General features: G+C 66.2%; 54 protein-coding genes and 1 other RNA gene (2 of these 55 cut by a window edge). 36 read left to right on the plus strand and 19 right to left on the minus strand.

Annotated features, from left to right (window positions below; translation table 11 throughout):
* From A5892_RS08485 to pgm, 4 genes are all read left to right on the plus strand, one after another.
* Window positions 1-751: the 3' portion of an ABC transporter permease gene (locus tag A5892_RS08485; protein ID WP_064122442.1), read on the plus strand. 401 nt of this gene lie to the left of the window's left edge; 751 of the gene's 1152 nt are visible here — the last part of the coding sequence; its start codon lies off the left edge, out of view; the stop codon is at window positions 749-751.
* A 17-nt stretch (window positions 752-768) separates the two neighbouring features.
* Window positions 769-1728, plus strand: a complete 960-nt coding sequence (locus tag A5892_RS08490; RefSeq protein ID WP_064122443.1) for a D-ribose ABC transporter substrate-binding protein — start codon at window positions 769-771, stop codon at window positions 1726-1728.
* A gap of 222 nt (window positions 1729-1950) precedes the next feature.
* Complete coding sequence (locus A5892_RS08495) at window positions 1951-3294, plus strand: dicarboxylate/amino acid:cation symporter (RefSeq protein WP_082890341.1); 1344 nt, start codon at window positions 1951-1953, stop codon at window positions 3292-3294.
* A 420-nt stretch (window positions 3295-3714) separates the two neighbouring features.
* Entirely contained in the window at window positions 3715-5379 is a 1665-nt protein-coding gene (pgm, locus tag A5892_RS08500) for a phosphoglucomutase (alpha-D-glucose-1,6-bisphosphate-dependent) (protein WP_064122444.1), read from the plus strand.
* A gap of 124 nt (window positions 5380-5503) precedes the next feature.
* Here the strand turns inward: pgm and gatB are convergent, their stop codons facing one another.
* The 3 genes from gatB to gatC form a co-directional block, all read right to left on the minus strand.
* The gene (gene gatB / locus A5892_RS08505; RefSeq protein ID WP_064122445.1) at window positions 5504-6958 is read right to left on the minus strand and encodes an Asp-tRNA(Asn)/Glu-tRNA(Gln) amidotransferase subunit GatB; all 1455 of its coding nucleotides are present in this window, start codon (window positions 6956-6958) and stop codon (window positions 5504-5506) included.
* A gap of 26 nt (window positions 6959-6984) precedes the next feature.
* The gene (gene gatA, locus A5892_RS08510) at window positions 6985-8433 is read right to left on the minus strand and encodes an Asp-tRNA(Asn)/Glu-tRNA(Gln) amidotransferase subunit GatA (RefSeq protein ID WP_064122446.1); all 1449 of its coding nucleotides are present in this window, start codon (window positions 8431-8433) and stop codon (window positions 6985-6987) included.
* Window positions 8434-8497: 64 nt separating this feature from the next.
* Complete coding sequence (gene gatC / locus A5892_RS08515) at window positions 8498-8785, minus strand: Asp-tRNA(Asn)/Glu-tRNA(Gln) amidotransferase subunit GatC (RefSeq protein WP_064122447.1); 288 nt, start codon at window positions 8783-8785, stop codon at window positions 8498-8500.
* Between the two features lie 264 nt (window positions 8786-9049).
* Here gatC and A5892_RS08520 point away from each other — a divergent pair, with 264 nt between their 5' ends.
* The 7 genes from A5892_RS08520 (at window position 9050) to tldD (ending at window position 19148) form a co-directional block, all read left to right on the plus strand.
* Window positions 9050-10087, plus strand: a complete 1038-nt coding sequence (locus A5892_RS08520; protein ID WP_064122448.1) for a rod shape-determining protein — start codon at window positions 9050-9052, stop codon at window positions 10085-10087.
* Between the two features lie 78 nt (window positions 10088-10165).
* A complete protein-coding gene (mreC, locus tag A5892_RS08525; RefSeq protein ID WP_317627716.1) occupies window positions 10166-11092 on the plus strand; it encodes a rod shape-determining protein MreC in 927 nt (308 codons plus the stop codon).
* A 1-nt stretch (window position 11093) separates the two neighbouring features.
* Entirely contained in the window at window positions 11094-11585 is a 492-nt protein-coding gene (mreD, locus tag A5892_RS08530) for a rod shape-determining protein MreD (RefSeq protein ID WP_064122450.1), read from the plus strand.
* A 19-nt stretch (window positions 11586-11604) separates the two neighbouring features.
* Entirely contained in the window at window positions 11605-12198 is a 594-nt protein-coding gene (locus A5892_RS08535) for a Maf family protein (RefSeq protein ID WP_064122451.1), read from the plus strand.
* Window positions 12199-12285: 87 nt separating this feature from the next.
* Window positions 12286-13749, plus strand: a complete 1464-nt coding sequence (rng, locus tag A5892_RS08540) for a ribonuclease G (protein ID WP_064122452.1) — start codon at window positions 12286-12288, stop codon at window positions 13747-13749.
* A gap of 3 nt (window positions 13750-13752) precedes the next feature.
* Window positions 13753-17664: a YhdP family phospholipid transporter gene (locus A5892_RS08545; protein ID WP_064122453.1), complete on the plus strand. Its 3912-nt coding sequence runs from the start codon at window positions 13753-13755 to the stop codon at window positions 17662-17664.
* On the plus strand, window positions 17664-19148 hold the full coding sequence (tldD, locus tag A5892_RS08550) for a metalloprotease TldD (RefSeq protein WP_082890342.1): 1485 nt from the start codon (window positions 17664-17666) through the stop codon (window positions 19146-19148). The genes A5892_RS08545 and tldD overlap by 1 nt, the downstream gene beginning before the upstream one ends.
* 39 nt (window positions 19149-19187) lie before the next feature.
* On the opposite strand, the gene yjgA is transcribed toward tldD, so the two are convergent.
* Entirely contained in the window at window positions 19188-19715 is a 528-nt protein-coding gene (gene yjgA, locus A5892_RS08555) for a ribosome biogenesis factor YjgA (protein ID WP_064124389.1), read from the minus strand.
* A 131-nt stretch (window positions 19716-19846) separates the two neighbouring features.
* On the opposite strand from yjgA, the gene pmbA reads away from it, so the two are divergent.
* A complete protein-coding gene (pmbA, locus tag A5892_RS08560) occupies window positions 19847-21184 on the plus strand; it encodes a metalloprotease PmbA (RefSeq protein WP_064122454.1) in 1338 nt (445 codons plus the stop codon).
* Window positions 21185-21297: 113 nt separating this feature from the next.
* On the opposite strand, the gene rapZ is transcribed toward pmbA, so the two are convergent.
* From rapZ to A5892_RS08600, 8 genes are all read right to left on the minus strand, one after another.
* Complete coding sequence (gene rapZ, locus A5892_RS08565) at window positions 21298-22185, minus strand: RNase adapter RapZ (RefSeq protein WP_064124390.1); 888 nt, start codon at window positions 22183-22185, stop codon at window positions 21298-21300.
* Window positions 22186-22330: 145 nt separating this feature from the next.
* Window positions 22331-22645, minus strand: a complete 315-nt coding sequence (gene hpf / locus A5892_RS08570; protein WP_064122455.1) for a ribosome hibernation-promoting factor, HPF/YfiA family — start codon at window positions 22643-22645, stop codon at window positions 22331-22333.
* 88 nt (window positions 22646-22733) lie between these two features.
* On the minus strand, window positions 22734-24170 hold the full coding sequence (locus A5892_RS08575; protein ID WP_223302833.1) for an RNA polymerase factor sigma-54: 1437 nt from the start codon (window positions 24168-24170) through the stop codon (window positions 22734-22736).
* Between the two features lie 160 nt (window positions 24171-24330).
* The gene (gene lptB, locus A5892_RS08580) at window positions 24331-25056 is read right to left on the minus strand and encodes an LPS export ABC transporter ATP-binding protein (protein WP_064122456.1); all 726 of its coding nucleotides are present in this window, start codon (window positions 25054-25056) and stop codon (window positions 24331-24333) included.
* A gap of 52 nt (window positions 25057-25108) precedes the next feature.
* Complete coding sequence (gene lptA / locus A5892_RS08585) at window positions 25109-25654, minus strand: lipopolysaccharide transport periplasmic protein LptA (RefSeq protein ID WP_064122457.1); 546 nt, start codon at window positions 25652-25654, stop codon at window positions 25109-25111.
* Between the two features lie 77 nt (window positions 25655-25731).
* The gene (gene lptC, locus A5892_RS08590; protein WP_064122458.1) at window positions 25732-26304 is read right to left on the minus strand and encodes an LPS export ABC transporter periplasmic protein LptC; all 573 of its coding nucleotides are present in this window, start codon (window positions 26302-26304) and stop codon (window positions 25732-25734) included.
* 121 nt (window positions 26305-26425) lie between these two features.
* Window positions 26426-26980: a KdsC family phosphatase gene (locus tag A5892_RS08595; protein ID WP_064122459.1), complete on the minus strand. Its 555-nt coding sequence runs from the start codon at window positions 26978-26980 to the stop codon at window positions 26426-26428.
* A 51-nt stretch (window positions 26981-27031) separates the two neighbouring features.
* Window positions 27032-28012 (minus strand): KpsF/GutQ family sugar-phosphate isomerase, encoded by a 981-nt coding sequence (locus A5892_RS08600; protein WP_064122460.1) that lies wholly within the window; start codon window positions 28010-28012, stop codon window positions 27032-27034.
* A gap of 252 nt (window positions 28013-28264) precedes the next feature.
* Here A5892_RS08600 and A5892_RS08605 point away from each other — a divergent pair, with 252 nt between their 5' ends.
* The 9 genes from A5892_RS08605 to hisD all read left to right on the plus strand — a co-directional run bounded on the left by A5892_RS08605 (window position 28265) and on the right by hisD (window position 35233).
* Window positions 28265-29077 carry an ATP-binding cassette domain-containing protein gene (locus A5892_RS08605; protein ID WP_064122461.1) on the plus strand — a complete coding sequence of 271 codons (813 nt, stop codon included), beginning with the start codon at window positions 28265-28267 and terminating at the stop codon, window positions 29075-29077.
* Window positions 29074-29853, plus strand: coding sequence for a lipid asymmetry maintenance ABC transporter permease subunit MlaE (gene mlaE / locus A5892_RS08610; protein ID WP_064122462.1), 780 nt, complete (start codon window positions 29074-29076; stop codon window positions 29851-29853). The genes A5892_RS08605 and mlaE overlap by 4 nt, the downstream gene beginning before the upstream one ends.
* Window positions 29853-30326: an outer membrane lipid asymmetry maintenance protein MlaD gene (mlaD, locus tag A5892_RS08615; protein ID WP_043446851.1), complete on the plus strand. Its 474-nt coding sequence runs from the start codon at window positions 29853-29855 to the stop codon at window positions 30324-30326. The genes mlaE and mlaD overlap by 1 nt, the downstream gene beginning before the upstream one ends.
* Window positions 30327-30404: 78 nt before the next feature.
* Window positions 30405-31061, plus strand: a complete 657-nt coding sequence (locus A5892_RS08620) for an MlaC/ttg2D family ABC transporter substrate-binding protein (RefSeq protein WP_064122463.1) — start codon at window positions 30405-30407, stop codon at window positions 31059-31061.
* Window positions 31054-31431 carry an STAS domain-containing protein gene (locus A5892_RS08625; protein WP_064122464.1) on the plus strand — a complete coding sequence of 126 codons (378 nt, stop codon included), beginning with the start codon at window positions 31054-31056 and terminating at the stop codon, window positions 31429-31431. The genes A5892_RS08620 and A5892_RS08625 overlap by 8 nt, the downstream gene beginning before the upstream one ends.
* Window positions 31432-31617: 186 nt before the next feature.
* Window positions 31618-31872, plus strand: a complete 255-nt coding sequence (locus A5892_RS08630; protein ID WP_064122465.1) for a BolA family protein — start codon at window positions 31618-31620, stop codon at window positions 31870-31872.
* Window positions 31873-31890: 18 nt separating this feature from the next.
* Complete coding sequence (murA, locus tag A5892_RS08635) at window positions 31891-33150, plus strand: UDP-N-acetylglucosamine 1-carboxyvinyltransferase (protein ID WP_064122466.1); 1260 nt, start codon at window positions 31891-31893, stop codon at window positions 33148-33150.
* Window positions 33151-33254: 104 nt separating this feature from the next.
* A complete protein-coding gene (hisG, locus tag A5892_RS08640; protein WP_064122467.1) occupies window positions 33255-33914 on the plus strand; it encodes an ATP phosphoribosyltransferase in 660 nt (219 codons plus the stop codon).
* Window positions 33911-35233, plus strand: a complete 1323-nt coding sequence (hisD, locus tag A5892_RS08645) for a histidinol dehydrogenase (protein WP_064122468.1) — start codon at window positions 33911-33913, stop codon at window positions 35231-35233. Before hisG ends, hisD begins: the two co-directional genes overlap by 4 nt.
* A 136-nt stretch (window positions 35234-35369) precedes the next feature.
* Here the strand turns inward: hisD and A5892_RS08650 are convergent, their stop codons facing one another.
* Complete coding sequence (locus A5892_RS08650) at window positions 35370-36569, minus strand: S1C family serine protease (RefSeq protein ID WP_064122469.1); 1200 nt, start codon at window positions 36567-36569, stop codon at window positions 35370-35372.
* Between the two features lie 138 nt (window positions 36570-36707).
* Between A5892_RS08650 and A5892_RS08655 the strand changes: the two genes are divergently transcribed.
* The gene (locus A5892_RS08655; protein ID WP_064122470.1) at window positions 36708-37466 is read left to right on the plus strand and encodes a Nif3-like dinuclear metal center hexameric protein; all 759 of its coding nucleotides are present in this window, start codon (window positions 36708-36710) and stop codon (window positions 37464-37466) included.
* A gap of 28 nt (window positions 37467-37494) precedes the next feature.
* Here the strand turns inward: A5892_RS08655 and A5892_RS08660 are convergent, their stop codons facing one another.
* Both A5892_RS08660 and A5892_RS08665 read right to left on the minus strand, forming a co-directional pair.
* The gene (locus tag A5892_RS08660; protein ID WP_064122471.1) at window positions 37495-38004 is read right to left on the minus strand and encodes a GNAT family N-acetyltransferase; all 510 of its coding nucleotides are present in this window, start codon (window positions 38002-38004) and stop codon (window positions 37495-37497) included.
* An 8-nt stretch (window positions 38005-38012) separates the two neighbouring features.
* Window positions 38013-38468 carry a YhcB family protein gene (locus tag A5892_RS08665; protein WP_064122472.1) on the minus strand — a complete coding sequence of 152 codons (456 nt, stop codon included), beginning with the start codon at window positions 38466-38468 and terminating at the stop codon, window positions 38013-38015.
* A 261-nt stretch (window positions 38469-38729) separates the two neighbouring features.
* On the opposite strand from A5892_RS08665, the gene zapE reads away from it, so the two are divergent.
* The 5 genes from zapE (at window position 38730) to A5892_RS08690 (ending at window position 42270) form a co-directional block, all read left to right on the plus strand.
* Window positions 38730-39908, plus strand: a complete 1179-nt coding sequence (gene zapE, locus A5892_RS08670) for a cell division protein ZapE (RefSeq protein ID WP_064122473.1) — start codon at window positions 38730-38732, stop codon at window positions 39906-39908.
* Window positions 39909-40085: 177 nt separating this feature from the next.
* Window positions 40086-40514 carry a 50S ribosomal protein L13 gene (gene rplM / locus A5892_RS08675; RefSeq protein ID WP_064122474.1) on the plus strand — a complete coding sequence of 143 codons (429 nt, stop codon included), beginning with the start codon at window positions 40086-40088 and terminating at the stop codon, window positions 40512-40514.
* A 17-nt stretch (window positions 40515-40531) separates the two neighbouring features.
* The gene (rpsI, locus tag A5892_RS08680; RefSeq protein ID WP_027349872.1) at window positions 40532-40918 is read left to right on the plus strand and encodes a 30S ribosomal protein S9; all 387 of its coding nucleotides are present in this window, start codon (window positions 40532-40534) and stop codon (window positions 40916-40918) included.
* 167 nt (window positions 40919-41085) lie between these two features.
* Complete coding sequence (gene sspA, locus A5892_RS08685) at window positions 41086-41718, plus strand: stringent starvation protein SspA (protein ID WP_064122475.1); 633 nt, start codon at window positions 41086-41088, stop codon at window positions 41716-41718.
* A 93-nt stretch (window positions 41719-41811) separates the two neighbouring features.
* Window positions 41812-42270 (plus strand): ClpXP protease specificity-enhancing factor, encoded by a 459-nt coding sequence (locus tag A5892_RS08690; RefSeq protein ID WP_064122476.1) that lies wholly within the window; start codon window positions 41812-41814, stop codon window positions 42268-42270.
* A 129-nt stretch (window positions 42271-42399) separates the two neighbouring features.
* Here the strand turns inward: A5892_RS08690 and A5892_RS08695 are convergent, their stop codons facing one another.
* From A5892_RS08695 to A5892_RS08710, 4 genes are all read right to left on the minus strand, one after another.
* Window positions 42400-42972, minus strand: coding sequence for a BON domain-containing protein (locus A5892_RS08695; RefSeq protein WP_064122477.1), 573 nt, complete (start codon window positions 42970-42972; stop codon window positions 42400-42402).
* Between the two features lie 100 nt (window positions 42973-43072).
* The gene (locus tag A5892_RS08700) at window positions 43073-43666 is read right to left on the minus strand and encodes a phosphoheptose isomerase (RefSeq protein ID WP_027350885.1); all 594 of its coding nucleotides are present in this window, start codon (window positions 43664-43666) and stop codon (window positions 43073-43075) included.
* 63 nt (window positions 43667-43729) lie between these two features.
* A complete protein-coding gene (locus A5892_RS08705) occupies window positions 43730-44095 on the minus strand; it encodes a YraN family protein (protein WP_082890600.1) in 366 nt (121 codons plus the stop codon).
* The gene (locus A5892_RS08710; protein WP_064122478.1) at window positions 44092-45810 is read right to left on the minus strand and encodes a penicillin-binding protein activator; all 1719 of its coding nucleotides are present in this window, start codon (window positions 45808-45810) and stop codon (window positions 44092-44094) included. Before A5892_RS08710 ends, A5892_RS08705 begins: the two co-directional genes overlap by 4 nt.
* Window positions 45811-46110: 300 nt before the next feature.
* Here A5892_RS08710 and rsmI point away from each other — a divergent pair, with 300 nt between their 5' ends.
* The 9 genes from rsmI to murD all read left to right on the plus strand — a co-directional run.
* On the plus strand, window positions 46111-47004 hold the full coding sequence (rsmI, locus tag A5892_RS08715) for a 16S rRNA (cytidine(1402)-2'-O)-methyltransferase (protein ID WP_064122479.1): 894 nt from the start codon (window positions 46111-46113) through the stop codon (window positions 47002-47004).
* A 119-nt stretch (window positions 47005-47123) separates the two neighbouring features.
* Window positions 47124-47485, plus strand: an RNA gene (gene rnpB, locus A5892_RS08720) — RNase P RNA component class A.
* Between the two features lie 153 nt (window positions 47486-47638).
* Window positions 47639-48622 carry a 16S rRNA (cytosine(1402)-N(4))-methyltransferase RsmH gene (rsmH, locus tag A5892_RS08725; protein WP_082890344.1) on the plus strand — a complete coding sequence of 328 codons (984 nt, stop codon included), beginning with the start codon at window positions 47639-47641 and terminating at the stop codon, window positions 48620-48622.
* Between the two features lie 49 nt (window positions 48623-48671).
* Window positions 48672-48971, plus strand: a complete 300-nt coding sequence (gene ftsL, locus A5892_RS08730; RefSeq protein ID WP_064124394.1) for a cell division protein FtsL — start codon at window positions 48672-48674, stop codon at window positions 48969-48971.
* An 83-nt stretch (window positions 48972-49054) separates the two neighbouring features.
* On the plus strand, window positions 49055-50800 hold the full coding sequence (locus tag A5892_RS08735) for a peptidoglycan D,D-transpeptidase FtsI family protein (protein ID WP_223302872.1): 1746 nt from the start codon (window positions 49055-49057) through the stop codon (window positions 50798-50800).
* A gap of 10 nt (window positions 50801-50810) precedes the next feature.
* Window positions 50811-52343, plus strand: coding sequence for a UDP-N-acetylmuramoyl-L-alanyl-D-glutamate--2,6-diaminopimelate ligase (locus A5892_RS08740; RefSeq protein ID WP_082890601.1), 1533 nt, complete (start codon window positions 50811-50813; stop codon window positions 52341-52343).
* Window positions 52340-53728: a UDP-N-acetylmuramoyl-tripeptide--D-alanyl-D-alanine ligase gene (locus A5892_RS08745; protein WP_064122480.1), complete on the plus strand. Its 1389-nt coding sequence runs from the start codon at window positions 52340-52342 to the stop codon at window positions 53726-53728. The genes A5892_RS08740 and A5892_RS08745 overlap by 4 nt, the downstream gene beginning before the upstream one ends.
* Window positions 53729-53778: 50 nt before the next feature.
* Entirely contained in the window at window positions 53779-54861 is a 1083-nt protein-coding gene (mraY, locus tag A5892_RS08750; RefSeq protein ID WP_064122481.1) for a phospho-N-acetylmuramoyl-pentapeptide-transferase, read from the plus strand.
* 13 nt (window positions 54862-54874) lie between these two features.
* Window positions 54875-55214 carry the 5' end (the start) of a UDP-N-acetylmuramoyl-L-alanine--D-glutamate ligase gene (gene murD, locus A5892_RS08755; RefSeq protein ID WP_223302835.1) on the plus strand. Its footprint extends 1037 nt past the window's final position, so only the first 340 of its 1377 coding nucleotides appear in the window; it begins with the start codon at window positions 54875-54877; the stop codon falls past the right edge of the window.

A 55214-nucleotide genomic window follows, 5' to 3' on the forward strand; every position in this document is an offset into this window, starting at 1 on the left:
TGGGGTGCTCATCGCCTACTTCAAAGTGCCGGCCTTCATCGCCACGCTGGGACTTTTGTATGTCGCGCGCGGTGTGGCCTTGCTGATGACCGACGGGCTCACTTTCAACAACCTCAGTGGCCGGCCGGAGTTGGGCAACACCGGGTTCGACTGGCTTGGTTTCAATCGCCTCTTCGGCATTCCGGTTGGTGTGTTGATCCTCGCCGTCGTCGCGATCCTGTGCACCTTCGCGCTGAACCGGACGCCCTTCGGGCGCTGGGTCTACTCCACCGGTGGCAACGCCCGCGCGGCCGAGCTCTCCGGCGTGCCGGTCAAGCGAGTTCAGGTGTCGGTCTATGTCCTCTCAGGGATATGTGCCGCTATCGCAGGTCTGGTGCTGTCGTCGCAGCTGACCTCGGCCGGGCCGACCGCGGGCACCACCTACGAGCTGACCGCGATTGCCGGCGTGGTCATCGGCGGTGCTGCGCTGACCGGCGGCCGGGGTAGCGTTCGCGGCACGCTGCTGGGTGCCTTCGTGATCGGCTTTCTCTCCGATGGCTTGGTGATCATCGGTGTCTCGTCCTACTGGCAGACGGTGTTCACCGGTGCGGTCATCGTGTTTGCCGTGCTCTTGAACAGCCTCCAGTACGGCGGGAGAAGAAAGCGAGCGCGACCTCCCAGCCAAGCGTCCTCACCACCGCAGAGCACCGCTGCCCGGCGGGAGAATCCTGCCGCGCAAAGCACCGCCGGCGAGCCGGCCTCGAAACCGTGAAACAAAGGTGATCCATCATGTTCATGAACGCAAAGCGCCTGCTGATCACTGCCGCCCTCGCCGTGAGCGTACCGCTGCTGGGGGGGAACGCCCTGGCCCAGGATAATGGGCTGATCTCGATCATCGTCAACGATCCCTCCAACCCCTATTGGTTCACCGAGGGCAAGATCGCGAGGGAAACCGCCGAGGAGCTGGGCTACCGAGCCAACGTCAGCGCCCACGTGGGTGATACCAATACCGAAAGCAACCAGATCGATACCGCGATCACCAACCGGGCCAAGGCCATCATCCTTGACCCTGCCAATGCCGACGGTTCCATCGGTGCCGTGCGCAAGGCCGTCAATGCCGGCATTCCGGTGTTCATCGTCAATGCTGAGATCAATCAGCAGGGGCTCGCCAAGGCGCAGCTGGTTTCCAACAATGCGCAGGGAGCGGCGCTGGGCGCCCAGCAGTGGGTGGAGGCGATAGGCGACTCGGCCAACTACGTCGAGCTCAAGGGGGCGCCCTCCGACAACAACGCAGCGACCCGCTCGAATGGTTACCAGACCGTGCTCAGCCAGTACCCCGACTTGCAGGTGTTGGCCTCGGATGTGGCGAACTGGGATCGCACTGAGGGGTTCAACAAGACCCAGAGCATGCTGCAGGCCAATCCCGATATTCAGGGCTTGATCAGCGGCAACGACGAGATGGCGCTGGGTGCGATCGCCGCACTCAAGCAGACGGGGAGGCTGGGTGACGTAGTGGTCGGTGGGTTCGACGGCTCCCCCGATGCGGTCGAGGCGGTCAAGGCCGGCGAGATGGCCTATACGGTGCTCCAGCCGGTGGCGGTGTTCTCCGAGAAAGCGGTCCGCCTCGCCGACGAATTCATCCGCACGGGCAACATCGACATCGATGGCGAGAAGCAACTGTTCGACTGCTTCCTCATCACCCAGGACAACGTGGACCAGTACACTGCGCCATTCGTGCTCGAACAGTGAGGCTGGCCAGGGCGCTCTTCACCTGAGCCTTTGAGCGTCCTGGTCAAGCGTTGTCAGGCGTAGCGGCACCGTTAGACCGTGCGGTGGATCTTCTGGATTGCTGTGGGAGTGCCGAGGTTGGTTCAAATAGTTTTTTAATTCCCACTTAAAACCAAAGGACAATACAGGTGCGCTTTCTGCGGGCTTAAAGTTCGCCTCAGCCTTGATGAGGAGACCGGTCCCATGCGCACGCCTATATACAAAATACTCTATGTGCAGGTGCTCGCGGCGATCGCCGTCGGGATCCTGCTCGGCCACTTCCAGCCTGACCTGGGCGTGGCGATGAAGCCTTTCGGCGATGCCTTCATCCAATTGATCAAGATGGTGATCGGCCCGATTATCTTCTGCACCGTGGTGACCGGTATCAGCGGCATGGGGGATATGAAGAAGGTGGGTCGGGTCGGCGGCAAAGCGCTGATCTACTTCGAAGTGGTATCGACCCTGGCACTGGTGATCGGGTTGGTCGCCGGGTTCGTCTTCCGTCCCGGCGACGGCTTCAACGTCGATCCTTCGACCCTCGATGCCTCCGCGGTCGCCAAGTACACCGCCGCTGCCGGTGAGTCCCATGGGCTGGTCGACTTCCTGATCGGGATCATCCCGCACACCATCACCGGCGCTTTCGCCGATGGCAACATTCTCCAGATCCTGCTGGTCGCGATCCTCTGCGGAGCCGCGCTCTCGGCGCTGGGGGAGAAAGGGGCGGCGGTGACCGGGGCGCTCGAGAAGGTCACCCAGGTGCTGTTCAAGGTGGTCGGCTTCATCACCCGGGTGGCGCCGATCGGTGCCTTCGGCGCGATGGCCTTCACCGTCGGTAAGTACGGGATAGGCTCTCTCGGCCAGCTGTTCGAGCTGGTGGCGAGCTTCTACATCACTGCGGTGCTGTTCGTGCTGGTGGTGCTCGGTACGGTGGCGCGCCTGGTCGGCTTCAGCATTCTGCGGTTCATCGCCTACATCAAAGAGGAGCTCTTGATCGTGCTCGGCACCAGCTCCTCGGAGTCGGCGCTGCCGCAGCTGATCCAGAAGATGGAGCGCGCCGGCTGTCCGCGCTCGGTGGTTGGCCTGGTGGTGCCCACCGGCTACTCGTTCAACCTCGATGGCACCAACATCTACATGACCCTGGCGGTGCTGTTCATCGCCCAGGCGACCAACACCGAACTGGGCATGATGCAATTGGTCACCATTTTGCTGGTGGCGATGCTGACCTCGAAAGGCGCCAGTGGCGTGACAGGGGCCGGGTTCATCACCCTCGCGGCGACCCTCTCGGTGGTGCCCGACCTGCCGGTCGCGGCGATGGTGCTGATTCTCGGGGTCGATCGCTTCATGAGCGAGTGTCGCTCGCTGACCAACTTCGTCGGCAACGGCGTGGCCACGCTGGTGGTGTCGGCCTGGGAGGGGCAGCTCGATCGCGACCGCCTGCAGGCGGCGCTGCGCGGTGAGCCGCTGGCGGTCGAGCCCGTGGCCGATGACGTCGCCCCCGTGTCGGCTACGGCTCGTTCCGGCGAGACGGACCCGCTCAAGGCGCATTGAGCGTCTGTTCAGAGGTACTGGATCGGACCCGGCAGCGACCCCGTTTCGTCGCTGCCTGGGACGAACCGAAACGTCTCGGTAGTTGTCTGAAACATTTGCTCACCGCGCAAGGCTACAGTCCGATGGCCTCCATGGGTGACACTATCGTCTCAGTCCCCAGCCGAGAGACGAACGCCATGCTCCCTGAGTCTTCCATTTCCCCGCGCTCCCCGCAGCACTCCTCGGCTTCATTCGGCTGGCGCCTGATCAATGATGAGCGCGCCTTTCGAGAAGCTTTCCTGCGCAGGCTCACCGATTGCCTTCCCGCGCCGCGGCGCGGGAAGCGGCGCTGCTCCCGGCACGACTGAACCAAGCGTGGCCCGCCTGGGCTGCTAGAATCAGTCCTATGCCCCTCCCGTCGCACAATCACAGGAACGCACGATGAGCATCGATCCCCAAGCTGGGCACCTGCCCGACGAGCGCCGGTTGGCCAACTTGCCGCGCCTGGTGTCCCGCTACTACACCCAGCGTCCCGACCCGGAGGATCCCGCGCAGCGGATCTCCTTCGGCACCTCCGGGCACCGGGGCTCGTCGCTCGCCGACAGCTTCAACGAGTGGCACATCCTCGCAGTGACCCAGGCGATCTGCGACTACCGCGCGGCGCAGGGCATCGATGGGCCGCTGTTCATCGGCATGGATACCCATGCGCTCTCGGAGCCGGCCTTCGTCTCGGCGCTCGAGGTGCTCGCCGCCAATGGTATCGAGACCCGTATCGATGCAGGCTGCGAGGAGACCGGCGGTGCGCCCGGCTACACGCCGACGCCTGCGCTCTCCAATGCGATCATCGAGTGGAACCGCGGGCGTAGCAGTGGGCTCGCCGATGGCATCGTGATCACGCCTTCGCACAACCCGCCGGTGGACGGCGGCTTCAAGTACAACCCTCCCAATGGCGGACCGGCCGACACCGGGGTGACCAAGTGGATCGAGCAGCGCGCCAACGCACTGCTCGCCGCCGGCCTCGAGGGCGTCGAACGGCTCGACTTCGATCGCGCGCTGGCGGCACCGACCACCCAGCGCTTCGACTTCATCGAGGGCTACGTCGGCGGGCTCGAGCAGGTGATCGACTTCGAGGCGATCCGCGGCGCGGGGTTCAGCTTCGCGGTCGATCCGCTCGGCGGCGCGGGGGTGCACTACTGGCCGCGGATCGCCGAGCGCTACAAGCTGCCGCTGGAGGTGCTGTCCACCCGGGTCGATCCGACCTTCCGCTTCATGCGCCTCGACTGGGATGGCAAGATCCGCATGGATTGCAGCTCTCCTTATGCGATGGCCGGGATGATCGAGAACAAGGACCGTTTCGACGTGTCGTTCGCCTGCGACACCGATCATGATCGTCACGGCATCGTCGCCCGCTCGGTGGGACTTTTGAACCCCAATCACTATCTGGCAGTGGCGATCGAATACCTCTTCACCCATCGCCCCGAGTGGGGCGCGGATGCGGCGATCGGCAAGACCCTGGTCTCCTCGTCGATGATCGATCGCGTCGCAGCCGGCCTCGGCCGCCGCGTGGTCGAGGTGCCGGTGGGCTTCAAGTGGTTCGTCGATGGCCTGATCGAAGGCAGCCTCGGCTTCGGCGGCGAGGAGTCGGCCGGCGCCTCCTTTCTGCGCAAGCGCGGCGGCGCCTGGTCGACCGACAAGGATGGCCTGATCCTCGGGCTGCTTGCCGCGGAGATCACCGCCGTCACCGGACGCGATCCCGGCGAGCGCTACCAGGCGCTGACCGAACGCTACGGCGCGCCGGTCTACCAGCGTATCGACGCTGCCGCCGATCGTGAGCAGAAGGCCAAGCTCGGCAAGCTCTCCGCGGAGCAGGTCAGCGCCAAGGAGCTCGCTGGCCAGCCGATCACCCAGATACTCACCGAGGCGCCCGGCAACGGTGCCGCGATCGGCGGGCTCAAGGTGGTCACCGAGAATGGCTGGTTCGCCGCGCGCCCCTCCGGCACCGAGGACGTGTACAAGATCTACGCTGAGAGCTTCGAAGGGGAGGCGCACCTGAAGCGCATCCAGGAGGAGGCGAAAGCGCTGGTCGACGGCGTGCTCGCGAGCTGATTTTCATCGTTCGGATCACGAGGCCGGCGCGTCATGCGCCGGCCTCGTTGCGTTGGCGGCGAGGGCCGGCCAGCGGTCGGAATGGTCGGGCGGGCACCAGGGGGAGGGCCCCTGGTGCTCGGGCTCAGCAGAGCGCGTCGAGCTTCTGCTTGAGCAGGGCGTTGACCTGCTGAGGGTTGGCGGTGCCGCGCGAGGCCTTCATCACCTGCCCGACGAAGAAGCCGAGCATCTTGCCGCGCTTCTCCTCGGTGGCTTCGCGATACTGGGTGACCTGCACCGGGTTGGCTTCGATCACCTGGTCGATCACCTGCGCCAGGGCGCCGGAATCGGTGACCTGTTTGAGTCCTTTGATCTCGATTACTTGGTCGGCGTTCTCGAAGCGGCGTTCCCACAGATCGGAGAAGACCTGCTTGGCCGCCTTGCCGTTGATTGTCTCGTCCTTGATCCGCTTGAGCAGGCCGCCGAGCTGCTCGGCGCTGACCGGGCTCTCGCCGATGGAGAGCCCCGCGCGGTTGAGCCGGGCGGAAAGGTCGCCCTGGACCCAGTTGGCCGCGAGCTTGGGATCATCGCAAGCCGCCATCACCTGCTCGAAGTACTCCGCGGTGTCGCGATCGGAGGCCAGGATGTCGGCATCGTAGGTCGAAAGCCCGAGCTGCTCGATGAAGCGCTCGCGCTTGGTGCCCGGCAGTTCCGGCAGCAGGCTGCGCTGGTGGTCGACATAGGCCGAGTCGAGCATCAGCGGCAGCAGGTCGGGGCAGGGGAAGTAGCGATAGTCGTTGGCCTCCTCCTTGGTCCGCATGCTGCGGGTCTCGTCCGCCTCGGGGTCGAACAGGCGGGTCTCCTGCACCACCTTTCCTCCCTCTTCGAGCAGATCGATCTGGCGCTCGACCTCGAAGGCGATCGCACGTTCGACGAAGCGGAACGAGTTGACGTTCTTGACCTCGGCGCGGGTGCCGAAAGCCGCCTGGCCCTTGGGCCGCACCGAGACGTTGACGTCGCAGCGCATCGAGCCTTCGGCCATGTTGCCGTCGGAGATGCCGAGATAGGTCACCAGGGTGTGGATCGCCCGCAGGTAGGCCGAGGCCTCCTTGGCCGAGCGCATGTCGGGTTCGGAGACGATCTCGAGCAGCGGCGTGCCGGCGCGGTTGAGGTCGATCCCGCTCATACCGATGAAGTCCTCGTGCAGCGACTTGCCGGCGTCCTCCTCGAGATGGGCGTGGTGGATGCGAATCGCCTTGCGGCTGCCGTCCTCGAGCAGGATCTCGACCGTGCCACGACCGACGATCGGCTGCGCCATCTGGCTGGTCTGGTAGCCCTTGGGCAGGTCCGGGTAGAAGTAGTTCTTGCGCTCGAACACCGAGACTTCGGGAATCTCGGCATCGATCGCGAGGCCGAAGCGCAGGGCCATCGCCACCGCGTTCTCGTTGAGCACCGGCAGTACCCCGGGCAGACCGAGATCGACCGCGCAGGCCTGGGTGTTGGGCTCGGCGCCGAAGGCGGTGGAGGCACCTGAGAAGATCTTCGAGCGGGTCGCCAGCTGGACGTGGACCTCGAGCCCGATCACGGTTTCCCATTGCATGTCGTTCATCCTTGGCAATCTCGTCTTCAGTCCTGCACCGGACGGCGCTGGTGCCAGTCAGTGACCTTCTGGAAGGCATGGGCGACGTTGAGCAAGTGCGCTTCGGCGAAGTGCGGCGCGAGAATCTGCAGGCCGACCGGGCGGTTGCCGACGAAGCCCGCCGGTACGCTGATCCCCGGGATCCCGGCGAGGTTGATCGCAATCGTGTAGATGTCCTGGAGGTACATCGACACCGGGTCGCTCTGGGCGCCGAGGGCGAAGGCCGGGGTCGGCGCGGCCGGGCCCATCAGTACGTCGACCTTGTCGAAGGCGTCGAGGAAGTCCTGGCGGATCAGTCTGCGCACCTGCTGGGCCTTGCGGTAGTAAGCGTCGAAGAAGCCTTCCGAAAGCGTGTGGGTGCCGATCAGGATGCGCCGCTTGACCTCCTCGCCGAAGCCTTCGGCGCGCGAGCGCTTGTAGAGGTCCTCGAGATCCAGCGGATTGGCGCAGCGATGGCCGAAGCGCACGCCGTCGTAGCGCGAGAGGTTCGACGACGCCTCGGCCGGGGCGATCACGTAGTAGGTCGGGATCGCGAGGTCGGTATGCGGCAGGCTGACTTCGACCACGCGGGCGCCGAGCGATTCGTAGACCTTGACCGCATCGCGCACCGCCGCCTCGACCCCGGGATCGAGGCCGTCGCCGAAGTACTCGGTGGGCAGGCCTATCTTGAGCCCGTCCAGCGGGGCGTCGAGGTCGCGGGTGTAGTCGGGGACCACCCGCGAGACGCTGGTCGAGTCGCGCGGGTCGTGGCCGGCGATGGCGTTGAGCAGCAGCGCGCAGTCCTCGGCCGAACGCGCCATGGGTCCTGCCTGGTCGAGGCTCGACGCGTAGGCGATGATCCCGTAGCGCGAGACCCGTCCGTAGGTCGGCTTGAGCCCGGTGATGCCGCAGAACGCCGCCGGCTGGCGGATCGAGCCGCCGGTGTCGGTGCCCATCGCCGCCGGCACCAGGCCGGCGGCGACCGCGGCGGCCGAGCCGCCGGAGGAGCCGCCTGGGACCAGAGAGTGATCCCAGGGGTTCTTGACCGGGCCGAAGTGGCTGTTCTCGTTCGACGAGCCCATCGCGAACTCGTCCATGTTGGTCTTGCCGAGGCTCACCGTGCCGGTGGCGGCGAGTTTCTCGACCACGGTGGCGCTGTAGGGTGCGACGAAGTTGCCGAGCATCTTCGAGCCGGCGGTGGTAAGCACGCCTTCGGTGCAGAAGATGTCCTTCAGCGCCAGCGGCATGCCGGCCAGCACCCCGGCCTCGCCGCGGGCGCGCTGGGCGTCGGCGGCCTCGGCGCGTTCCAGCGCCTGGTCCCGGGTGACGGTGACGAAACTGTTGATCTCGGGGTCGAGCCGCTCGATCCGCGCGAGCAGTCCGCGGACGAGCTCGACGCTCTTGAACTCGCCCGCGGCCAGGCCGCGAGCCATCTCGGCGAAGGTCAGGTCTAACATTCTTCGGCTGTCTCTGCAGTGACTATGATGGAGCGCCGCGCGCGAGCGGCGCATCGCGCTGGCTTCACTCGACGACGCGGGGCACCAGGTAGAGCCCCTCGCTGACCGCCGGCGCGCAGCGCTGGTAGACGTCGCGACGGTCGGGTTCGGTGACCTCGTCGGCGCGCAGCGGCTGGGTGGCGTCCAGCGGGTGGGCGAGCGGTGCCACGCCCTCGGTGTCGACCTCGCGTAGGCGGTCGACCATGTTGAGGATCCGCGACAGATCGTCGACGTAGCGATCGGCGTCCGCGTTGTCCAGGCCAAGGCGCGCGAGATGGGCGGCGCGCAGCACGTCTGCGTGTTCAATCGCCATGCGATTATCCTGTTGGGCTGTTCGTATCTTCTGCTCGGTGGGGGCAGGGATGCGTGGGCGGCGTCGCCGCTGGGCGAGGCGAGAGCCTGTCCCCATGATGCTCGAGAATGTGTTAGAACGTGTGCTCGAAAAAGGAGCGTTCATCGACGCCACGGTAGCATATCTTAACACGCGCGGCAGCTGGGCTCGCTTGCTGTGCACCGGGCGCGATGATAACGTTTGCCTCCGCACAGGATTCCGGTCTGCTCTAGGTACCCCTACACAATGTTCAAACGTTTACGTGGACTGTTCTCCAGCGATCTGTCGATCGACCTGGGAACGGCCAACACGCTGATTTACGTCCGTGGTCGCGGGATCGTGCTCGATGAACCTTCGGTAGTGGCCATTCGCCAGTCTGGCAACATGAGAACCGTCGCCGCCGTCGGCCTCGACGCCAAGCGCATGCTCGGCCGCACCCCTGGCAACATCACCGCCATCCGCCCGATGAAGGATGGAGTGATCGCCGATTTCACCGTCACCGAGCAGATGCTCCAGTATTTCATCCGCAAGGTCCATCAGAGCACTTTCATGACCCCCAGCCCGCGCGTGCTGGTCTGCGTGCCGTGCATGTCGACCCAGGTCGAGCGCCGCGCGATCAAGGAGTCGGCCGAAGGTGCCGGCGCCCGCGAGGTGTTCCTGATCGAGGAGCCGATGGCGGCGGCGATCGGTGCGGGTCTGCCGGTCGAGGAGGCTCAGGGTTCGATGGTGGTCGACATCGGCGGTGGCACCACCGAGATCGCGATCATCTCGCTTTCCGGCGTGGTCTACTCCGAGTCGGTGCGGGTCGGCGGCGATCGCTTCGACGAGGCGATCACCGGCTACGTGCGTCGCCACTACGGCAGCCTGATCGGCGAGGCCACCGCCGAGCGGATCAAGGAAGAGATCGGCTGCGCCTACCCCGGCGGCGAGCTGCGCGAGATCGACGTGCGCGGCCGCAACCTGGCCGAGGGCGTGCCGCGCAGCTTCACGCTCAACTCCAACGAGATCCTCGACGCCTTGCAGGAGCCGCTGTCGGCGATCGTCTCGGCGGTCAAGAGCGCGCTCGAGCAGTCACCTCCCGAGCTTGCCTCCGACATCGCCGAGCGAGGCCTCGTGATCACCGGCGGTGGCGCGCTGCTGCGCGACATCGACAAGCTGATCGCCGAGGAGACCGGCCTGCCGGTGATCATCGCCGACGATCCGCTGACCTGCGTCGCGCGCGGCGGTGGCAAGGCGCTGGAGATGATCGACCAGCACGCCTTCGAGCTATTCTCGATCGACTGAGGCGACGCGATGGTCGCATTCGGCCGGTGCCGCGGCCCGCGCCCTGCGCGGTGATTCCGCGGCGTCGCCGTTTCGTTCGTGCGTGGAGGATGGCCTATCAAGCCGCTGTTCATTCATGGCCCGCTTCCCGGTTACCGCATGCTGCTCTGCGCGGTGTTGGCGGGAGCGCTGCTGTTTCTCGATCATCGCTATACCTGGATGGACCAGGTGCGCGCCGAGGCCTCGACCCTGGTCGCGCCGATCCAGTGGCTGGTCAGCCTGCCCGCCGAAGGTTTCAGCTGGGCGTCGATGACCTTTTCGACCCAGCGCTCGCTGGTCGAGGAAAACCGCAGCCTGCGTGAGCAGCTGGTGCTGCTGTCGCAGCGTGCCCAGCGGATGGAGAGCGTCAGCGCCGAGAACGCCCGCCTGCGCGCGCTGCTCAAGGCCACCCCTCGTGATGAGATTCCCTACCTCACCGCCGAGCTGATGATGCTCGACAACGACCCCTTCATCCAGCAGATGATCGTCAATCGCGGTGCCCGCGAAGGCGTCTACGTCGGCCAGCCGGTGATCGACGCCTCCGGGGTGGTTGGCCAGGTGATCTCGGTCTCGCGCTACACTAGCCGGGTACTGATGATCAGCGATCCCAGCCATGGGGTGCCGGTGCAGATCGTGCGCAACGGGCTGCGCTTCATCGTCCAGGGCGGCGGCGGTCCCGAGGGGCTGGTGGTCCAGAACGTTCCCAACAACGCCGATATCCGCGAGGGCGACCTGCTGGTCACCTCCGGGCTCGGCGGCGGCTTCCCCCAGGGCTACCCGGTAGCGACCGTGGTCAGCGTGCAGCAGAATCCCAACGGGCCCTTCGCCCGGGTGGAGGCGCAGTCCTCGGCGCAGCTCGACCGCAGCAGGCAGTACCTGTTGCTGTTCGCACGCGACGCGATCGCCGCGCACGAACTCGTCCCTCTCAACCAGGAAGCGCTGGACGCGGCGATCAGGGTCGCCTCCGTAGCGCAGGCGGGAGACTAGAATGGCGGCCCAGAGCAAGCACGCGGTCTATCCGACGGTATGGGTCACGCTGATGATCTCGCTGGTGCTGCAGGTGATGCCGATGCCCGAGAGCATGCTGCTGCTGCGACCGCACTGGCTGGCGATGACCTTGATCTACTGGTGCCTGGCGCTGCCACGCCAGGTGGGCGTGTTCCACGGCTTCTGCGCCGGGCTGCTGCTCGATCTGCTCGAGGGTACGCCGATGGGCCAGAATGCGCTGCTGCTCTCGGTGGTCGCCTTCCTCGCCCTGCTGCTCTACCAGCGCATGCGGGTCTATTCGCTGTGGCAGCAGGCGCCGATGGTGATGGTGATCACCGGGCTCGTGCTGCTCGGCGAGCAGTGGCTCAGGGTCGCCTTCGGCGTCTCTCGGCTGCACGTGCAGTTCATTTTCTCCGCGCTGCTCAGCGGGATGCTGTGGCCGTGGTTCTTTACTTTGATGCTCAACGTGCGGCGGCGATTCGCCCAGGGTTGAGCCTGCTTCGGAGCATGCGATGGGTGCTGATTCGCCGACACTCTGCCTCGCCTCCGCCTCGCCGCGACGCCTCGAACTGCTGGCGTCGATCGGCGTGGTGCCGGACGCGATACGCGCTGCGGACATCGACGAGACGCCCGGTGCCGACGAGCCGGCCGCGGCCTACGTCGAACGGATGGCCGAGGAGAAGGCCCGGGCCGTCAAAGGCGAGGTCGGCCAGGTCCTGGTGCTCGGCGCCGACACCGCGGTGGTGGTGGGAGGAGAAATCCTCGGCAAACCGCGCGACCGGGACGACTTCATGCGCATGTTCGCGCTGCTCGCCGGTCGCGAGCATCGGGTGATTTCGGCGGTATCGCTCTACGGTCGCGATGGCGTCCAGCACCGCTGCCGGGTCGAAACCAGGGTGTCGCTGCGCCGGATATCTCCCGCCGAGCTCGATGCCTACTGGGCAAGTGGGGAGCCGTGCGACAAGGCTGGCGGCTACGCCATCCAGGGACGAGGGGCGCTGTTCGTCGAGCGCATCGATGGCAGCTACTCGGCGGTGGTGGGGCTGCCGCTCTACGAGACGGGGCGGCTGCTGTCGGATGCGGGGCTGGCCCTGTGGCGTGTCTGATACACCGTGGCGATGCCTCGGGCTCGCGGTCATAATCTGAAGGACGAATCGGGCTTGCGTCCGTCACACGGAGGATAAGGACATCCCATGAGCGGCGAAGTACTGATCAATCTGACTCCGATGGAAACCCGGGTCGCGGTGGTCGAGAACGGTGTGCTCCAAGAGGCATCGATCGAGCGCAATCGTCGTCTCGGCATCGTCGGCAACATCTACAAGGGCAAGGTGGTGCGCGTGCTGCCAGGCATGCAGGCGGCGTTCGTCAACATTGGCCTCGAGCGCGCCGCCTTCATCCATGCCAACGAAGTGGCGCCGCTCGGCCACGGTGGTCCGGAGCCCTCGATCCGCGAGCTGCTCCACGAGGGGCAGTCGCTGGTGGTGCAGGTGGTCAAGGAGCCGATCGGTGGTAAAGGCGCCCGACTCACCACCCATCTCTCGATTCCCTCCCGCTACCTGGTGCTGATGCCGCACTCCGCCCACATCGGCGTCTCCCAGCGGATCGAGGACGAGCGTGAACGCGAGCGGCTGCGCGAGCTCGCCGAGCGCGCGCTCACCGAGGCCGGGGAGGAGGCGCCCGAAGGGGGGCTGATCGTGCGCACCGCGGCCGAGGGGGTCGAGCTGGATGCGCTGGTCGCCGACGTGCAGTTTCTCGGCAGGCTCTGGCGGCAGGTCGAGCGGCGCAGGCTCGAGGCGATCGCGCCGGCCGAGATCTACCATGACCTGCCGCTGTTCCTGCGTACGCTGCGCGACGTGATGCGCGACGACGTCGAGCGGGTTCGCATCGATTCGCGCGAGAACTTCGTCAAGCTCAAGGCCTTCGCCCAGGAGTTCATGCCCTCGCTCGAGCCGCGTGTGGAGTACTATCCCGGCGAGCGGCCGATCTTCGATCTGTTCTCGGTGGAGGATGAACTGGCCCGGGCGCTGGAGCGCAAGGTGCAGCTCAAGTCGGGCGGCTACCTGGTGATCGACCAGACCGAGGCGATGACCACCATCGACGTCAATACCGGAGCCTACGTCGGGCATCGCAACCTCGAGGAGACGATCTTCAAGACCAACCTCGAGGCCGCCACCGCGATCGCTCGCCAGCTACGGCTGCGCAACCTCGGCGGGATCATCATCATCGATCTGATCGACATGGAGGACACCGAGCACCAGCGCCAGGTACTCAGGGTGCTGGAGAAGGCGCTCGAGCGCGACCACGCCAAGACCAGCCTTTCCGGGGTCACCGAGCTCGGTCTGGTCCAACTGACTCGCAAGCGCACCCGTGAGAGCCTTGAACAGGTGCTCTGCGAGCCTTGCAAGGTGTGTCGCGGGCGCGGTTCGCTGAAGACCGCTGAAACCGTATGCTACGAAATCCTCCGTGAGATCCTGCGCGAGGAGCGCGCCTATGGCGCCGAGACCTACATGGTGCTCGCCTCCCAGGCGGTGGTCGACCGGCTGCTCGACGAGGAGTCGGCGGCGGTGGCCGATCTCGAAAGCTTCATCAACAAGACCATTCGCTTCCAGGTCGAAAGCCATTACTCGCAGGAGCAGTACGATCTCGTACTGATCTAGCCGATGCATCCGCTGCGTATCCTGCTTCGCTGGTCGTTGACCCTGGTTGCCATTGTGCTGGTCACGCTGGCGGTGCTGACCCTCAATCTGCGCATCGAGCCGTGGCGGTTCAGCGACGATTCTCGACTGGTGGCGCTGCTCGGTTTGCCCGACGATGTCCAGCTGAGCTTCGATCATCTGTCGCTGGGCCTGCGCGGCCATGAACTCGAGCTCCAGCTCGATGATCTCGGCCTGATCCAGCCGGCCGGCGCCAGCCGCCGCCGGCTGCTCGAGCTCGACCGGCTGACCCTGCGGCTCGACCTTTGGCGCTCGCTGCGCCTGCGCCAGCCGGCGATTTCCTGGCTCGATGCGGACGGTGTGGCGGTACGCCTCTACCAGCGCGCCGACGGCCGCTGGTGGCAAGCTGACGAGGCGCAAGAGGGTGACGGTTTCAAGCTCGATTTCGCCACGCTCGACCGGCTGCTGGACAATCTCCAGGGCAGTCGCGCGCGAGTCACCCGGGCGAGGGTCGACTTCTACGCCCTCGATGGGCACCGTCGCCTGGAGCTGCCCCGTGCCGAGCTGGCATCCGACGGCGAAGGGCGCGTCGCGCTCGAGCTGAGCGCCGCGCTGGCCGGCAGCCGGCAGCCGGGCCTCACTGTCCAAGCGCTGCTGCCACATGACCGGCAGCTGCCCATTCAAGCCTACCTGCATCTCGACGCCAATCAGGCGACCAGCATCGCCAGCCTGTTCAGCCAGCAGTTCGACTATCGTTTCGACGCCGACGGCAGCATCGATGCCTGGGCGACGTGGGAGCGCGGCGCACCCACCGATCTGCGCCTGGCGCTCGAGCTGCCAAGCCTTGAGGTCGGCCGCACCGACGACGCTGAGCGCCACCTGGCGCTCAGCCAGGTCTCGCTGGCGCTGGCGCTCGGCTATCGCGATGGAGGCTGGCACGGTGCCTTCGATCGCCTCGCCGGTCTCGATGAACATGGCGCCGCACTCACCCTGCCGCGCTTTGGCTCGCTCTCCGGGGGCGATCGATCGCTATCGCTTGCGCTGCCGCAGTTTCGCGCCGAATCGGTGAACCTGATCTGGCCGCTGCTGCCGCTCTCCGAAGGGCTGCGCCAGACCCTCGCCGATCTCTCGCCCAAAGGTGAAGTGGCCGGTGCGCAGCTCGATCTCGATCTGGGAGAAGGGTTGGCCTTGCGGGACCGGCTGCGGATTCGCGCCGCGGCGCGCCAAGCCGAGATCTCCTCGCACGATGAGATTCCCGCCATCGGACCGGTGGATGGCTGGGTCGATACCACGCTGCGTAGGGGTTGGGCGCGGCTGAAAAGCGACCAGCCGCTGCGCTTTTCGCTGCCCACCGTATTCAGTCGCGATTGGCGCCTCGACACGCTGTCCGGGCGTCTCGATTGGACTTTGAACGAGGATGGACAAGCGCTCAGCGGCAGCGAGCTGAGCTTCACTCGCGACGGTGCCACGGCCGATGGCCAATTCTCACTGTCGCTGCCGGACGACGATCGAAACCAATTCACCCTCGAGCTTGGGCTGCGCGATGCGGTGCTGCGCGACGCCAGCGACTGGGTGCCGATGCGCAAGCTGGGGCCGGAGCTGGGCGAGTGGCTCGAGCGGAACCTGCGCGGTGGCGAGGTGCCCGAGGGGCGCTTCGGGCTTTCGCTGATCTTCGGTCATCCCCGCGGACGCCCGGAGCTCGAACATCGTATCGACTTCGACGACCCTGATGAGCCGAGCGAGTTGCAGCTCGAGCTCGCCGTGCGGGAGGCGACCCTGGGTTATCTCGAGGGCTGGCCGCCGATCACCCGGCTGGACGGTAGTTTCAAGCTCGACGGCACCGAGATGGAAGGGCGGATCGACCGTGCCGAGCTCGCGGGGCTCGAGAGCCGGGGGGGCAGCTTTTCGTTGCACGACGATTTGCTCTCGGTCGAAGGTCCAGTGAGCGGTGACGCCAGCGCGCTGCTCGAGATCCTGAAGGCCGCACCGTTCGACGACCAGGCGCTCAACCAGCAGTTCGCGCAGTGGCAAGCGAGCGGCCCGCTCGACGGTGAAGTGAAACTCGAGGTGCCGTTCGAGGGTCAGGGCGCCGGCAACGTGCGTCTCGAGGCCAGCGGCAGGGTGCGCGGCGGCAGCGCGACCCTGACCCAGAAACAGCTGTCGTTCGACGACATCGATGCCCGCGTGCGTTTCCTGCTCCAGGGTGAGCGGCTGTCACTCTCGGGGGGCGGCGATGGGCGCGCCTTCGACGGGCCGGTGGAGGGGTCGGTGGATGTCGCCGACGGTCAGGGCGGGGTCGACTTCTCCGGCAGTGCCGACGCGGCCAGGGTGCTCGACTGGCTCGGCCTCGCCGGCCTTGTGCCCGATATCTCGGGGCGCACGGACTACCAGGGCAGACTGTCGATGGTTCCGGCCGGGCCCGTGGATCTCGAACTGACATCGACCCTCGAAGGTGTGGAACTGCCGCTGCCCTCGCCGCTCGGCAAGCGTCCGGATGAAGCCGCGCCGCTGCGCTTGGTGATGAACGTCTCCGACGGTGAAGGCGAGGTGGAGATCGACAGCCGGCTCAAGGTGCGCTGGCGCAATGAGCTCGAGGATGGCCAGGTATGGATCCAGCAGTGGCCGCGCCAGCCGCAGTGGGATGCCGGCGATGGCTGGAGCCTGCATTGGGTGGCACCAAGGTTGGCGCCGCTTGAATGGAAAGACGCGATCGCTCGGATCGACTCCGACAGGATCGGGAAGCAACCCTCGGAAGAAGGCGGTACGTCGGCTCAGCAGGGAGTCAAGATCCGCCGTGCGGCCTTGGTCACCGAGTGTTTGGAGCTGCAAGGGCGCTGCATGGGGCCGATTTCGATCGATGCGGACCACGTCGGCGAGGCTTGGCACGCCCAGGTCGAGAGTGACCTGGCTCGAGGCCAAGTGAGCTGGGACCCTGTCTCGGGGCGGCCGATCGAGGCGCACTTCAGCGAGGTCGATCTCGACCCGCTGCTGGTGCTGATCCCGCAGAGCCTCGAGAGCGAGCCCGACGAAAGCGCCAGGTTCTTCGAACAAGTACTGGCGGTACCGGGGCCGCCGACCAGGCTCGCGCCGCTGCCTCAGGCGCTGACCGGGCTGCCCAGCGGATTCATCAGCATCGATCGGCTGCAGGCGCGAGGCCGCGAAGGCGCCCTCGAGCTCGGCTGGCGAACCAGCGATCATAGCCTGGACATCGACCGGCTACGCATCGCCCTGGCAGGCTCCATGCTCGAAGGCGAGCTGCACTGGAGCCGCGCCGGGGAGGCCAGCGTGACCCGCGGAATGCTGACCCTCAATCACCGCGACTTCGGCGATCTGCTTGAATTGCTGGGCCAGCCGAAGGTACTCAGCACCCCGGGAGGCGGGCGTATCAGCGCCAGTTTCGCCTGGCCCGGGGCACCTTGGCAGCCTAGCTGGGCGACCGCCACTGGCAAGCTGGGCCTGGATATCGGCGATGGGAGTTTCACTGCGATCGAGTCCACCTCGGCTCGGTTGGTGGGGCTGCTCAATTTCGACAACCTGCTGCGCCGACTGCGCCTCGACTTCACCGATCTGACCCGTAGCGGCACCTCTTTCAACAGCATCCGCGGCAGCGCCAACCTGAGCGACGGAGTGCTGACCAGCAACGGGCCGGTGCTGATTTCAGCACCGGCGACCAACTTCAGCATCGATGGACAGGTCAATTTGGTTCAGCGTACCCTGAATCAACGCCTTGGCGTCACCTTGCCGGTATCGCAGAGCCTGCCATTGGCGGCGCTGCTTGCCGGGGCGCCCCAGGTCGGCGGTGTGCTGCTGCTGTTCCACTGGGCCTTCGGCGGCTGGATCGACAAGGTGACCGAACTCCATTATCGGATCGAGGGCCCTTGGGCCGAGCCGAACTTCAGGATGGAAAGTGCACGCTAATGAACATTCCCGCCTTAGATGCGCCCTTGGCGCCCGATGACGTTCGCGGCCTGATCACGCAGGCCAGCGACGCGCTGCTCGCCCCGGGTGGCCTTGACCTCGAGAGCCTCGACCAGGCCCTGGGACATGCGCTGGGTCCGGGGATCGACTTCGCCGAGCTGTTCTTCCAGCGCAGCTGGCGCGAGACCTGGTCGCTCGAGGATGGCGAGGTCAAGGACGCAGGATTCCACATTGATGGTGGCGTGGGTGTGCGCTCGCTGTGCGGTGAGAAGACCGGCTTCGCTTACTCCAATCAGATTACCGCGCAAGCGCTGGCCAAGACCGGCCATACCGCCGCGAGCATCGCTCGCGACGGTGGTCGGGCGGTCCAGGTCGCGGCGCGGGCATCGGTATTCGAACCGCGCTACGCCGCGATCGATCCCTTCGCCGGGCTCGAGGCGGCAGAGAAGGTCGCGTTGCTGAAGGAGGCCGACCGTATCGCCCGTGCCAGCGACCCCGCGGTGAGCCAGGTCAGCGTCTCGCTGGGCGCGGTCTACGACATCGTCATGGTGCGGGCGAGCGACGGTACGCTGGCGGCCGATGTGCGTCCGCTGGTGCGCTTCAACGTTTCGGTGATCGCCACGCGCAGCGGGCGTCGCGAGCGCGGCAGCGCCGGGGGTGGCGGGCGCTTCTCGATCAGCGAGCTGCGCGATCGCAACGTCGCCGAGCGTTACGCTCGTGAGGCCGTGCGCCAGGCGCTGGTCAACCTCGAGGCGGTCGATGCGCCGGCCGGCGAGCTGCCGGTGGTGCTCGCCGGCGGCTGGCCGGGGGTACTGCTGCACGAGGCGGTCGGCCACGGGCTCGAGGGAGACTTCAACCGCAAGGGCAGCTCGGCATTCTCCGGGCGGATCGGCGAGCGGGTCGCCGCGCCCGGGGTGACGGTGGTCGATGACGGTACTCTGGCGGGCCTGCGCGGCTCGCTCTCGGTCGACGACGAGGGTACGCCGAGCGCCTGTACGCCGCTGATCGAGGATGGCCGGCTGACCGGCTACATGCAGGACAAGCTCAATGCACGACTGATGGGGATGTCACCGACCGGCAACGGCCGGCGTGAGTCCTATGCCCATCTACCGATGCCGCGCATGACCAACACCTACATGCTCGCCGGCCAGCATCGGCCGGAGGAGATCATCGAGAGCGTCGAGCGCGGGCTCTATGCGGTGAGCTTCAGCGGTGGGCAGGTCGATATCACCTCGGGCAAGTTCGTGTTCGCCGCCAGTGAGGCCTACCTGATCGAGAACGGCCGGATCACCGCCCCGGTGAAAGGAGCGACGCTGATCGGCAGCGGTCCCGAGGCGATGGGGCGGATCTCGATGATCGGCGACGACATGATGCTCGACGAGGGCATCGGGGTGTGCGGCAAGGAAGGGCAGTCGGTGCCGGTGGGTGTCGGCCAACCGACCCTGAAGCTCGATGCGATCACGGTCGGCGGTACCCAGGTCTGAGCGTGGCCTGGCAGGCCTGAGCACAGCCTGGGTGGGGGCTCAGCGCCCGCTGGCGTCGCGCAGCAGTTTGAACAGCTTGCGCGCGCTGGCCGGCGGTTTGTCGGCCGCGCGTTCGCGCCGGGCATTGCGGATCAGCTGGCGCAGGCTCGAGAGTTCGATCGAGGGAAAGCGCGCGAGCACTTCGTCTAGCGCTTGGTCACCTTCTTCGATCAGGCGATCGCGTAGCCCTTCGAGTTCGTGGAAGGCAAGATCGCGCGCTTGTTTCTCATCTTCGATCGCGGCGAACGCGGCCTCGATGCCTGCCAGATCTTCACTGCGCATCAGCTTGCCGACGTACTGCATATGGCGACGTCGCGCCTCGTGGGCCTTGATCCGGCCCATCTCCTCGATCGCCGCGAGCATGTCGTCGGACAGCGGCAGGCGTCCGCGCAGCGCAGGGGATAGCTCGATGATCTCGGCGCCGAGCTTTTGCAGTGCGGTCATTTCGCGCTTGCGGCTTGATTTGCTCGGTGCGGCCTCGTCGAGGGAGACGTCTTCGTCGGTGCCATGCTTCGGGGGTCTGGCCATCGTCTGGTTCTCGAACGGATGCGGCGCGACAGTATAGCAGCCTCGCTCGATCTCGTCGGCGTGGGGCTTCGATGGATCAAGACCGGGCTTGCGGGCGAGTCCCGGACGAATCGGCATTTCAGGAGAATTTCATGAGCGAGGCCTTCGATGCCAAGCAGCAGCAGCGGACTCTCGAGGCGCGGGTCGCCCTCGCGGTCGAACACGCCAAGGCCAAGGGTGCCAGCGCGTGCGAAGTGGGCGCGAGCGCGAGCCAGGGGCTGGAGGTAAGCGTACGCCTGGGCGAGGTCGATACCATGGAGCTGTCACGGGACCAGGGGATTGGCGTGACGGTCTACTTCGGCACCCGCAAGGGCAGCGCCTCCACCAGCGACGACAGCGAGACCTCGGTGCGCGAAGCGGTGGAGCGCGCCTGTGCGATCGCTCAGTTCACCGGCGAGGATCCGGCCGCGGGGCTGGCCGATCCAGACCGGCTGGCCACCGAGTTTCCTGATCTCGATCTCTATCACCCCTGGGCGCTCAGCCCGGACGAAGCGATCGCGCTGGCGAGCCGCTGCGAGCGCGCGGGGCTCGAGGTCGCGGGGATCGACAACTCCGAGGGCGCCTCGGTCTCGAGCCATGAAGGGGTCAGCGTCTACGGCAACAGCCTTGGTTTTCTCCAGGGCCAGCGTGGCAGCCGCCATGGTTTCTCGTGCGTGCTGATCGCCCGCGACCAGGTCGGAATGCAGCGCGACTATGACTATTCCAGCGCGCGTGAGGCCGGTCAGCTGCGCGATCCTGAGGAGGTGGGCCGCAGCGCGGCACAGCGTGCGCTGCGCCGACTCGGCGGCCGCAAGCTCTCCACCGGGCGCTATCCTGTGCTGTTCGTGCCCGAACTCGCCAGTGGCCTGGTGGGGCATCTGCTCCAGGGGATCGCCGGCGGGGCGCTGTATCGGCAGTCGTCTTTCCTCTGCGATGCCCTTGGCGAGACGCTTTTCCCCGCGTGGTTCTCGCTCTTCGAGCGTCCTCGCGAGATGCGCGGCAGCGCCAGCGCCAACTTCGACAGCGAAGGGGTGGCGACGCGCGAAAATAGTTTCATCGATAGCGGGCGGTTGGCGAGCTACCTGCTCTCCAGCTACAGCGCCCGGCGGCTGGGGATGAATTCCACCGGCAACGCCGGTGGTGCACGCAACCTGCGTATCAGCGCGCCGCTCGAGTCGTTCGAGGCGCTGCTGGCGAAGATGTCGCGCGGGGTGGTGGTGACCGAACTGATGGGGCAGGGGGTCAATACGGTGACGGGAGACTACTCGCGCGGCGCCGCGGGGTTCTGGGTCGAGAACGGCGAGATCCAGTATCCGGTCGAGGGTTTCACCATCGCAGGCGACCTGCGCCGGATGTTCGCCTCGCTGGTGGGGATCGGAGACGATGTCGATCGACGCGGCAACGTGCACAGCGGCAGCTGGCTGCTCGAGGAGATGATGGTGGCTGGCTAGGCATTGAGGCCGCGGTCCGGGACGCCTGCGGTGCGTCCCGGGCAAGCCGGTTCACTCACTCGCCATGTACTACGAGTCGAGGGTGCCTCGCTTTTCAGTGGGAGCGGGCGGTGTCAGCCGACAAGCGGTTCGATGGTGCGCTGCACTTTCATCTCGCGGTGGCGCAGGCGTACCGAGGGATACTGGCTGGCGAAGTGGCGGGCGAGGCGTTCCACCAGGTAGACCGAGCGGTGCTGGCCGCCGGTACAGCCAATCGCTACGGTGAAGTAGCTGCGATGGCTCGAGAGATAGGCGGGCAGCCAGCGCTCCAGCCAGTCGCGGATCTCGCTGAACATCGCTTCGACCTCTGGAGCGCGCTCGAGGAACTCGACTACCGGCTGGTCTCTCCCGGTATGGTCGCGCAGCATCGGCTCCCAGTAGGGGTTGGGCAGGCAGCGGGCATCGAACACCATGTCGGCGTCGTGGGGGACGCCGTGCTTGAAGCCGAACGACTCGAAACTCAGGGTCAGCTGGACGGTGGTATGGCAGGCGACCTGCTCGGCGATCCGTGCGCGCAGCTCGTGCACCGAAAGGTTGGAAGTATCGATCACCAGGTCGGCGAGGTCGCGGATCGGGGCGAGGAAGTGCTCCTCGGTCTCGATCGCTTCCAGGAGCGTCATGTCACTCCCACGGGTCAATGGGTGACGTCGCCGAGTGGCCGAATAGCGCTCGAGCAGCTGGCGGGAATCGGCGGTGAGATAGACCACTTGAAGATCGATCTCGCGGGCGCCGAGGAATTCGACCAGCTCGGGCAGCCGTTCGAGGGCGTTGGGAAGGTTGCGCGCGTCGATGCTGACCGCCACCCTTCGCCGCTCGGGTGAATGGGTCTCGAGCTCGTCGAGCAGCGCGACCAGGAGCATCGCGGGAAGGTTGTCAATGGCGTAGAAGCCGAGATCCTCGAGCGCTTGGAGTGCGATCGATTTTCCAGAGCCGGAGCGGCCGCTGATGATCACCACTTGCATCATGCTGCGATTCCTCGCGCTGGTTGGAGCGGATACCCGCGAAGGATGGGATTCGAATGCCGCCAGCGGTCATCTTCGCCGGCAATGGTGACGAAAACACGACACGCCCCGCGTGAGGGCGTGTCGGCAGAGAGGCGACTGGGAATCAGAGACCAGCGGTGCCGGTGCCCTGGGCGCGCGCCAGGTGCTTTTCCTTATGCTTGACCAGCTGGCGGTCGAGCTTGTCGATCATCGAATCGATCGCTGCGTACATGTCGTCCTGCTCGTCGGTGCCGTGGAGCTCTCCTCCCGAGACGTTCATCTTGCACGCTGCCTGCTTGCGTTCTTTCTCCACCGACAGGGTCACCTGTACGTTGGTGATGTTGTCGTAGTGGCGCACCAAGCGTGCCAGCTTCTGGTTTACGTAGTCGCGCAGTGCGTCGGTCAGTTCAACGTGATGACCCGTGATGTTCACCTGCATGACATGCTCCTTGGCTGCGATGGACACTTTGATTGTAGCTGTTTTGCGCTCCCGACCAAGCCTCCCGATGATGATTATTGCTTCTATTTCAGGCTAGGCGCTTGCGCTCGCTCGAAGCGGGGATTCCCATCGACTCGCGGTACTTGGCTACGGTGCGCCGGGCGACGACGATGCCGTTCTCGGCCAGCAGCGAGACCAGGCGAGCATCGGAGAGCGGGCGGCGCGCGGGCTCTTCGCTGATCAGCTTCTTGATCCGGGCGCGTATCGCCGTGCTGGCATGGGTGTCGCCCTCGCCGCCGACGTGGCTCGAGAAGAAGTACTTGAGCTCGAATACGCCGCGCGGCGTGTGGATGTACTTGTGGGTGGTCACCCGCGAGATGGTCGATTCATGCATGCCGACCGCCTCGGCGATATCGGCGAGGATCAATGGCCGCATGCCTTCCTCGCCGCGTTCGATGAAGTCGCGCTGGCGCAGCATGATCTCGCGCCCGACCTTGAGCAGGGTCTCGTTGCGGCTCGACAGGCTCTTCATCAGCCAGCGGGCCTCTTGCAGGTGCTGTTTGAGGAAGGTGTTGTCGTCGCTTTTGTCCGCCCGCCGGATCAGGTTGGCGTAATCGGCCTGGATCCGCACTCGCGGCAGCGCCTCGGGATTGAGCTCGACCTGCCAGCCGATGTGGCTGTAGTGGCGCAGGGCGAGGTCGGGGATCACGTACTCCTGGGTGCTGTTGGAAAAACGCTGGCCGGGATAGGGATCGAGCGTGCGGATCGTCGCGATCACCGCGTCCAGCTCGGCGTCGTTCAGGCCGAGGCGGCGCTTGAGCAGCTTCATGTCGCAGCCGGCCAGCGCGTCGAGGAACTGGCGTACCAGCCGGCGCGCCTGGGCGAGATGCGGCGTGCCGGCGGGCAGGGCGTCGAGCTGGAGCAACAGGCATTCCTGCAGGTCGCGGGCGAACACGCCGGTGGGCTCGAGCTGCTGGAGCTGGAACAGTACCGCTTCGACCTCGCCGGTATCGACGCTCTCAAGGCCCTGGGCGCGCAGCCCCTCGACCAGTTCGTCGAACGAGTCGCGGAGATAGCCGCTGTCGTCGAGTCCGTCGAGCAGGGTCTCGGCGATCTGGCGCTGACGGGCGTCGAGGTCGAGCAGGCCGGTCTGCCAGCTGAGCAGGTCGAACAGGGTTTCGCCCCGGGCATTGCGTTCGATGTCGACCGGCTCGCCGCCGCTGGGTCCGATCGCTCCCAGCGCGGCATCCGGGAAGGTATCGCTCCACTCGTTGTCGAGGACGAGTTCCGTGGGGATATCCGTGGCCCATTCGTCCTGGGCCTCGGGATCGCGGTGCTCCTCGTCGCTCGATTCCTGGTCGAAGAATTCCTCGTCGAGCTCGAGCATGGGATTGCTCTCGAGCGCCGTCTGGATCTCCTGGCGCAGATCCAGCGTCGACAGCTGCAGCAGCTGGATCGCTTGCTGTAGCTGTGGCGTCATCGTCAGCTGGGTGCCGACACGCAGCTGCAAGGAGGATTTCATCATCGTGGTGTCAGGGCATTCTCAATGGGATGCCTTAACGCTATACCGGCCTGACGAGGATGTGCAAGAACTAAAAGCGTTGTGGTTAGCAAGTTTCATGCCAGCTTGCTAAAACAGGGCTTTTCGTGCCTTGGGGCGGCGGCGGAGTGCCTGCCTCAAGGCATCAAAGGCGGAAGTCCTGGCCGAGATAGACGTCGCGCACATGCTGGTTGGCGAGGATCGCGCTGGCATCGCCTTCGGCGATGATCTTACCGTCGCCGACGATATAGGCATTGTCGCAGATGTCGAGCGTCTCACGCACGTTGTGGTCGGTGATCAGCACGCCGATGTTGCGGCTGCGCAGCTGGCGCACGATGCCTTTGATCTCGTTGACCGAGATCGGGTCGACCCCGGCGAATGGCTCATCGAGCAGGATGAACGCAGGCTCGGTGGCCAGGGCGCGGGCGATTTCGACGCGCCTGCGTTCGCCACCGGAGAGGCTCATGCCCTGGTTGTCGCGGATATGGCTGATGCTGAACTCTTCGAGCAGCTGGTCGAGGCGGGCACTGCGCCCCTTGTGGTCGAGGTCCTTGCGGGTCTCGAGGATAGCGAGGATGTTGTCGGCCACGCTCAGCTTGCGAAAGATCGAGGCTTCCTGGGGCAGGTAGCCGATGCCGGCGCGCGCACGCACGTGCATCGGCTTCTGGCTGAGATCAAGATCGTCGATGCTGACCCGGCCGGCGTCGGCCTGGATCAGGCCGACGATCATGTAAAACGATGTGGTCTTGCCGGCGCCGTTCGGGCCGAGCAGGCCGACGATCTCGCCCTGGCTGATCGACAGGCTGATGTCTTGGACCACCCGGCGCTTCTTGAAACTCTTGGCCAGGTGGGCGGCGTGCAGCGTTTTCATAGATCGCTCCGCTGATCCTTGGGGATTCGGCTGGTGAAAGGCGTGGGTCGGGTCAGTTGCTGCCGCCTTCGGGGGTAAGCGTCATGTTGACCCGGCCGCCGGCTTCGCCTCCCTGGGACTGCTGGCCGCCACGGGCATTGACCTGCCGCGAATCGAGGAAGTACTCGACGTAGGCACCGGTGAAGGTGTCGCCGCCGCGGTGCAGCTCGGCGTTGCCCAGCATCTCCACCCGCCGCTCGCCGGCGTGGTAGATCAGCGTGTCGCCCCAGCCGCGAACCAGCGATTCCTGAGGGCTCGGCTGCTGTTCGATATAGGCGCGCTGGCCGCTGGTGCCGGTCGCGCGCATGGTCGACAGGCCGCCGCTGGCGCCGCGCTGGAGTTCGACACGCTGTGCATCGAGCTTGAGGCTGCCCTGTTCGACATGCACGGTGCCGGTATAGACCGCGGTGCCGGCCTGATCGTCGATCGTCAGCTGGTCCGCGGAGATATGGATCGGCTGCTGGGCGTCGCTCTCCAGCGCCAGTACGGGCCCGGCGAGCAGCATGGCGAGCAGCGCGGTGGCGGCGGGGAGAGTGGGGATGAGCCGTCGTGGGGTCATGACCGGGTTCCTTGCTGTTCGCTTGTGATGTTCTGGTCGGCGGTCGACCACCGTGGGTATTCGATCGACAGCGCGGCTCAGCGATCGGGCAGCAGCGTACCGCTGACGTTGCCTTCGAGCAGCATGCGATCCTCGTTGATCCATGCCTGGAAGCGATCGCCACGGGTTCGCTGCTCACCCTGGAAGAAGCGCGATTCGCTGTCGCTCCACACCCGTGCGCTGTCGCGGTCGTATTCGAGCGTGTCGGTTTCGAGCCGCCAGAGATCATCGGGCTGCACGGCGCGTGCGTTGCCCGACAGCGTGATCCGATCGCCGCCGGGGCCGACCCGGCCGTGGTCGCCGGTGATTCGCCAGTGGCGCTCGTTTTCGTCGATCAGCCCGATCACCGGCGTGTCGGCGAGGCTGACGTCGCTGTCGCTGATATGGGTCACCCTTGGCGATTCGAGGGTCTGGTACGGGCGGCCCTGCTGGTCGAAACGCGTATAGACGACCTGCTCGAGATAGTAGTCCGGTTCGCCCTCGCTGCTGTCGGGCAGTGGGCCGGGCGAGAGCAGCTCGCCACGCTGGTCGATCAGCGCGAGCACCCCGCCGACCGCGAGCAGGATCATTACCAGCCACAAGCGGTTCGCGTTGCGTTTCAACCATGCCATGCCGAGTCGTGTCCTAGGGCGTGTGATCAAATCGGTGCGGTCCCAGCGCGCGCGGCGTTCGCCGCTGCGGCTTGAGAACCCAGGATCGAGCGGGAGTTCCGCCGTAGGGCCGCAGTATACGTCATGGTGCGGCCTGGCGCGGCAGTCGGTAGCCGGCGACTATCCCGGCCCATGCCCCGCGCGCCTCGAGCAGCAGTTCGCACAGTTCGCGTACCGCGCCCTGGCCGCCGCGTCGTTCGGTGACGTAGTCGGCGTGGACGCGCACGTATTCCGGGGCGTTGGCCACGCTGAGGCCGAGTCCCGCGGCCTGGATCGCGCCAAGGTCTGGGAGGTCGTCGCCGCAGTAGGCGCATTCGTCGAGCGTGATGCCGAGCCGCGAGGCCAGTTCGGTGAGCGCTCGGTGCTTGTCGTTGCGTCCCTGGAGCAGATGGGCAATGCCGAGCTCGCTGGCGCGTCTTGCGACCATCGGTGAATCGCGTCCGGTGATCAAGGCGATGTCGATGCCGTGCTCCAGCGCAAGCCTCAGGCCGAGGCCGTCCTGGGTGTCGAAGACCTTGGTTTCGCCGCCGTCGGAGTGATAGTGCACCGCACCGTCGGTGAGCACGCCATCGACGTCGAGCGCGAGCAGCCGCACCCTGGACGCGCGTTCGCCGAGGGAAGGAGAGTGTTGAGTCATTGCGGTGGGGTTCCTTTGCGAAGGAGGGACGCTTGGGCGTGTCGCCACGCCCTAGACCACGCCCCGGTTGAGCAGGTCCTGGACCTTCAGCGCGCCGACCAGGCGCCGCTCGGGATCGAGCACCGCGAGTGCGGTGATGTTGCGCTTTTCCATGATCCTGAGCGCCTCGGCGGCGAGCATCGATGGGGTCACGCTGATCGGGGTCGAGGTCATCACCTCCTCGATCGGCACGCTGTCGAGATCGATCCGGCGATCGAGGGTGCGGCGCAGGTCACCGTCGGTGTAGATGCCGAGCAGATGCCGTTCGGCGTCGACCACGCAGGTGAAGCCGAGCCCCTTCTCGGTGATCTCGAACAGCGTGTCGCGTACTGAATCTCCCGGCGAGACGCAAGGGATCTCCTCGCCTTCGTGCATCACGTCGGCGACGGTGAGCAGCAGTTGGCGGCCGAGGCTGCCGCCTGGGTGGGAGAGGGCGAAGTCCTCGATGCCGAAGCCGCGGGCCTCGAGCAGCGCGATCGCCAGCGCATCGCCAAGGGCGAGGGCGGCGGTGGTCGAAGAGGTCGGCGCGAGGTTGAGCGGGCAGGCTTCCTTTTCCACCCCGCCATCGAGAAAGGCGTCGGCGTGGCGGCCGAGGGTCGATGCGCGTCGACCCGAAAGCGCGATCACGACCACCCCCTTGCGCTTGAACAATGGCAAAAGCTCGGTGACCTCGCGGGTCTCGCCCGAGTGGGAGAGGGCGATCACCACGTCCCGCTCGGTAAGCATGCCGAGATCGCCGTGGCTGGCCTCGCCCGGATGGAGGAAGAACGCCGGGGTGCCGGTGCTCGCCAGGGTCGCCGCGAGCTTGCGGGCGATATGCCCGGACTTGCCCATGCCGGTCACCACCACCCGGCCCTGGCAGGCGAGCACCAGCTGGCAGGCGCGGTCGAAGCCAGCGTCGAGGCGCGGGACCAACGCCTCGACGGCATCGCGCTCGAGGGTCAGGGTGCGCCGGGCGCTGGCCCGGAAGTCGAAATCCAAGTCTTTGATCATGGTGCGGATTCTGGCCTGAGTGCACGCCGGCATCAAGAGCGCCGCGCGCGGCGGGCGCGAGTGGCGGCTTTAAGCATCGCAATCGGTGCGAGGAGTACACCGAACTTGATGTTAGGATACAATGTTCGATAATTTGGCGGCCGCATCGTAGCGGCGGTTGGGTGCTTTCCCCCGTCGTCGTCTTCGATGATACTCCGCTGCGTTCGAAGCTGCCGGTCGGCGCTTCGGTCAATTTGCAACGATGGGAGTGGCATGATCCGCTCGAATCTAATTGAAGTCGTCAACCTGAGTTTCTCCCGCGGCGATCGTGAGATCTTTCGCGGCGTCGACCTACAGGTACCGGCGGGCAAGGTGACCGCGATCATGGGGCCGAGCGGCACCGGCAAGACCACCTTGCTGAAGCTCATCGGTGGCCAGCTGGCGCCTGACGCGGGTCGGGTGAGCATCGCCGGACAGGACGTCCACCAGCTCTCCCGCCGGGCGCTGTTCGCGCTTCGCCGGCGGATGGGGATGCTGTTCCAGAGCGGCGCGCTGTTCTCGGACCTTTCGGTATTCGAGAACGTGGCTTTTCCGCTGCGGGTGCACACCGATCTGCCCGAGTCGATGATCCGCGACCAGGTATTGATCAAGCTCGAGGCGGTAGGCTTGCGCGGTGCCCGCGAATTGATGCCGTCCGAGCTCTCCGGTGGCATGACGCGTCGCGTGGCGCTTGCCCGCGCGATCGCGCTCGACCCGGAACTGATCATGTACGACGAGCCTTTCGTCGGCCAGGATCCGATTTCCAAAGGCGTGCTGGTCAAGCTGATCAAGGACTTGAACCGTGCTTTCGCGATGACCTCGGTGATCGTTTCCCACGATATCCAGGAGACCCTGTCGATCGCGGACTACGTCTACCTGATCGCCGATGGCAAGGTGATGGCCCACGGCACGCCTGCCCAGCTCGATACCGAGGCCGACCCGAAGGTCAGCCAGTTCATTCACGGCGAACCGGATGGACCGGTGCCGTTCCATTACCCGGCGGCACCCTTCGCCGACGAGCTGCTTGGTGCGGGGAGGCCGGCATGATCGATTGGTTGGCCGGTCTCGGCCGTAGCACACTCGATGTCGTCGGTGGCATCGGCCGCTCGGCGATCCTGCTGGTGCGCTCGCTGTTCGGCGTGCCCGGCGTCGAGGGGTTTCGCCTGTGGCTGCGCCAGATGCACTTCGTCGGCGTGCTGTCGCTGCCGATCATTCTGGTCTCGGCGCTGTTCATCGGCATGGTCATCGCGCTGCAGGGCTATATGATCCTGGTAGATTTCGGCGCCGACGCCGCGCTCGGCCAGATGGTGGCGCTTTCGCTCCTGCGTGAGCTCGCCCCGGTGGTCGCTGCGCTGCTGTTCGCCGGACGCGCCGGCTCCGCGCTGACTGCCGAGATCGGTCTGATGAAGGCGACCGAACAGCTCACCAGCATGGAGATGATCGGGGTCGACCCGCTGCGCCGGGTGATCGCGCCGAGGCTCTGGGCCGGTCTGGTCTCCCTGCCGCTGCTGGCGGTGATCTTCGCGGTGGTCGGGATCTACGGCGGCTACCTGGTGGGCGTCGAGTGGCTGGGCGTCTATCCCGGCTCCTATTGGGGCAACATGCAAGCGAATGTCGATTTCGTCCACGATGTACTCAACGGCGTGGTCAAGAGCGTGGTGTTCGGCCTGGTGGTGACCTGGATCGCGGTGTTCCAGGGTTATGATCTGGTGCCCACCTCCGAAGGTATCTCCCGTGCCACCACGCGCACGGTCGTCTATGGTTCACTCGCGGTGCTCGGGCTCGACTTCGTGCTCACCGCGCTGATGTTTGGAGACAGTTGATGAAGCAGCGCACCAGATTGATGGAGTGTGGCGTAGGCCTGTTCGTTCTCGCAGGCTTCCTCGGGCTGATCTATCTCGGTCTGCAGGTGAGCGGCATTACTCCGGGCCAGCGCGGCGAGACCTTCACGCTCCATGCCAACTTCGGTGACATCGGTGGCCTGCGCGCCAATTCGCGGGTCACCATGGCCGGAGTCACGGTGGGGCGGGTCACCGCCATCTCCCTCGACGATCAGTGGTTCGACGGCCACGTCACGATGGAGATCAGCGATGAGCTGCGTGACAAGCTCAGCACCGACAGCACCGCGGCGATCCTCACCTCGGGGCTGCTCGGTGAACAGTACGTCGGGCTCACCACCGGGGCCGACCCCGAGACGCTCAAGGATGGCGATACCATCCGCGACACCCAGCAGGCGCTGGTGCTCGAGAATCTGATTCAGCAGTTCATTTCCAACATGGGCAGCAGCGGCAGCTGAGTCCGGCGTCGGCGCCAGCGGATGGCGCCGGCGGTCACCCAGGCGCCGCGCCCGCGGCGTCCGCATCAGGAGCAATCGATGAAAGCGATAGTCAAATATTGCGCGCTGCTGACGATGGGGATGGCAATCGCCTTCGCTAGCGTCGCGCGCGCCGATCAGCCGGCGGACATCGTCACTCGCAGCATCAATCAGCTGCAGCAGGAGACCCAAGGGCGCAGCGCCGAGTTCCAGCAGAACCCGAATGAGCTGCGCACCCTGCTCGAACGCCAGCTGCTGCCGATCGCGGATTTCCCCTACATCTCCGCGATGGTGATGGGGCGCTACTATCAGGCGGCCTCGACCGAACAGCGCCAGCGCTTCGCGTCGACGTTCCAGGAGTCCACGCTCGACACCCTCACCCGCGGCCTGCTGACCTTCGATTATGAAGAGCTCGAGGTGAGCAGTGCCCAGCAGGCGCAGCGCTACGACGACCAGGCCAACGTCAGCCTCGAGGTGCGCGGCACCGATGGCAAGCGTTATCCGGTCTCGTTCACCATGCGTGAGCGCAACGGCGATTGGAAAGTGATCAACGTGATCGTCAACGGCATCAATCTTGGGCTGACTTTCCGCAACCAGTTCGACCAGGCGATGCGCGAGCACAATCGTGATTTCGACGCGGTCATCCAGGCCTGGGATCCGAGTGCCGCGGTGGAAGAGATCCAGAGCTCGGACGGCTCGGACGATGCGAATGGCTGAGCTTTTGATCGAAAGCGAGGACGTCACGCTGCGCGCCGAGGGCGACACGCTTGTCGTTCAGGGACGTCCCGGGTTCGACAGCGCCGCTCGGCTCGCCGAGGCCGGGCGTGCCTGGCTCGGCAAGGTCGGGCACGGTAAGGCGGGGCAGGGCGGGGCAGCGCAGGACAAGGTGCGCTTCGACGTCAATGGCGTCGAGATATCCAATAGCGCGGTGCTTTGCGTGCTGTTGGAGTGGCTGCGTACCGCGCGGCAAAGGGGTCTCGAGGTCGAGGCGATCGAGCTGCCGGCGCGGATGCGCGATCTGGTCGAGTTTTCCGGTCTCACTCCGGTGCTCGCCACCAGCGCCGAGCATCTCTCCACTTCCGCCTGAGCCACGCTTGGCCTGCCAATCTTGGCCCGCCCCTTTCAGTCGATGCCCTGCGCCGTTTAATATGGTGCCCCTTTGAATTCTTCGGCAGCCGGTTCGCTCCAGGGTGAACCGGCTGCCCCCCGTTTTCCAGCACCCGCCCGGCGTCATCGGCCGGTGCCAGGCGTTATGAGAGGAGTGATATCGACCATGCAACCCCAAGAGGTGAAGGCACGGCTCGAATCCCGGATCGACGACTGCGAGTTTCACATCCAGGGCGAAGGCTGCAACTTTCAGGTGACCGCGATCAGCGAGCGTTTCGAGGGGCTCACCCCGGTCAAGCGCCAGCAGCTGATCTACGCCGCGCTCGGTGACGAGATCGCCAGTGGCGAACTCCACGCGGTGAGCATCCGCACCTACACGCCCGAGCAGTGGGCGCAAAACACCGCCGTCACTTCACGCTGACGCCTTCGGAACCCGCGAATGGACAAACTGATCATCACCGGCGGCGCGCCGCTCAGTGGCGAGGTATGGGCCTCCGGTGCGAAGAATTCGGCGCTGCCGATCCTTGCCGCCACCCTGTTGACCACCGATCGAATCACGATCAGCAATCTGCCTCATCTCCAGGACATCACCACGACGCTCGAGCTGCTCGGGCGGATGGGTATCGAGTGCGTGATGGAGGAGAAGATGAGCCTCCAGCTCGGCGGCCGTGTACGTGACTGCCACGCTCCCTATGATCTGGTCAAGAAGATGCGCGCCTCGATCCTGGTGCTTGGCCCGCTGGTCGCGCGCTACGGCAGCGCCGACGTCTCGCTGCCGGGCGGATGCGCCATCGGCAGCCGCCCGGTCGACCTGCACCTGCGCGGGCTCGAGGCGATGGGCGCAGAAATCTCGGTCGAGAACGGCTATATCCGTGCCCGTGCCCCTGAGGGGCTGAAAGGCGCGCACATCGTCCTCGACGTGGTGACCGTCACCGGCACCGAGAACCTGATGATGGCCGCATGCCTGGCCAAGGGCCGCACGGTGCTCGAGAACGCTGCCCGCGAGCCCGAGGTGGTCGATCTTGCCGACTGCCTGATCGCGATGGGGGCGCGGATCAGCGGCCAGGGCAGCGGTACGATCACCATCGATGGTGTCGATGAGCTGCATGGCTGCCATTTCTCGGTGATGCCCGATCGGATCGAGACCGGCACCTTCCTGGTCGCCGCCGCCGCCTCGCGTGGGCGAGTACGGGTGCGCAACGCCCGGGCCGATACGCTGGAAGCGGTGCTGATCAAGCTCGAGGAAGCCGGTGCCGAGATCGATGTCGGCACCAACTGGATCTCGCTCGACATGCATGGGCGCCGCCCGCGTGCGGTCAGCCTGCGCACCGCGCCCTATCCCGCCTTCCCCACCGACATGCAGGCGCAGTTCGTGGCGATGAACGCGGTGGCCGAAGGCAGTTCGCGCGTGATCGAGACGATCTTCGAGAACCGTTTCATGCACGTGCAGGAGCTCTGCCGGATGGGAGCGCGGATCGCTCTCGAGGGCAATACCGCGATCATCGAGGGCGTCGAGCGGTTCTCCGGGGCGCCAGTGATGGCCACCGACCTTCGCGCTTCGGCGAGCCTGGTGATCGCCGCGCTCGCAGCGGTCGGCGACACCGTGGTCGACCGGATCTACCATATCGATCGTGGCTATGAGTGCATCGAGGAGAAGCTGCAGCTGCTCGGGGCCAAGATTCGCCGCGTGCCGGGCTAGGGCGCGGGTGTGCGGGTATCGCCACGGGTGGTGATGCCGCCGGCCGGTCAGCGCGTGTTCTCTCCCTGCCGTCACTGTTCGCCAAGTCGGAACCATTTGAAGTCATGAGTAAGCCTTTGATCATCGCGCTCTCCAAGGGGCGCATTCTCCAGGAGACGCTGCCGCTGCTGGCGGAGGCGGGGATCGAACCGCTGGAAGACCTCGGCGGCAGCCGCAAGCTGCTGTTCGACACCAGCGTCGACGGCGTCAAACTGATCGTGATTCGCGCCACCGATGTGCCGACCTACGTCCAGCTCGGCGCCGCCGACCTTGGCGTCGCCGGCAAGGACGTGCTGCTCGAGCACGGCGCCAAGGGGCTCTACGAACCGCTCGATCTCGAGATCTCGCGCTGCCGGCTGATGACCGCCGGCGTCGCCGGGGCGCTGCCCGAACACGCTCGGCGCCGGGTGGCGACCAAGTTCGTCAACATCGCCAAGCGCTACTATGCCTCCCAAGGCATCCAGGCCGAGGTGATCAAGCTGTATGGGGCGATGGAGCTCGCGCCGCTGATGAATCTCGCCGACGAGATCGTCGATATCGTCGACACCGGCAATACCCTGCGTGCCAACGGCATGGAGCCGCGTGAGCTGATCAGCGAAATCAGCACCCGGCTGGTGGTCAACAAGGCGTCGATGACCATGCACCACCAGCGCCTCAAGCCCTTGGTCGCCCGGCTGCGCGCCGCGGTCGAGGCGCGGCGCGTCGACCAGGAGGCCAGATCATGAGTGAAATGCCAAGCTCCGCCGCACCGCTGGCGCGGCTCTCCAGCCGTGACGCGGATTTCGATGCCCGTCTCGATGCCTTGCTCGCTTGGGAAGGCGTCTCCGACGCCGAGGTTCAGACGCGGGTCGACGAGATCATTCGCGCGGTGAGACGCGAGGGTGACCTTGCGCTGCTCGACTGCACCCGCCGTTTCGATCGCCTGGACGTCGCGTCGATGGCCGAGCTGACGCTCGAGGCCCCGCGCCTCGCCGCCGCCTTCGCAGGGCTGCCGGATGAGCAGCGCGAGGCGCTCGAAGCCGCGGCCGGTCGGATCGAGGCCTATCACCAGCGCCAGCGTGGCGAGTCCTGGCAGTACCAGGAAGCCGACGGCACCGTGCTCGGCCAGAAGGTCACGCCGCTCGATCGGGTGGGCGTCTATGTGCCCGGCGGTAAGGCCGCCTATCCCTCCTCGGTGCTGATGAACGTGATCCCCGCCCGGGTCGCTGGTGTCGGCGAGGTGGTGATGGTGGTGCCGACTCCCGATGGGGCGGTCAACGAACTGGTGCTCGCCGCCGCCCATGTCGCCGGCGTCGAGCGGGTCTTCACCATTGGCGGCGCCCAGGCGGTGGCGGCGCTTGCCTACGGCACCGAGAGCGTGCCGCGGGTCGATAAGATCGTCGGTCCCGGCAACATCTACGTCGCCACCGCCAAGCGCGCGGTGTTCGGTCAGGTCGGCATCGACATGATCGCCGGACCCTCGGAGATACTGGTGGTGTCCGACGGCGGCACCGATCCGGACTGGCTGGCGATGGATCTTTTCTCCCAGGCCGAGCACGACGAGCAGGCCCAGGCGATTCTGATCAGCTGGGATCGCGCCCACCTCGACGAGGTGGAGGCGAGCATCTCGCGCCAGCTGCCGGGAATGGAGCGCCGCACGATCATCGAAGCCTCGCTCGGTCAGCGCGGTGCGTTGATCGAGGTCGCGGACGAAGCCGAGGCGCTGGCCCTGGTCAACCGCATCGCCCCTGAGCACCTGGAGCTCTCGGTGGCCGAGCCCGAACGGCTGCTCGATGGCGTACGCCATGCCGGTGCCATTTTCATGGGGCGCTATACCGCGGAGGTGCTGGGAGACTACTGTGCCGGGCCGAACCACGTGCTGCCCACTTCGGGTACCGCGCGTTTTTCGTCGCCGCTTGGGGTCTATGACTTCCAGAAGCGCTCCTCGATCATCCACTGCACCGCTGAAGGAGCGAACGCCCTAGGGCCGATCGCCTCGATCCTGGCGCGGGGCGAGTCGCTGACCGCGCATGCGAGAGCGGCGGAGAATCGAATCAAGCGCTAGGGCGTGTTAACACGCCCTGGAGCGATCATTGGTTCGAACGAGAAGGGCGCGCGTCGAAAGATGCGCGCCCTTCTCGTCGTGGACGCTGGTGCCCGGCGCCAGGTCGTGCGAAGCCCTTTGCCGCCCCCGCGGCCCGCTAGGGGTGGGCGGGAGGGGCGTTCTGTTCGCCGCTGTCGTTGGACTGCAGCGGGTTGAAGATGGTCGGCAGGTTGGGCGGGCGCACGCCGACGGTGATGCGTGCCTCGAGGCGGCGACCTCCGCGATCGAGAATCAGCGCGATGATGGTGCCGGGGTGCGCATCGGCGATCTCGTTGATCGCGGCATTAGGGTCGAGCAGCGGCGCACCGTCGATCTCGAGAATGCGATCTCCCACCCGTACTCCCGCGCTTGCGGCGGGTCCGTTGGGCACTACGCTGGTCACCACGACGCTGCCCGGGGTGTTGAAGTTGAGCGAGCGGGCCAGCGGCATCTCCTGCTGCGCCTCGATCCCGAGCCAGCCGCGCACCACCTGTCCCTGGGTGACGATATCCTCCAGCACGCTGCGCGCGACGTTGGTGGGAATCGCGAAGCCGATGCCTTGCGAGCCGCCTGAGCGGGAGAATATCGCGGTGTTGATCCCGATCAGCGCGCCTTCGGCATTGACCAGTGCGCCGCCCGAGTTGCCTGGGTTGATCGAGGCATCGGTCTGGATGAAGTTCTCGTAGGCGCTGAGGCCCAGGCGCGCGCGGCCGACTGCGCTGATGATTCCGCTGGTCACGGTCTGGCCGACGTTGAAGGGATTGCCGATCGCAAGCGCGATATCGCCGGTGCGAATATGGGTCGAGTCGGCCAGCGTGATGGCCGGCAGGTTGTCCAGGGATATCTTGAGCACCGCCAGGTCGGTATCTGGGTCGGTGCCGACCACGCTTGCGGTGGTGGTGCGGCCGTCGGCGAGCGTCACCTCGATTTCATCGGCGGAGCGGATCACATGATTGTTGGTGAGGATGTAGCCCTCGGCGCTGACGATCACCCCGGAGCCGAGATTGATCGGCTGCTCGGTGGCGTTGGTCGGTGGGCGGCGAAACTGCCGGTAGAACGGGTCGTTCATCAGCGGCGTCTCTTCGCCGCTGAGCTGCTTCATCGATGAGACGGTGACCACCGCGGGCGCGGCGCGAGCGACCGCATCGGCGTAGCCCGCCGGGCCGTTCGGGGCGGCCGGTGCCTGAATCGTGGCGGGTACCTGGGGTATGGCGCGGTCACGGCTGCCGATCAATTGTGGAACGTGGTCGACCAGCAGCAGTGCGAGCAGCACGCCACAAATGGCTGGCCAGATCAGCGGGGCCAGGAATCGACGCATGGCGGTTTCCTAGATCGGTCGCTCGGCGCTGCCGGGCGACGGGTGGGTAAGGCGGTATGCTGGCGAGGTTACGCCTTGATCGCCGCGGCCAACATGGTAGCGTCGACGGCGACAAAATCCACCAGTGGAGAAGACCCAATGGCCGACCGCGATGCGATGATCGAGGCGATGAGCCGCGAGCTCGCCGCCGATCGTTTCAAGGACTACACCCTCAACGGCCTGCAGGTCGAGGGCAAGAGCGAGATAAAACGGGTGATGAGCGGCGTCACTGCCTGCCAGGCGCTGCTCGACCAGGCGGTGGAGTGGGAGGCCGATCTTCTCCTGGTCCACCATGGTTACTTCTGGAAGAGCGAGCCGGTCGGGGTGGTTGGGATCAAGCGCCAGCGGCTCGCCACCCTGCTCGAGCATCGGATCAATCTGGTCGCCTGGCATCTGCCCCTCGACGCCCACCCTCGGCTTGGCAACAACGCGCTGCTCGGCGAGCGGATGGGCTGGCGGGTGGAGCGGGCGCTGGACGGCGAGCTCGGTACCGGACTGCTCTACTCAGGACGCGCGGAGCGGATCCTCGATCACTGCGGCTTCGCCGCACAGCTCGAGCAGCGCCTCGGCCGCGCGCCGCTGGTGATCCAGGGGCACGATCGGCCGCTCGAGCGGATCTGCTGGTGCACCGGGGGTGCCCAGGACATGATCGAGGCCGCCCATGGTGGCGGTGCCGACGCTTTCGTTTCCGGGGAGATTTCCGAGCGCACCACCCACCTGGCTCGCGAACTGGGCATCAGCTACTTCGCCGCCGGCCATCACGCCACCGAGCGCGATGGGGTCAGGGCGCTGGGTGAGTGGCTCGCCTCGGGTTTCGACATCGAGCATCGCTTCGTCGATATCGACAATCCGGTCTGAGCGCGCGGGGCGAGCGAGCGTCAAAGCCCTAGAGCGCACGCCACATGTAGCATGCGCCGCTCGGATAGCCCTCGAGGCGCTCGGCGATCGTGGCGCTGAGAGGGTCGAGCGGCCGGTAGCCATGGCGCTGCCAATAGCGCTGCGCGCCCTGGACCGCGATCAGCGAGGAGCGCTCAAGGCCCTCGGCGCGGCCGAACGCCAGCGCGGCGTCGACCAGGCGTTCGCCGATGCCTTGGCCTCTCGCCCCCGGGGCGATCGCCAGGTCATGGATGTAGAGCGTGTCGGCAGCGAGCGGCAGGCCCTCGCAGCGAGCGTCCAGCGCGGGCGGCGCGTCGAAGCGCCATGGCAGGGTGAACAGGTAGGCGAGCGCCTGGCCGTCGCGCTCGGCGATCCAGCAGCTCCGCGCGGCGGCGGCGCGCTTGCTTTCGAGCGTCGCCCGGGACTCAGGCTCGAGTTCGTGATAGCAGGCCGCCTGCAGCGCGAGTACTGCGGGCAGGTCCGCTTCCCGCATCAGGCGCAGCAGTGCAGGTGGCGACATCGGCCGGATCAGTAGCGCGGCGGTGGGTTGATGCCTTCGGCCTCTTCGTCCGTGCGCTTGATGCCGTAGTCTTCGGCGAGCGTGCCCTTGGCGTCGGCATAGTCGCGCGGCACCGCCAGGCTTGCCGCTTCTTCCTCTTCGACCTCCTCGAGGCTGCGCCGGCCGGAGAGCAGGCCGAGGCGACGCTTGACCCCGCCGTCGTCGGCCAGTCGCTCGGCTTCTCCGGCGAGTTCGCTGGTCAGTTCGCGGGTCTGGCGCTGGAGGCCGTCGGCGAGCTCGCTCATGCGGGCGAAGTGGGCATTGAGACTGGTGCGCAGCTGGCGGATCTCGGCATCGCGCTCCGCCAGCCGTCGCTCGGCGCTGCGTCCCGACGCTCCGCCGGCGAAGAACCGATAGCCGATCGCACCGATGATGACGCCGACCAGCAGGCAGACGGTTCCAAGTACCCAGATGTTGTCGCTCATCGCACTCCTGCTCCTCAATCGTGGCGAACGCCCGGGCGCCCGAGCAGAGGGGCCGCGGAACGTCCCTGTCCGTGGTCGACCATGGCCGGCAGATGAGTTTTCAACGGCCTGCCGACGGTGGCGCCCATTATAGGCGGTTAGGTCGCGGCAGGGTCAACGCACCGCGGGACGCTGGCGGGTGGCCGGGCTTTGGTCGAGAGCCGGCGGGGCTTATACTGTTGCGCCTACATCATGACGACCCCAGGGGCGACAAGAGAAGACATGGTCACCACCAGCTCACGGCCGTTTGATCAGCGCTCGCCAATGGCGCGCTATCGCCAGGACCTCGAACGCGAGGACTTCCAGTACGACGCCGCCCAGGAACGGGCGGTGGGGCACTTGCAGCGCCTCTTCGATGAGCTGGTGGCGACCCCGCGCGAGCGGCTCAAGCCAGGGCGTCCGCCCGCCGCGGTGAAGTCCAAGGTGGCCGGGTTCTTCTCCCGCTCGAAACCGGCCACGGAGCAGCGCGCGCCGCTGCTGCCGGGCATCCGCGGGCTGTACTTCTGGGGCGGGGTGGGGCGTGGCAAGACCTATCTGGTCGATACGTTCCACGACAGCCTGCCGTTCAGCGACAAGATGCGCACCCACTTCAACCGTTTCATGCAGCGGGTGCACCAGGAGCTCGATCACTTCAAGGGTGAGAAGAACCCGCTCAAGCGGGTGGCGGCGAAGCTCGCCTCGGAGGCCCGGGTGATCTGCTTCGACGAGTTCTACGTCAAGGACATCACTGATGCGATGATCCTCGGCAACCTGCTCGAGGCGCTGTTCGAGGAGGGGGTGGTGCTGGTCGCCACCTCCAACATCGTGCCCGACCGGCTGTACGAGAACGGGCTGCAGCGCGCCCGCTTCCTGCCTGCGATCGAGCTGCTCAACCAGCACTGCGAGGTGGTCAATGTCGATTCCGGCATCGATTACCGGCTGCGCGCGCTCGAGCAGCTCGACCTGTTCCATGCCCCCGACGACGAGGCGGCGGAGCGCACCCTGGCCGAGACCTTCGCCAAGGTCGCCGGTGAGGAAGGCGAGGGCGATGTGGACATCCGCATCAACAACCGTACGCTCACCGCCAAGCGCGAGCATGAAGGGGTGATCTGGTTCGATTTCTCGATGCTCTGCGACGGTCCGCGCAGCCAGAACGACTACATCGAGCTGTCGCGGCGCTATCACACCGTGCTGCTGTCGCACGTACCCTGTCTCGGTGGCGAGAAGCAGGACCAGGCGCGGCGATTCATCAACCTGGTCGACGAGTTCTATGACCGTGCGGTGAAGATGGTGATGACGCTGGAGACCGGCATCGAGTCGCTCTACCAGGGTGGCGATCTCTCTTTCGAGTTCCAGCGTACCCTGTCCCGACTGCAAGAGATGCGCTCGCGGGAATTCCTTTCGCTGCCGCACAAGCCCTGAGGCCTGGGGCGTGGAGAAAAACCTCGCCAGGGGGTTAACTCCGCTTGCGCGTGCCTGTACAATGCGCGCTCGCTCGAATGTTGTCCGTCGCCCGTGGCGTGGACAACCAAGAAAAATAGGGACTGGCATTCTTGCGTCGCCCAGCGCGGCTCTCGATGCCCGACTAAGGTAAATCTGATGAAAACGTTCAGCGCTACACCGCAGACCGTTCAGCGCGACTGGTACGTCGTCGACGCGACCAACAAGACCCTCGGCCGTCTCGCGACAGAGCTGGCTCGTCGCCTGCGCGGCAAGCACAAGGCCGAGTACACCCCGCACGTCGACACCGGCGACTACATCGTCGTGATCAACGCCGACAAGGTGCGTGTGACCGGCAACAAGACGACCGACAAGCGCTACTATCGCCACACCGGTTACCCGGGTGGTCTGCGCTCCATGACCTTCGAACAGATGATCGGTCACGCTCCCGAGCGTGTCATCGAGATCGCGGTCAAGGGCATGCTGCCGAAAGGTCCGCTGGGCCGCGCGATGCACAAGAAGCTTCGGGTCTACCCGGGCGCCGAGCATCCGCACGCCGCACAGCAGCCCAAAGAACTGAACATCTGAATCGAGGGATAGAGCACATGGCACAGTACTACGGCACCGGACGTCGCAAGACCTCCACCGCGCGCGTATTCATCAAGCCGGGCACCGGCAAGATCACCGTCAACCAGCGCGAACTGAGCGAGTACTTCGGTCGTCCGACCGCTCGCCTGGTGGTTCGTCAGCCGCTCGAGCTGACCCAGACCACCGAGCAGTTCGACATCTACGTCACCGTCGCTGGTGGTGGCGCGTCTTCCCAGGCGGGCGCCATTCGTCACGGCATCACTCGTGCGCTGCTGGACTACAACGAAGAGCTGCGTTCGCAGCTGCGTGCGGCAGGCTACGTTACCCGCGATGCGCGTAAGGTCGAGCGTAAGAAGGTCGGTCTGCGCAAGGCGCGTCGTCGCCCGCAGTTCTCCAAGCGTTGATCCCCGTATCGGGTGGGCGCTCGCCGTCCGCTCGATGCGTTCTACGATCGCCCGGACCCCTCAGGGGGCCGGGCGATCGCGTTGAATGGCCTGTGTCGGCGCGCCTCTCACCCGCAGCAGCGGTGAGCGTGCTATCATCTGCCCTCGCTTAGATCAAGGAGTGTTCCATGGGAGTCGTAGCCAAGCGGTCCTCGATGACTTTCTACTCGGGTCGTGACGATCATTACAGTCACCGTGTACGCATCGTACTCGCCGAGAAAGGCGTCTCGGTCGATATCACCGAGGTCGACGAGGACAATCATCCCGAGGAGCTGATCGACCAGAATCCCTACAATAGCGTACCGACGCTGATCGACCGCGAGCTGGTGCTCTACGAGTCGAAGGTGATGATGGAGTATCTCGACGAGCGCTTCCCGCACCCGCCGCTGCTGCCGGTCTACCCGGTCGCGCGCGCGCAGAGCCGGCTGTGGATGTACCGGATCGAGCGCGAATGGTGCCCGATGGTCGATGCGATCGTATCGGCGGGATCGTCGAAGAAGGAAGTCGAACAGGCGCGCAAATCTCTGCGCGAAAGTCTGATCGGTATCGCGCCGATCTTCGATGACATGGCGTTTTTCATGAGCGAGGAGTTCTCGCTGGTGGACTGCTGCATCGCACCGATCCTGTGGCGACTGCCGAGCCTGGGCGTTGAGCTGCCGGAGAAGCAGGTCAAGCCGCTGCTCGGCTACATGGAGCGGTTGTTCAATCGCGATGCGTTCCGTGACTCGCTGCTCGAAGCCGAACGCGAACTGCGTCGCTGAGGTGCGGCGTTTCCCGCCCGGTCGGGAGATTGACGGCGGATGCCGTTGCCATACATTGGAACGAAGCGCGAAACGCTTCAGGAGTGATATTCGATGCTCTCGAGTCGACCCTATCTGACCCGCGCGCTCTACGACTGGCTGCTCGACAATGACCATACCCCCTACATCGTGGTCGATGCGATGCAGGAGCACGTCGTAGTGCCGAAGCAGTTCGTCCAGAACGGCCAGATCGTCCTCAACATCGCACCGACCGCAGTACGCGATCTGCGAATCGAGAATGAGATGATCAGCTTCAATGCCCGCTTCGGTGGTGAGCCGATGGAAGTCTGGGTGCCGATCGACGCGCTGGTGGCGATCTACTCGCGGGAGAGTGGGGCGGGGATGGTCTTTGGCCACGAGCCGGTGCTGCCGCAGCCGGAGGATGAAGAAAATGGCGCCAAGCTCGAGAGCGTGCCCAACGAAGGCCGCGCCGAGCACGAAGAGAACCATGCGCCAGGAGGGGATGACGATCGCCCCGAGCGCAAGCGACCTTCGCTGCGGGTGATCAAGTAGGTCTTGATCCGAGCGGTTGGGTACGGATGAAAAAGCGAAAAAAGGAGGCCTCGGGCCTCCTTTTTTCATGACTGCGCGGGTCAGGTCGGGCGGCTTACGCCCAGGGCTGTCGCGTGGGAGCGGGCAGGTTCACTGCACGAACTCGAAGACCTTGACCACCGAGCGCACGCCGGCGACCCGGCCTGCGATGTTGACCAGGTTGTCCGCTTCATAGGGGCGAATCAGGCCCATCATGTAGACCACACCGTTTTCAGTGATGACGTGCAGCCGGCTCGAGTCGATCGCACTCGCAGTCCTGAGGCTCGAGACTACCCGCGTGGTGATCCAGGTGTCCTGCATGCGCTGCCAGGGCGAGGTGTTGGCGCCCACGACCAGTGCGTTGTGGACGGCGCGGGCGCCTTGGGCCGCTTGGGCTTGCTGTTCGGCCTGGGCCCTGAACTCCTGGTTCGGTACTTGGCCTGTGAGCAGCACATAGCCGTTGAAGCTATCGACGTTGATATGGGCCTGGGCGAATCCCGGCGTTTGGCTGAGCTGCTGATAGAGCGAGCGTGCCAGGTCGGCGTCGCTGCGCGCTGTCTCTGCGCTGCGTGTAGTGGCGGGGGCGGCGGTCGCGCTCGCACTGGTGCCACCGGAACCGGTACTGCAGCCGGTGGCCAGCAGAACGGCTGCGATCAGGAGAAGGGGAAGACGCTTGTTGCTCATCGGGCTCTCTCTCGTTCTCTCGTCTCAGGAAGCATCCAGCCGGAGGGTGAACCGGCTGCTCATCGCAGCGCCAGGGGCGCGGCATCGTGTCGTACGGTCGTCAGTCGGCGGTGCCGAACAGCTGATGGTCGATCAGGTCGCACAGGCAGTGGATCACCAGCAGGTGAACCTCCTGGATGCGTGCCGTCGAGGTCGCCGGTACGCGGATCTCGCAGTCTTCCTGGCCCAGCAGCGAGACCATGTCGCCGCCGTCGCGACCGCTGAGCGCGACCACGGTCATTTCGCGATCATGCGCGGCCTGGATCGCTTGGATCACGTTGGCCGAATTGCCGCTGGTGGAGATCGCCAGCAGCACGTCGCCGGGCTGGCCGAGCGCGCGGATCTGCTTGGAAAACACGTCGTTGAAGCTGTAGTCGTTGGCGATCGAGGTCAGCGTCGAGGTGTCCGTGGTCAAGGCCAGCGCGGGCAGGCTTGGTCGCTCACGCTCGAAGCGGTTGAGCAGTTCGGAGGAAAAGTGCTGGCTATCACCCGCGCTGCCACCGTTGCCGCAGGCGAGGATCTTGCCGTCATTGATCAGGCACTGGACCATCATCTGGCTTGCGGCCTCGATGAATGGAGGCAGCACTTCGCTCGCATAGGTCTTGGCGTCGATGCTGGCATTGAAGTGGTCGAGGATGCGTGATTGGAAATCCATGGTCACTCTAGATGCTTGGAGGTCGGGGCGTGCGGTGCAAAAAGACTCGGAGCGAGATGCTCGTCAGCCGTCGAAGGCGGCTTTGATCCAATCGAAACGTAGCGCATCGGGAGCGCGCCCGGTGATGCCGACCACGTCGAAACGGCAGGCACATGATAGCCGGTTGCGCTGCAGATAGACACGCGCCGCCAGCCTCAGCCGGCGGCGCTTGGGCTCGGTGATGCTTTCCAGCGCCGAGCCGAACCTGGTACTGCGGCGATGGCGTACCTCGACGAATACCAGCACGTCGCCATCGCGCATCACCAAGTCGATTTCCCCGCCGCGCGCGTGCTGATTGCGGGCTACCTCGACCAGCCCCGCGCGGACCAAGTGGGCGGCGGCGAGGGCCTCCATCTGCAGGCCATCCGCGCGCCGGTTGGTGCTGGTCACGGCGCTGCCGGCGAGCCGTTGCGGAACACCGCCCAAGGCAGCTGGCGCTCGAAACGGCGGTCCTGGCTCAGCCGCAGCAGGCCGGTCGCGCCCTGGGTCTCGCTGCTCGGTAGCGCCTGGTAGAGCGGCAGGCGGCGAGCCAGCTCGAATGCATCGACGCCCATCGCGTTGATCTTGAGCATGCTGGGGGATATCTCCTCGTCGCTGCTGAGTCGGCGATAGACATCGGCATAAGGCAGGCTATCGACCCCACCCAGTTCGGGTAGTTCCCACGGAATGGTCGGGAACATCACGCCGTTCAGGTCGTTGTCCTCGTTCGGCGCCGGCTGGCCGGCGTAGACGTGGGAGGTGGCGTAGATCGGCAGGTCCTGAACACCGTAGTACTGCAGATTGGGAGAGATCTGGCGGGCGTAGGGCGGCAAGGCGAGGACGAACAGCATGTCCGGGGTGCCGGCCCGCATCAGCTGGCTGACCGTTTGCGATACAGGGGCGCCGGGGTCGTAGAGCGAGACGTTGAGCACGCTGTTGCCACGCGCCTGCCATTGCTGGCGGAAGGCTTCGAGCACGCGTGAGCCCCAGTCGTTGTTCGGGACCATCACGTCGGCACTGCGGCGGCCGTCGTTGGCCGCGCGTGTCGCTACCTGGCGGGCCTCGTCCTCGGCGGAAAGCCCATACTGGTAGAGCCCCTGCGCCTGGTTGCTGGCGGAGTTGCCGTAGTTGAGCGCGAGGGTCGGCAGCGGCACTTGGCTGCGCTGTTCGAGCTGGGTCACCTGTTCCTTGTCGAGCGGCCCGATCACCACCTGCGCGCCGGCGCTCGAGGCCTGGGCATACAGGGCGTCGATATTGCCGGCGCTCGAATCGATGAAGTCCAGTTGAGGCGCGCTTTGCCCTGCGTCGGCCAGGCTCTGGCGCGCCACCTCCATGCCATGGCGGATCGCGTTGGCGACGGTGGAGAGCGAGCCGCTCTGGGGCAGCAGTACCGCGATCCGGCTCACCGCCTGGTCCTGCAGGCCACGCAGCGCGGTGAGTTCGGAGGGCGGATTGCGCGAGGCGGGGTGGGCCGGGTAGGCCGAGCGCCAGTTGTCGATCTGGGCGGCGAACGCGCTGGGATCGCCTGAAGACTGCAGCCGCAGCTGTGCAAGGGTCAGCCAGCCATCCGAGAGCGCGTCCGGATTGGGCAGGCGTTCGAGCTCGGCGGCGTTAAGCTGTGCCAGCTCGCTCCACACGTCGTTGTTGTAGCGCGGATCGTCGCCGCTGTTGCGCTGGGCCTGGAGCAGCATCGAGACCGCCTGGAGGTGGTCGCCCAGCGCGCCATAGGCCAGGCCGCGCGCGGCCTGGAGCCGCTGGCGCTGGGAGTCGTCCAGGCGGGTGCCGTCATCGAGCGTCGCGGTGGCCTCGAGCGCGGTGCGTCCGTCGTTCTGGCGCAGCGCCACTTCCGCAGTGAGCAGCGCCCAGCGCACCCTGCCGGCGTCCGACAGGGTGCGTGGGTCGATGTTGTTCAAAATCCCGAGCGCCTGCGCGTCGCTGCCGCCGCGTGCTAGGATGTCGGCCGCCTGCAGGCGGCTCAGCGCGGCCTCTTCGCCCTGCTGTTGCTGGGCCTGGTCGAGCAGCGCGTCGGAAGAGGGTTCGCGGGTGAGGGAGGGGCCTCCGGCGCAGCCGCCGAGGATCACCGCGGTGAGGGTGAGGCCTGACAGCCGCTGCAGCGCGTCACGCATGTTCGTATCGCTCCTTGATCGTGGTCATGAAGGTGGCGGGGCCCGGGTCTCGTCTCCTGCCCGAATCACTCGCCGGCGCCCTTCCGACGCCGACCGTCTGCGCACAAACGTAGCAGTTGATCGCGGCGGTTGGCGAGGTGCGCGGGCTTAACTCTATGCCCGCCGAGGGGCATGACTCTCCTCGGCGTTCAACCCTTGGGGTGTGTCGGAACCAAGGCGCCGGTCGCGCTGCCGGCGGCATGCTCGCGAGGCGCGACGAGCGCCTCGTTCCCATCACACCCTGGACAAGCGGAGCGCCCCATGGCCGAGACTTCCGATTCCATCGTACACACCGCCACTGGCTCGCACGGGGCGGGGGCATTGTACGTGGTCGCTACCCCGATTGGTAACCTGGATGACATCTCCGCAAGGGCGGTGGCGACACTCAAGATGGTCGATCTGATCGCCGCCGAGGACACGCGGCACAGCGCGCGCCTGCTCGCCCATCTCGGGGTTCGCGCACCGCTGCTCTCACTGCATGACCACAACGAGCGCGCACGCGCCGAGCAGCTCGGCGAACGGATCGCACGCGGCGAACGGGTGGCGTTGATCAGTGATGCTGGTACCCCATTGATCTCCGATCCAGGTTATCGGCTGGTGAACTGGCTGCGTGAGAGAGGGCTCGCGGTGATACCGCTGCCCGGGGCGTGCGCGTTGATCACCGCGCTCAGCGCCGCCGGCCTGCCTACTGACCGATTTCGCTTCGAAGGCTTCCTGCCGGCCAAACGCGGCGCGCGGCGCGCCGCGCTCGAGGCGCTGCGCCGGGAGCGGGCGACGCTGGCATTCTATGAGTCTCCGCATCGAATCGAGGAGACCTTGGAAGACCTGGCCGAAGCGTTCGGCGAGCGCCGTGTGGTGCTCGCGCGGGAGCTGACCAAGCGGTTCGAGACTTTTCTCGATGGCGACGCACTCGGCCTGCTGGCGCGGATGCGGGAGGACCCCGATCAAGCGCGTGGTGAGTTCGTGGTGATGGTCGAAGGCGCGGCGGAGCAGACCGGGGAGAGCGGCGAAGTGGATGGCGAGGCGCTGCTTGCCGCGCTCGCCGAGTCGGGGGTCGGGGTCAAGCAGGCCGCGGCGGTGGCGGCGCGGCTGCTCGGCGGGCGCAAGCAGGAGTGGTATGCCCGCGCTCAATCATTGAAGGAAGGCGAGCGGTAACGCTGTCACCATGTAGTGTAAAGAAGTGCAAGGTATTCACCCTGATGGTGCAAATTCCCTGCCGAGGGCAGCGTGGAGTGTTGAGAGGGGGGCGGGGCGCTGTTATTCTGCGAGCCGAGAGAGCGGGCTAGACAGTCGCCGCCGGGGTTCGCCCCGGGGGAGGAAAGTCCGGGCTCCATAGGGCAGAGTGCCAGGTAACCCCTGGGCGGCGCGAGCCGACGGAAAGTGCAGCAGAGAGTAGACCGCCTACGCAGGCCCGGCTCGCCGGGCTGCCGGCAAGGGTGAAAGGGTGCGGTAAGAGCGCACCGCGCGGCTGGCAACAGGCGTGGCATGGTAAACCCCACTCGGAGCAAGACCGAATAGGAACCCGATGGCGCGGCCCGCGCTTGGGTTCGGGTAGGTTGCTTGAGGTGTACGGTGACGTACATCCTAGAGGAATGACTGTCCACGACAGAACCCGGCTTATCGGCCGGCTCTCTCCCCCAATCATCGATGGCGTCGTGCGCATGAGGCGCTTGGGCCGCGGCCTCTTCCCCCGGAGTGCGCTTTCGTCGCTGCGGCATGGCCCGGCCGGCGTCGCTACCGTGCGCATGCCGCCATCCGTTCCATTTTCATTCGATTCGAAGCGGGTGCCATGTCATCGAAGGCCGGAGCATCTGAGGCGCAGTCCCCGCATGGCGCGGCGCGAGACCACGCGCGCAGGCACGTCAGCGTCCTGCTCGAAGGCGCGGTGGACGCGCTGGTCCACGATCCGGATGGTATCTATCTCGACGGCACCTTCGGTCGCGGTGGCCATAGTCGATTGATCCTCGAGCGGCTGTCCCCTCGGGGGCGGCTGCTGGCGATCGACCGCGACCCGGCCGCGCTGGCTGCGGCGAGCGAGATCCTCGATCCTCGTTTTTCCATTCACGGCGCTCCTTTCGCCGAGCTCGATGCAATCGCGCGGTCGCAGGGCGTGCATGGCGAGCTCGCCGGTGTGCTGCTCGATGTCGGCGTCTCCTCGCCCCAGCTCGACGACGCCGAACGCGGCTTCAGCTTCCTGCGCGATGGCCCGCTGGACATGCGCATGGACCCCAGCGCCGGAATCTCCGCCGCCGAATGGCTGGCATCCACCGCTGAAAGCGAGATCGCCCGGGTGTTCAAGACCTACGGCGAGGAGCGCTACGCGAAACGTTTGGCGCGAGCGGTATGCGAACGCAGGCGTGAATTGCCGATCACCCGCACCGGCGAGCTGGCGGAGCTGCTCAAGCAGGCCCATCCCGCTTGGGAAAAGGGCAAGCACCCGGCCACCCGCGCCTTCCAGGCGATCCGCATCCATCTCAACGACGAACTCGGTCAGCTCGAGGCAGCGCTCCCCGCTGCGCTGGAGGCGCTTGCGCCCGGGGGGCACCTGGTGATCATCAGCTTCCATTCGCTCGAGGATCGCTTGGTCAAGCGCTTCTATCGCGACGCCGCCAAGGGGGATGCCCATTTGCCCAAGCACTTGCCGATTCGCGACGCGCAGCTCAATCGGCGCCTGGAGCTGCTTGGCAAGGCGAAACGGCCCGATGACGTTGAGGTCGATGCCAATCCCCGCGCGCGCAGCGCAGTAATGCGCGCCGCGCGCAAGCTTGCATGAGGCGATGATGGAAAGGCGTACCGATCAGGATGGACGGAGCTCGGCCGGGATGATGGGAAGTTTGCCGACCAAGCTCTTCTTCGGTGCCTCGCTGGTCAGCGTCATGGTGCTGGCCGGCATCGTGCTGGTGTCCGCTTTCACGGTGGTCACCGTGACTCACCAGACCCGCCTCAACTACGCCTCGCTGCAGACGCTCGAGCGCGAGCGTGACGAACTGCAGGCGGTGTGGAGTCGACTGCTGCTCGAGGAGAGCACCTGGTCGACGCCCTCGAGGGTCGAGAGCATTTCGCAGCAGCGCCTCGACATGCACGTGCCCGCGGTCAACGATACCGAGGTGCTGGCGCCATGAGTCGCTACAGCGAGCCCGGTCAGCGCGGCCGGCGGGTGGAACGGCAGATTCTCGGCGCCTCGGCGCCATGGCGCTATCGTCTGATGCTGCTGGTGATCCTGGTGGCGCTCGGTGCGCTGGTCTGGAGGATCATCGATCTTCAGGTGGTCACTCACGACTTCCTCCAGGGCCAGGGCGACGCGCGTACCGTGCGCGTCGAGTCGATCGATGCCCACCGCGGGATGATCACCGACCGCGATGGAGAGCCGCTGGCGGTATCCACGCCGGTGGTCACGCTGTGGGCCAATCCGCGCGAGCTGCCTGAGGACCGCGGGCAGCTCGCCATTCTCGCCCGTGCGCTCGGCGAGGAGCCCGATGCCTTCATCTCGCGGATAGATGGCCTGCGCTCGCGAGGCTTCATCTACCTGCGCCGCCAGGTGACGCCCGAACCCGCCCAGCGGGTGCTCGACCTCAACGTGCCCGGGGTCTACGGCCAGCATGAATACAAACGCTACTATCCGGCGAGCGAAGTCACCGCCCAGTTGGTCGGGGTCACCAACATCGACGACCACGGCCAAGAGGGGCTTGAGCTCGCCTACGACCGCTGGCTGACCGGCACGCCCGGCCAGCGCCGGGTGCTCAAGGACCGCAAGGGGCGGCTGGTTCGCGACCTGCACCTGATCCGCGATGCAAGGCCAGGCGGCGACCTGACGCTTTCGATCAACCTGCGCCTGCAGTATCTGGCCTACCGCGAGCTGGCCGCGGCGGTGGCCGCCCATGATGCCGACGCCGGCTCGCTGGTGATGATGAATGCCAAGACCGGGGAAGTGCTGGCGATGGCCAACGTGCCCTCCTACAACCCCAACAACCGCGCCAACATGGATGCGGCGGGGCTGCGCAACCGGGCGATCACCGACGCTTTCGAGCCGGGCTCGGTGATGAAGCCGCTGGCGATGGCGGCGATCCTCGAATCGAAGCAGTTCTCGCCGAACACCGTGCTCGAGACTTCGCCGGGATGGATGCGCGTCGATGGCTATACCATTCGCGATGTGCGTAACTTCGGCCGCTTGACCCTGACCGGCGTGATCACCAAGTCGTCGAACATCGGCATGACCCAACTGGCGCTGCAACTGCCGAACGACACGATCTGGAAGATGTACGACGCGATGGGCATCGGCCATAGCCTCGGCACTGGTTTTCCCGGTGAAGCCAATGGCAGCCTGCCGCCGCCGGTGTCCTGGTCCAAGGCCAAGCGGGCGACGCTCGCCTACGGCTATGGCTCGTCGATCTCCGCGCTGCAGCTTGCCAGCGCCTACACCACGCTGGCCAACGATGGCCGCCGCTTGCCGCCTTCGCTGCTCAAGCTCGATGGCGCGCCGGAGGGTACCCAGGTTCTCTCAGCGCAGACCGCGCGCCAGGTGGTGGAGATGATGGAGACGGTGGTCGGCCCCTATGGCGGCGGTGGACGAGCGCGGATCGATGGCTACCGGGTAGCCGGCAAGACCGGTACGGTGCGCAAGGTGGGCGCTTCGGGCTACGAAACCAATGCGTATCGTTCGAATTTCATCGGCATCGCGCCGGCCTCGGACCCGCGGCTGATCGTGGTGGTGTCGATCGATAACTCCAAGCGTGGTGGTTACTACGGGGGGGTGGTCGCGGCGCCGATCTTCGCCCAGGTGGCCGGTCCTGCGCTGCGAATGCTCGACGTGGCGCCGGACTCGAACGCGGCGCCGTACAATCCGGAGTCGCCGGAGCAGCAGGTCGCCGAGGCCGAGCAGGCGATGAGGGTGACCGGCATCCGCCAGCCCGAAGCGGCGGTATCGGCGGCACAGGCGACCCCCAATGACTGATTCCAAACCGATGCGCCACCAAGTCTCCACCAAGGATGATGGCCGAGGCCCGCTGCTGGTCGTCGGCCGCGACGACCTTTGGACGACGCTGGTCAAGCGCTGGCCCACGCTGCCCCGGCAGCCTCTGGTCGAGCTTCCGGAGCGCTTCGCGCTGCACCTCGATGCCCGCCGCCTGCGCTCGGGCGAGGTCTTCATCGCGCGTCCCGGCGTGCGTGGCGATGGCCGCGCGTTCATCGCTCAGGCGCTGGATGCAGGCGCGAGCCTGGTCCTCGCCGAGGCGCCTTTCGCCAGTGACGACCCGCGCGTACTGGTGCTCGACGGCTTGAACGATGCGCTCGGCGATCTGGTCGCCGAGCTGGCCGGGATTCCCGAGTCGTTGCTGGCGATCGCGGTCACCGGTACCAATGGCAAAAGCTCGGTGACCCACTACATCGCGGCGCTTTCGCAGGCGCTCGGCACCCCTGCGGGGCTGATGGGTACGCTCGGCGTCGGGCGCGTGGGTGGGCTGCATGATACCGGGCTCACCACCCCCGATCCGCTGACCGTGGCCGCCGTGGCCGCCGGCCTCGCGCGCGAGGGAGTGGTGCGTCTTGCGCTCGAGGCTTCATCGCACGCCCTCGACCAGCGCCGCCTCGATGCATTGTCGATCCGGGTCGGGGTATTCACCAACCTGACTCGCGACCACCTCGACTACCACCACACCATGCTTGCCTATGCGGCGGCCAAGGCGCAGCTGTTTCGCCGCGCGGAGCTCGAGCTGGCGGTGGTCAATGCCGACGATCCCCACGCCCGTCTGATGGTCGCCGGGCTCGCCCCAGGCGCACGGCTGCTGCGTGTCGGTGCTGAGACGGGCGATTTCCGCGTGCTCGACTGGGCGCCCGAGCCGGCCGGTCAGCGTGCCCGGCTGGCGACGCCCGAAGGTGAGCGCGGACTGAGTCTCGCGCTGCTCGGGCGGTTCAACCTCGATAATGCGCTGCTCGCGATCGCCACCCTCTATGGCCTTGGTGAGCCGCTCGATGCGGTGCTCGCCGCTGCCGCTCGCCTCGCGCCGGTGCCTGGGCGGATGGAACGCGTGGTCGAAGCTGGAGCGCCGCTGGTGGTAGTCGACTACGCTCACACCCCGGATGCGCTCGACAACGCGCTCAGTGCGCTGCGCAGCCACACCCAGGGCCGGCTCTGGTGCCTGGTCGGCTGCGGAGGGGATCGAGATCCCGGCAAGCGGCCGATGATGGCCGGGATCGGCGCCCGGCTCGCCGATCGGCTGGTGATCACCGACGACAATCCGCGCAGCGAGTCGGCCGCCGCGATTCGCACCGCGATGCGCGAAGGCGTCCCCGCCGGTGCCGAAGTGGAGGAGTGCGGTGACCGGCGTGTTGCGATCGAGCGTACGATCGCTGCCGCCTCGCCCGAGGATGTGGTGCTGATCGCCGGCAAGGGGCACGAGGGCTATCAGGAGATCCAGGGCGTGCGCCATCCTTTTTCCGATCTCGAGATCGCGCGTAGCGCCCTGGCGCTGCGTGGTACACGAGGAGCGCCATCATGATCGCTACCCTTGCCCGGGCCTCGGCTGCGACCGGGGCCGAGTTCGAGGGCGATGACCGGCCCTTCTCGCGCCCGATCACCGATAGTCGCCAGGTCGGCGAAGGGGATCTTTTCTTCGCCATGCGCGGGGAGACGATGGATGGCCACCGCTTCGTCGCCGACGCGCTCGCCGCGGGGGCCGCGGCGGTAGTGGTCGAGCACGACCTCGCCGCCGAGCTGCCCGAGGCAGCGGGGCGCCAGCTGATCGTCGCCGATACCCGGCTCGCGCTCGGCCTGCTCGGCGGCCACGCGCGGCTGGCCTGGGGCGGGCCGTTGGTGGCGGTCACCGGCAATAGCGGCAAGACCACGGTCAAGGAGCTGGTCAAGTCGATCCTCGAGGTCGCTGCGGGCGACGACCAGCGAGTGCTCGCCACCCAGGGCAATCTCAATACCTACGTCGGCGTACCGCAGACGCTCTGTCGGCTGCGCGACCATCACCGCTTCGCAGTGGTCGAGCTCGGCGCCAACCATGTCGGTGAGATCGCCTGGACGGCGCCGCTGGCTCGCCCCCAGGTCGCGGTGATCACCAACGTCACCGGCGCGCACGCCGGCGAGTTCGGCGGGCTTGCCCGCATCGCCCAGGCCAAGGCCGAGGTGCTGCTCGGTCTCGCCCCGAACGGGGTCGCGGTGCTCAACCGCGACGACCGCTTCTACCCGCTTTGGCGTCAAATGGCGCTTTTGCGTGGTGAGCCGAGTATGCTCGTGGACTTCGGGCTCGACCCGCAGGCGCGGATCGGCGCTGAGCGCATCGTCCACGACGATGATGGTCGCCACCGCTTCGTACTGCGACTCGATGGGCAGCGGGTTGGCGAAGTCGCGCTTGGACTGGTGGGACTGCACAACGTACGCAATGCGCTCGCCGCGAGCGCCGCCGCGGATGCGCTGGGCGTGGAGCCGGCGGCGATCATCGAAGGGCTCGAACGGGTGGGCGACGTCGGCGGGCGGATGACGCTTCGCCATGGGCGCGAGGGGCGGCGGCTGCTCGACGATAGCTACAACGCCAACCCAGGGGCCTTTCGTGCCGCACTCGAGACACTGGCGCTGCAGCCAGCGCCGCGTTGGTGTCTGATGGGGGCGATGGCCGAGCTCGGCGCTGAATCGGCCGTGCGCCACGCCGAGCTCGGCAGCTACGCCAAGCACCTCGGTATCGATGCGCTCATCGCCTATGGCGCCGACGCCGCACCAGCGGCCGAGGCCTTCGGCGGTGCTTGCTTCGATGATTGGCAGACGTTCGTCGACTACGTCGAGGCCCAGCTACCCGCGGGCGCCTCGGTATTGATCAAGGGATCGCGCAGTATGCGCATGGAGCGGCTGGTAGATCGTCTCTCCGCCGCCGACGCGAAGTGAGCCGCCCCTTGCTGCTCGCTTCGTCCAACACACAGAGCGTGAAGAGATAGATGCTTCTTTTTCTGACCAACTGGCTGGCGCAGTATTCGAGCGCCTTCAACGTCTTCGGCTACACCACCCTGCGGATGATCCTCGGCGCGCTCACCGCCCTTGGGCTCTCGATGCTGATCGGGCCGCACTTCATCCGCCGCCTGATCGAAGGGCAGATCGGCCAGGCGGTCCGCAGCGACGGGCCTCAGTCACACCTCTCCAAGGCCGGCACGCCGACCATGGGCGGGGCGCTGATCCTGGTCTCGATCTCGATCTCGACGCTTTTGTGGGGCAATCTCGGCAACCACTACATCTGGCTGGTGCTGGTGGTCACCCTCGGCTTCGGTGCGATCGGCTGGGTCGACGACTACCGCAAGGTGGTGGAGAAGAACCCGCGCGGGCTGCCGGCGCGCTGGAAGTACTTCTGGCAATCGGTGCTCGGCCTGGGTGCAGCGTTCGCGCTCTATTTCACCGCCCGCACCCCGGTCGAAACCAGTCTGATCGTGCCGCTGTTCAAGGACATCGTGATCCCGATGGGGATCTTCTACGTGGTGCTGACCTACTTCGTCATCGTCGGCAGCTCCAATGCGGTCAATCTCACCGACGGTCTGGACGGCCTGGCGATCATGCCCACCGTACTGGTGGCGATGGGGCTTGCGATCTTCGCCTACGCCAGCGGCAACGCGGTGTTCGCCGAATACCTGCACATCCCATTCGTCAGCGGTGCCAACGAGATGGGCGTGTTCTGCGCGGCGATCGTCGGCGCGGGGCTGGGCTTTCTCTGGTTCAACACTTATCCGGCGCAGGTGTTCATGGGCGACGTGGGTGCCTTGGCACTGGGTGCGGCGCTCGGCACCATCGCGGTGATCGTGCGCCAGGAGATCGTGCTGTTCATCATGGGGGGAATCTTCGTCGTCGAGACCCTGTCAGTGATTCTCCAGGTGGGCTCCTACAAGCTCACCGGCCGCAGGGTCTTTCGCATGGCGCCGCTGCATCACCACTTCGAGCTCAAGGGCTGGCCTGAGCCGCGGGTGATCGTGCGCTTCTGGATCATCACCGTGGTGCTGGTGCTGCTCGGCCTTGCCACTTTGAAAATTCGCTGAGGCGACGACGACGATGATGAGCACTGTCGGCCCCCGTCACCGTGTGCCTTCCGGTCACCGATTGGTGGTCGGCCTGGGTATTTCGGGACGTGCGATCGTGCGTCATCTGACTCGACTGGGGCTGCCCTTCGTGGTCGCCGACAGTCGCGAAACGCCGCCCGGGGTGGATGATTTCCGTCGTGCCCATCCGGACGTCGAGCTGTTGCTCGGCCCGCTCGAGTCGCTTTCGATGGACCAGGCGCTGGAAGTGGTGGTGAGCCCAGGGGTCGATCCGCGCCAGCCGGCCTTCGATGCGGTGCGCGACCGGCTGGTCGGCGAGATCGAACTGTTCGTGCGCGCGCGCCCCGAGTCGG

The sequence above is a fragment of the Halotalea alkalilenta genome, from assembly GCF_001648175.1.
Classification (GTDB): Bacteria; Pseudomonadota; Gammaproteobacteria; order Pseudomonadales; family Halomonadaceae; genus Halotalea; species Halotalea alkalilenta_A.

What these genes read in the sequence shown, in the direction of transcription:
- A5892_RS08495 (WP_082890341.1), top strand. Translation starts at nt 1,951, where the DNA reads ATGCGCACGCCTATATACAAAATACTCTATGTGCAGGTGCTCGCGGCG.
- mlaE (WP_064122462.1), top strand. Translation starts at nt 29,074, where the DNA reads ATGATCGATTGGTTGGCCGGTCTCGGCCGTAGCACACTCGATGTCGTC.
- A5892_RS08600 (WP_064122460.1), bottom strand. Translation starts at nt 28,012, where the DNA reads ATGATCAAAGACTTGGATTTCGACTTCCGGGCCAGCGCCCGGCGCACC.
- tldD (WP_082890342.1), top strand. Translation starts at nt 17,664, where the DNA reads ATGAACATTCCCGCCTTAGATGCGCCCTTGGCGCCCGATGACGTTCGC.
- rsmI (WP_064122479.1), top strand. Translation starts at nt 46,111, where the DNA reads ATGGCCGAGACTTCCGATTCCATCGTACACACCGCCACTGGCTCGCAC.
- A5892_RS08695 (WP_064122477.1), bottom strand. Translation starts at nt 42,972, where the DNA reads ATGAGCAACAAGCGTCTTCCCCTTCTCCTGATCGCAGCCGTTCTGCTG.
- A5892_RS08690 (WP_064122476.1), top strand. Translation starts at nt 41,812, where the DNA reads ATGCTCTCGAGTCGACCCTATCTGACCCGCGCGCTCTACGACTGGCTG.
- gatC (WP_064122447.1), bottom strand. Translation starts at nt 8,785, where the DNA reads ATGGCGATTGAACACGCAGACGTGCTGCGCGCCGCCCATCTCGCGCGC.
- A5892_RS08620 (WP_064122463.1), top strand. Translation starts at nt 30,405, where the DNA reads ATGAAAGCGATAGTCAAATATTGCGCGCTGCTGACGATGGGGATGGCA.
- A5892_RS08710 (WP_064122478.1), bottom strand. Translation starts at nt 45,810, where the DNA reads ATGCGTGACGCGCTGCAGCGGCTGTCAGGCCTCACCCTCACCGCGGTG.
- gatA (WP_064122446.1), bottom strand. Translation starts at nt 8,433, where the DNA reads ATGTTAGACCTGACCTTCGCCGAGATGGCTCGCGGCCTGGCCGCGGGC.
- A5892_RS08605 (WP_064122461.1), top strand. Translation starts at nt 28,265, where the DNA reads ATGATCCGCTCGAATCTAATTGAAGTCGTCAACCTGAGTTTCTCCCGC.
- rsmH (WP_082890344.1), top strand. Translation starts at nt 47,639, where the DNA reads ATGTCATCGAAGGCCGGAGCATCTGAGGCGCAGTCCCCGCATGGCGCG.
- A5892_RS08660 (WP_064122471.1), bottom strand. Translation starts at nt 38,004, where the DNA reads ATGTCGCCACCTGCACTGCTGCGCCTGATGCGGGAAGCGGACCTGCCC.
- A5892_RS08665 (WP_064122472.1), bottom strand. Translation starts at nt 38,468, where the DNA reads ATGAGCGACAACATCTGGGTACTTGGAACCGTCTGCCTGCTGGTCGGC.
- sspA (WP_064122475.1), top strand. Translation starts at nt 41,086, where the DNA reads ATGGGAGTCGTAGCCAAGCGGTCCTCGATGACTTTCTACTCGGGTCGT.
- lptA (WP_064122457.1), bottom strand. Translation starts at nt 25,654, where the DNA reads ATGACCCCACGACGGCTCATCCCCACTCTCCCCGCCGCCACCGCGCTG.
- zapE (WP_064122473.1), top strand. Translation starts at nt 38,730, where the DNA reads ATGGTCACCACCAGCTCACGGCCGTTTGATCAGCGCTCGCCAATGGCG.
- rng (WP_064122452.1), top strand. Translation starts at nt 12,286, where the DNA reads ATGAGCGGCGAAGTACTGATCAATCTGACTCCGATGGAAACCCGGGTC.
- ftsL (WP_064124394.1), top strand. Translation starts at nt 48,672, where the DNA reads ATGATGGGAAGTTTGCCGACCAAGCTCTTCTTCGGTGCCTCGCTGGTC.
- rpsI (WP_027349872.1), top strand. Translation starts at nt 40,532, where the DNA reads ATGGCACAGTACTACGGCACCGGACGTCGCAAGACCTCCACCGCGCGC.
- A5892_RS08545 (WP_064122453.1), top strand. Translation starts at nt 13,753, where the DNA reads ATGCATCCGCTGCGTATCCTGCTTCGCTGGTCGTTGACCCTGGTTGCC.
- hisG (WP_064122467.1), top strand. Translation starts at nt 33,255, where the DNA reads ATGAGTAAGCCTTTGATCATCGCGCTCTCCAAGGGGCGCATTCTCCAG.
- rapZ (WP_064124390.1), bottom strand. Translation starts at nt 22,185, where the DNA reads ATGCAAGTGGTGATCATCAGCGGCCGCTCCGGCTCTGGAAAATCGATC.
- pgm (WP_064122444.1), top strand. Translation starts at nt 3,715, where the DNA reads ATGAGCATCGATCCCCAAGCTGGGCACCTGCCCGACGAGCGCCGGTTG.
- gatB (WP_064122445.1), bottom strand. Translation starts at nt 6,958, where the DNA reads ATGCAATGGGAAACCGTGATCGGGCTCGAGGTCCACGTCCAGCTGGCG.
- mreD (WP_064122450.1), top strand. Translation starts at nt 11,094, where the DNA reads ATGGCGGCCCAGAGCAAGCACGCGGTCTATCCGACGGTATGGGTCACG.
- A5892_RS08655 (WP_064122470.1), top strand. Translation starts at nt 36,708, where the DNA reads ATGGCCGACCGCGATGCGATGATCGAGGCGATGAGCCGCGAGCTCGCC.
- A5892_RS08575 (WP_223302833.1), bottom strand. Translation starts at nt 24,170, where the DNA reads ATGATGAAATCCTCCTTGCAGCTGCGTGTCGGCACCCAGCTGACGATG.
- A5892_RS08735 (WP_223302872.1), top strand. Translation starts at nt 49,055, where the DNA reads ATGCTGCTGGTGATCCTGGTGGCGCTCGGTGCGCTGGTCTGGAGGATC.
- A5892_RS08740 (WP_082890601.1), top strand. Translation starts at nt 50,811, where the DNA reads ATGCGCCACCAAGTCTCCACCAAGGATGATGGCCGAGGCCCGCTGCTG.
- pmbA (WP_064122454.1), top strand. Translation starts at nt 19,847, where the DNA reads ATGAGCGAGGCCTTCGATGCCAAGCAGCAGCAGCGGACTCTCGAGGCG.
- lptB (WP_064122456.1), bottom strand. Translation starts at nt 25,056, where the DNA reads ATGAAAACGCTGCACGCCGCCCACCTGGCCAAGAGTTTCAAGAAGCGC.
- A5892_RS08595 (WP_064122459.1), bottom strand. Translation starts at nt 26,980, where the DNA reads ATGACTCAACACTCTCCTTCCCTCGGCGAACGCGCGTCCAGGGTGCGG.
- murA (WP_064122466.1), top strand. Translation starts at nt 31,891, where the DNA reads ATGGACAAACTGATCATCACCGGCGGCGCGCCGCTCAGTGGCGAGGTA.
- mraY (WP_064122481.1), top strand. Translation starts at nt 53,779, where the DNA reads ATGCTTCTTTTTCTGACCAACTGGCTGGCGCAGTATTCGAGCGCCTTC.
- A5892_RS08630 (WP_064122465.1), top strand. Translation starts at nt 31,618, where the DNA reads ATGCAACCCCAAGAGGTGAAGGCACGGCTCGAATCCCGGATCGACGAC.
- A5892_RS08650 (WP_064122469.1), bottom strand. Translation starts at nt 36,569, where the DNA reads ATGCGTCGATTCCTGGCCCCGCTGATCTGGCCAGCCATTTGTGGCGTG.
- A5892_RS08490 (WP_064122443.1), top strand. Translation starts at nt 769, where the DNA reads ATGTTCATGAACGCAAAGCGCCTGCTGATCACTGCCGCCCTCGCCGTG.
- yjgA (WP_064124389.1), bottom strand. Translation starts at nt 19,715, where the DNA reads ATGGCCAGACCCCCGAAGCATGGCACCGACGAAGACGTCTCCCTCGAC.
- lptC (WP_064122458.1), bottom strand. Translation starts at nt 26,304, where the DNA reads ATGGCATGGTTGAAACGCAACGCGAACCGCTTGTGGCTGGTAATGATC.
- A5892_RS08535 (WP_064122451.1), top strand. Translation starts at nt 11,605, where the DNA reads ATGGGTGCTGATTCGCCGACACTCTGCCTCGCCTCCGCCTCGCCGCGA.
- A5892_RS08745 (WP_064122480.1), top strand. Translation starts at nt 52,340, where the DNA reads ATGATCGCTACCCTTGCCCGGGCCTCGGCTGCGACCGGGGCCGAGTTC.
- A5892_RS08700 (WP_027350885.1), bottom strand. Translation starts at nt 43,666, where the DNA reads ATGGATTTCCAATCACGCATCCTCGACCACTTCAATGCCAGCATCGAC.
- A5892_RS08625 (WP_064122464.1), top strand. Translation starts at nt 31,054, where the DNA reads ATGGCTGAGCTTTTGATCGAAAGCGAGGACGTCACGCTGCGCGCCGAG.
- hisD (WP_064122468.1), top strand. Translation starts at nt 33,911, where the DNA reads ATGAGTGAAATGCCAAGCTCCGCCGCACCGCTGGCGCGGCTCTCCAGC.
- A5892_RS08520 (WP_064122448.1), top strand. Translation starts at nt 9,050, where the DNA reads ATGTTCAAACGTTTACGTGGACTGTTCTCCAGCGATCTGTCGATCGAC.
- rplM (WP_064122474.1), top strand. Translation starts at nt 40,086, where the DNA reads ATGAAAACGTTCAGCGCTACACCGCAGACCGTTCAGCGCGACTGGTAC.
- hpf (WP_064122455.1), bottom strand. Translation starts at nt 22,645, where the DNA reads ATGCAGGTGAACATCACGGGTCATCACGTTGAACTGACCGACGCACTG.
- mlaD (WP_043446851.1), top strand. Translation starts at nt 29,853, where the DNA reads ATGAAGCAGCGCACCAGATTGATGGAGTGTGGCGTAGGCCTGTTCGTT.